56 protein-coding genes and 2 pseudogenes (1 of these 58 only partly in view) are annotated in these 56,553 nt (G+C 67.9%); 31 read left to right on the top strand and 27 right to left on the bottom strand.

The annotated features are described in order from the left end of the window. The 4 genes from H4W30_RS00285 to H4W30_RS00270 all read left to right on the top strand — a co-directional run. On the top strand, positions 1-949 hold the 3' end of the coding sequence (locus tag H4W30_RS00285) for a hypothetical protein (protein WP_192740945.1). 1,409 nt of this gene lie to the left of the window's left edge; only the last 949 of its 2,358 coding nucleotides appear in the window; its start codon lies beyond the left edge, outside the window; its stop codon occupies positions 947-949. Next, positions 946-2,127: a poly-gamma-glutamate synthase PgsB gene (pgsB, locus tag H4W30_RS00280; RefSeq protein WP_192740944.1), complete on the top strand. Its 1,182-nt coding sequence runs from the start codon at positions 946-948 to the stop codon at positions 2,125-2,127. Before H4W30_RS00285 ends, pgsB begins: the two co-directional genes overlap by 4 nt. Then, positions 2,127-2,609: a poly-gamma-glutamate biosynthesis protein PgsC/CapC gene (locus H4W30_RS00275; RefSeq protein ID WP_192740943.1), complete on the top strand. Its 483-nt coding sequence runs from the start codon at positions 2,127-2,129 to the stop codon at positions 2,607-2,609. Before pgsB ends, H4W30_RS00275 begins: the two co-directional genes overlap by 1 nt. A 78-nt stretch (positions 2,610-2,687) precedes the next feature. Continuing rightward, the gene (locus tag H4W30_RS00270) at positions 2,688-3,692 is read left to right on the top strand and encodes an NlpC/P60 family protein (protein ID WP_192740942.1); all 1,005 of its coding nucleotides are present in this window, start codon (positions 2,688-2,690) and stop codon (positions 3,690-3,692) included. Positions 3,693-3,945: 253 nt separating this feature from the next. Here the strand turns inward: H4W30_RS00270 and ku are convergent, their stop codons facing one another. The 6 genes from ku to H4W30_RS00240 form a co-directional block, all read right to left on the bottom strand. Continuing rightward, positions 3,946-4,794: a non-homologous end joining protein Ku gene (gene ku, locus H4W30_RS00265; protein WP_192740941.1), complete on the bottom strand. Its 849-nt coding sequence runs from the start codon at positions 4,792-4,794 to the stop codon at positions 3,946-3,948. A 50-nt stretch (positions 4,795-4,844) separates the two neighbouring features. Beyond that, entirely contained in the window at positions 4,845-5,237 is a 393-nt protein-coding gene (locus H4W30_RS00260) for a hypothetical protein (protein ID WP_192740940.1), read from the bottom strand. Positions 5,238-5,329: 92 nt separating this feature from the next. Beyond that, complete coding sequence (locus H4W30_RS00255) at positions 5,330-6,172, bottom strand: EamA family transporter (RefSeq protein ID WP_192740939.1); 843 nt, start codon at positions 6,170-6,172, stop codon at positions 5,330-5,332. Between the two features lie 44 nt (positions 6,173-6,216). Next, positions 6,217-8,532: a [protein-PII] uridylyltransferase gene (locus H4W30_RS00250; protein ID WP_192740938.1), complete on the bottom strand. Its 2,316-nt coding sequence runs from the start codon at positions 8,530-8,532 to the stop codon at positions 6,217-6,219. Positions 8,533-8,541: 9 nt separating this feature from the next. Then, on the bottom strand, positions 8,542-8,880 hold the full coding sequence (locus tag H4W30_RS00245) for a P-II family nitrogen regulator (RefSeq protein ID WP_020630602.1): 339 nt from the start codon (positions 8,878-8,880) through the stop codon (positions 8,542-8,544). Then, entirely contained in the window at positions 8,877-10,271 is a 1,395-nt protein-coding gene (locus H4W30_RS00240; RefSeq protein ID WP_192740937.1) for an ammonium transporter, read from the bottom strand. The genes H4W30_RS00245 and H4W30_RS00240 overlap by 4 nt, the downstream gene beginning before the upstream one ends. A gap of 175 nt (positions 10,272-10,446) precedes the next feature. On the opposite strand from H4W30_RS00240, the gene H4W30_RS00235 reads away from it, so the two are divergent. The 3 genes from H4W30_RS00235 to H4W30_RS00225 all read left to right on the top strand — a co-directional run bounded on the left by H4W30_RS00235 (position 10,447) and on the right by H4W30_RS00225 (position 12,168). Continuing rightward, a complete protein-coding gene (locus H4W30_RS00235; RefSeq protein ID WP_192740936.1) occupies positions 10,447-11,307 on the top strand; it encodes a putative RNA methyltransferase in 861 nt (286 codons plus the stop codon). Further along, a complete protein-coding gene (locus tag H4W30_RS00230) occupies positions 11,307-11,921 on the top strand; it encodes a (2Fe-2S)-binding protein (RefSeq protein ID WP_126733422.1) in 615 nt (204 codons plus the stop codon). Before H4W30_RS00235 ends, H4W30_RS00230 begins: the two co-directional genes overlap by 1 nt. Before the next feature lie 70 nt (positions 11,922-11,991). Then, on the top strand, positions 11,992-12,168 hold the full coding sequence (locus H4W30_RS00225; protein ID WP_192740935.1) for a hypothetical protein: 177 nt from the start codon (positions 11,992-11,994) through the stop codon (positions 12,166-12,168). 14 nt (positions 12,169-12,182) lie between these two features. Here H4W30_RS00225 and alc read toward each other — a convergent pair whose 3' ends face one another. Further along, positions 12,183-13,199 carry an allantoicase gene (alc, locus tag H4W30_RS00220; protein ID WP_192740934.1) on the bottom strand — a complete coding sequence of 339 codons (1,017 nt, stop codon included), beginning with the start codon at positions 13,197-13,199 and terminating at the stop codon, positions 12,183-12,185. A gap of 1 nt (position 13,200) precedes the next feature. Continuing rightward, positions 13,201-14,529 (bottom strand): allantoinase AllB, encoded by a 1,329-nt coding sequence (allB, locus tag H4W30_RS00215; protein ID WP_192740933.1) that lies wholly within the window; start codon positions 14,527-14,529, stop codon positions 13,201-13,203. A 105-nt stretch (positions 14,530-14,634) separates the two neighbouring features. Between allB and H4W30_RS00210 the strand changes: the two genes are divergently transcribed. From H4W30_RS00210 to pucL, 4 genes are read left to right on the top strand one after another with little or no spacing between them, the layout of a single operon-like run. Continuing rightward, positions 14,635-15,111: a helix-turn-helix domain-containing protein gene (locus tag H4W30_RS00210; RefSeq protein WP_192740932.1), complete on the top strand. Its 477-nt coding sequence runs from the start codon at positions 14,635-14,637 to the stop codon at positions 15,109-15,111. Between the two features lie 58 nt (positions 15,112-15,169). Beyond that, complete coding sequence (gene uraD / locus H4W30_RS00205) at positions 15,170-15,661, top strand: 2-oxo-4-hydroxy-4-carboxy-5-ureidoimidazoline decarboxylase (RefSeq protein ID WP_192740931.1); 492 nt, start codon at positions 15,170-15,172, stop codon at positions 15,659-15,661. Further along, positions 15,658-15,975 carry a hydroxyisourate hydrolase gene (gene uraH / locus H4W30_RS00200; protein WP_192740930.1) on the top strand — a complete coding sequence of 106 codons (318 nt, stop codon included), beginning with the start codon at positions 15,658-15,660 and terminating at the stop codon, positions 15,973-15,975. Before uraD ends, uraH begins: the two co-directional genes overlap by 4 nt. A 6-nt stretch (positions 15,976-15,981) precedes the next feature. After that, positions 15,982-16,860 (top strand): factor-independent urate hydroxylase, encoded by an 879-nt coding sequence (gene pucL / locus H4W30_RS00195; RefSeq protein WP_192740929.1) that lies wholly within the window; start codon positions 15,982-15,984, stop codon positions 16,858-16,860. A gap of 90 nt (positions 16,861-16,950) precedes the next feature. On the opposite strand, the gene H4W30_RS00190 is transcribed toward pucL, so the two are convergent. Continuing rightward, positions 16,951-18,462 carry an alpha/beta hydrolase gene (locus H4W30_RS00190; RefSeq protein ID WP_192740928.1) on the bottom strand — a complete coding sequence of 504 codons (1,512 nt, stop codon included), beginning with the start codon at positions 18,460-18,462 and terminating at the stop codon, positions 16,951-16,953. 149 nt (positions 18,463-18,611) lie between these two features. Between H4W30_RS00190 and H4W30_RS00185 the strand changes: the two genes are divergently transcribed. Further along, positions 18,612-19,187 (top strand): TetR/AcrR family transcriptional regulator, encoded by a 576-nt coding sequence (locus H4W30_RS00185; protein WP_455423565.1) that lies wholly within the window; start codon positions 18,612-18,614, stop codon positions 19,185-19,187. Between the two features lie 102 nt (positions 19,188-19,289). After that, on the top strand, positions 19,290-19,979 hold the full coding sequence (locus H4W30_RS00180; protein WP_192740926.1) for a hypothetical protein: 690 nt from the start codon (positions 19,290-19,292) through the stop codon (positions 19,977-19,979). 42 nt (positions 19,980-20,021) lie between these two features. On the opposite strand, the gene H4W30_RS00175 is transcribed toward H4W30_RS00180, so the two are convergent. From H4W30_RS00175 to H4W30_RS00145, 7 genes are all read right to left on the bottom strand, one after another. Continuing rightward, complete coding sequence (locus H4W30_RS00175; RefSeq protein ID WP_192740925.1) at positions 20,022-20,393, bottom strand: allophanate hydrolase-related protein; 372 nt, start codon at positions 20,391-20,393, stop codon at positions 20,022-20,024. Further along, complete coding sequence (locus tag H4W30_RS00170; RefSeq protein WP_126733434.1) at positions 20,384-21,826, bottom strand: NCS2 family permease; 1,443 nt, start codon at positions 21,824-21,826, stop codon at positions 20,384-20,386. The genes H4W30_RS00175 and H4W30_RS00170 overlap by 10 nt, the downstream gene beginning before the upstream one ends. A gap of 210 nt (positions 21,827-22,036) precedes the next feature. Beyond that, on the bottom strand, positions 22,037-22,531 hold the full coding sequence (locus H4W30_RS00165; protein ID WP_192740924.1) for a nucleoside deaminase: 495 nt from the start codon (positions 22,529-22,531) through the stop codon (positions 22,037-22,039). Between the two features lie 33 nt (positions 22,532-22,564). Beyond that, positions 22,565-24,847 (bottom strand): xanthine dehydrogenase subunit D, encoded by a 2,283-nt coding sequence (gene pucD / locus H4W30_RS00160; protein ID WP_192740923.1) that lies wholly within the window; start codon positions 24,845-24,847, stop codon positions 22,565-22,567. Further along, complete coding sequence (locus H4W30_RS00155; RefSeq protein WP_192740922.1) at positions 24,844-26,193, bottom strand: 8-oxoguanine deaminase; 1,350 nt, start codon at positions 26,191-26,193, stop codon at positions 24,844-24,846. Before H4W30_RS00155 ends, pucD begins: the two co-directional genes overlap by 4 nt. Next, positions 26,190-26,660, bottom strand: a complete 471-nt coding sequence (locus H4W30_RS00150) for a (2Fe-2S)-binding protein (RefSeq protein ID WP_192740921.1) — start codon at positions 26,658-26,660, stop codon at positions 26,190-26,192. The genes H4W30_RS00155 and H4W30_RS00150 overlap by 4 nt, the downstream gene beginning before the upstream one ends. Continuing rightward, positions 26,651-27,520 (bottom strand): FAD binding domain-containing protein, encoded by an 870-nt coding sequence (locus tag H4W30_RS00145; protein WP_192740920.1) that lies wholly within the window; start codon positions 27,518-27,520, stop codon positions 26,651-26,653. Before H4W30_RS00145 ends, H4W30_RS00150 begins: the two co-directional genes overlap by 10 nt. 136 nt (positions 27,521-27,656) lie before the next feature. On the opposite strand from H4W30_RS00145, the gene H4W30_RS00140 reads away from it, so the two are divergent. The 5 genes from H4W30_RS00140 (at position 27,657) to H4W30_RS00120 (ending at position 32,242) form a co-directional block, all read left to right on the top strand. Next, the gene (locus H4W30_RS00140; protein ID WP_192740919.1) at positions 27,657-29,078 is read left to right on the top strand and encodes a PucR family transcriptional regulator; all 1,422 of its coding nucleotides are present in this window, start codon (positions 27,657-27,659) and stop codon (positions 29,076-29,078) included. Position 29,079: 1 nt separating this feature from the next. After that, positions 29,080-29,562: a MarR family winged helix-turn-helix transcriptional regulator gene (locus H4W30_RS00135; RefSeq protein ID WP_192740918.1), complete on the top strand. Its 483-nt coding sequence runs from the start codon at positions 29,080-29,082 to the stop codon at positions 29,560-29,562. A 36-nt stretch (positions 29,563-29,598) separates the two neighbouring features. Further along, a complete protein-coding gene (locus H4W30_RS00130; RefSeq protein ID WP_192740917.1) occupies positions 29,599-30,204 on the top strand; it encodes a DsbA family protein in 606 nt (201 codons plus the stop codon). Positions 30,205-30,213: 9 nt separating this feature from the next. Next, entirely contained in the window at positions 30,214-30,690 is a 477-nt protein-coding gene (locus H4W30_RS00125) for a GNAT family N-acetyltransferase (protein WP_192740916.1), read from the top strand. A 298-nt stretch (positions 30,691-30,988) separates the two neighbouring features. Then, on the top strand, positions 30,989-32,242 hold the full coding sequence (locus tag H4W30_RS00120) for an HNH endonuclease signature motif containing protein (protein WP_192740915.1): 1,254 nt from the start codon (positions 30,989-30,991) through the stop codon (positions 32,240-32,242). 63 nt (positions 32,243-32,305) lie between these two features. Here H4W30_RS00120 and H4W30_RS00115 read toward each other — a convergent pair whose 3' ends face one another. Further along, positions 32,306-32,944, bottom strand: coding sequence for a TetR/AcrR family transcriptional regulator (locus H4W30_RS00115; RefSeq protein ID WP_192740914.1), 639 nt, complete (start codon positions 32,942-32,944; stop codon positions 32,306-32,308). 74 nt (positions 32,945-33,018) lie between these two features. Between H4W30_RS00115 and wzt the strand changes: the two genes are divergently transcribed. Continuing rightward, a complete protein-coding gene (wzt, locus tag H4W30_RS00110) occupies positions 33,019-33,777 on the top strand; it encodes a galactan export ABC transporter ATP-binding subunit Wzt/RfbE (protein ID WP_192740913.1) in 759 nt (252 codons plus the stop codon). On the opposite strand, the gene H4W30_RS00105 is transcribed toward wzt, so the two are convergent. Beyond that, positions 33,753-33,998, bottom strand: coding sequence for a hypothetical protein (locus tag H4W30_RS00105; RefSeq protein WP_101609689.1), 246 nt, complete (start codon positions 33,996-33,998; stop codon positions 33,753-33,755). The genes wzt and H4W30_RS00105 overlap by 25 nt on opposite strands. Positions 33,999-34,356: 358 nt before the next feature. Here H4W30_RS00105 and H4W30_RS00100 point away from each other — a divergent pair, with 358 nt between their 5' ends. Beyond that, on the top strand, positions 34,357-34,665 hold the full coding sequence (locus tag H4W30_RS00100) for a hypothetical protein (RefSeq protein ID WP_192740912.1): 309 nt from the start codon (positions 34,357-34,359) through the stop codon (positions 34,663-34,665). 64 nt (positions 34,666-34,729) lie between these two features. Here the strand turns inward: H4W30_RS00100 and H4W30_RS00095 are convergent, their stop codons facing one another. Further along, positions 34,730-35,926, bottom strand: a complete 1,197-nt coding sequence (locus H4W30_RS00095; RefSeq protein ID WP_192740911.1) for a DUF6986 family protein — start codon at positions 35,924-35,926, stop codon at positions 34,730-34,732. A gap of 4 nt (positions 35,927-35,930) precedes the next feature. Continuing rightward, positions 35,931-37,508, bottom strand: coding sequence for a malate synthase A (gene aceB, locus H4W30_RS00090; protein WP_192740910.1), 1,578 nt, complete (start codon positions 37,506-37,508; stop codon positions 35,931-35,933). Positions 37,509-37,611: 103 nt separating this feature from the next. Between aceB and H4W30_RS00085 the strand changes: the two genes are divergently transcribed. Continuing rightward, complete coding sequence (locus H4W30_RS00085; protein ID WP_192740909.1) at positions 37,612-38,388, top strand: IclR family transcriptional regulator; 777 nt, start codon at positions 37,612-37,614, stop codon at positions 38,386-38,388. On the opposite strand, the gene H4W30_RS00080 is transcribed toward H4W30_RS00085, so the two are convergent. Continuing rightward, positions 38,378-39,109, bottom strand: a complete 732-nt coding sequence (locus tag H4W30_RS00080) for a TetR/AcrR family transcriptional regulator (protein WP_192740908.1) — start codon at positions 39,107-39,109, stop codon at positions 38,378-38,380. The two genes, H4W30_RS00085 and H4W30_RS00080, sit on opposite strands and share 11 nt — an antisense overlap. A gap of 107 nt (positions 39,110-39,216) precedes the next feature. Between H4W30_RS00080 and H4W30_RS00075 the strand changes: the two genes are divergently transcribed. Then, positions 39,217-40,713, top strand: coding sequence for an MFS transporter (locus H4W30_RS00075; protein ID WP_192740907.1), 1,497 nt, complete (start codon positions 39,217-39,219; stop codon positions 40,711-40,713). Positions 40,714-40,803: 90 nt separating this feature from the next. Beyond that, the gene (locus H4W30_RS00070) at positions 40,804-41,535 is read left to right on the top strand and encodes a hypothetical protein (RefSeq protein WP_192740906.1); all 732 of its coding nucleotides are present in this window, start codon (positions 40,804-40,806) and stop codon (positions 41,533-41,535) included. Here the strand turns inward: H4W30_RS00070 and ftsY are convergent. Then, positions 41,525-42,829 carry a signal recognition particle-docking protein FtsY gene (ftsY, locus tag H4W30_RS00065; RefSeq protein ID WP_192740905.1) on the bottom strand — a complete coding sequence of 435 codons (1,305 nt, stop codon included), beginning with the start codon at positions 42,827-42,829 and terminating at the stop codon, positions 41,525-41,527. The two genes, H4W30_RS00070 and ftsY, sit on opposite strands and share 11 nt — an antisense overlap. Positions 42,830-42,981: 152 nt before the next feature. On the opposite strand from ftsY, the gene H4W30_RS00060 reads away from it, so the two are divergent. Together H4W30_RS00060 and H4W30_RS00055 are read left to right on the top strand one after the other, a co-directional pair. After that, positions 42,982-44,190 (top strand): anhydro-N-acetylmuramic acid kinase, encoded by a 1,209-nt coding sequence (locus tag H4W30_RS00060; RefSeq protein ID WP_192740904.1) that lies wholly within the window; start codon positions 42,982-42,984, stop codon positions 44,188-44,190. Positions 44,191-44,199: 9 nt separating this feature from the next. Continuing rightward, positions 44,200-45,783: a sodium:solute symporter gene (locus H4W30_RS00055; protein WP_192740903.1), complete on the top strand. Its 1,584-nt coding sequence runs from the start codon at positions 44,200-44,202 to the stop codon at positions 45,781-45,783. Between the two features lie 205 nt (positions 45,784-45,988). Here the strand turns inward: H4W30_RS00055 and H4W30_RS44690 are convergent, their stop codons facing one another. From H4W30_RS44690 to H4W30_RS00040, 3 genes are all read right to left on the bottom strand, one after another. Continuing rightward, positions 45,989-46,282 (bottom strand): helix-turn-helix domain-containing protein, encoded by a 294-nt coding sequence (locus tag H4W30_RS44690; RefSeq protein WP_225948837.1) that lies wholly within the window; start codon positions 46,280-46,282, stop codon positions 45,989-45,991. 70 nt (positions 46,283-46,352) lie between these two features. Continuing rightward, entirely contained in the window at positions 46,353-46,670 is a 318-nt protein-coding gene (locus H4W30_RS00045; protein WP_192740901.1) for a hypothetical protein, read from the bottom strand. 624 nt (positions 46,671-47,294) lie between these two features. Continuing rightward, complete coding sequence (locus tag H4W30_RS00040) at positions 47,295-47,744, bottom strand: Imm1 family immunity protein (protein ID WP_192740900.1); 450 nt, start codon at positions 47,742-47,744, stop codon at positions 47,295-47,297. A gap of 389 nt (positions 47,745-48,133) precedes the next feature. On the opposite strand from H4W30_RS00040, the gene H4W30_RS00035 reads away from it, so the two are divergent. The 6 genes and pseudogenes from H4W30_RS00035 to H4W30_RS00015 all read left to right on the top strand — a co-directional run bounded on the left by H4W30_RS00035 (position 48,134) and on the right by H4W30_RS00015 (position 54,428). Further along, the gene (locus tag H4W30_RS00035) at positions 48,134-49,471 is read left to right on the top strand and encodes a helix-turn-helix domain-containing protein (protein ID WP_192740899.1); all 1,338 of its coding nucleotides are present in this window, start codon (positions 48,134-48,136) and stop codon (positions 49,469-49,471) included. Between the two features lie 372 nt (positions 49,472-49,843). Continuing rightward, positions 49,844-50,161 carry a WhiB family transcriptional regulator gene (locus H4W30_RS00030; protein ID WP_192740898.1) on the top strand — a complete coding sequence of 106 codons (318 nt, stop codon included), beginning with the start codon at positions 49,844-49,846 and terminating at the stop codon, positions 50,159-50,161. A 331-nt stretch (positions 50,162-50,492) separates the two neighbouring features. Next, positions 50,493-51,232: pseudogene (locus H4W30_RS00025) on the top strand (hypothetical protein). Further along, positions 51,222-53,460 (top strand): annotated as a pseudogene (locus H4W30_RS00020) (hypothetical protein). Before H4W30_RS00025 ends, H4W30_RS00020 begins: the two co-directional pseudogenes overlap by 11 nt. 316 nt (positions 53,461-53,776) lie before the next feature. Continuing rightward, entirely contained in the window at positions 53,777-53,905 is a 129-nt protein-coding gene (locus H4W30_RS44070) for a hypothetical protein (RefSeq protein WP_264082800.1), read from the top strand. Between the two features lie 175 nt (positions 53,906-54,080). Continuing rightward, positions 54,081-54,428 carry a hypothetical protein gene (locus H4W30_RS00015; protein WP_192740897.1) on the top strand — a complete coding sequence of 116 codons (348 nt, stop codon included), beginning with the start codon at positions 54,081-54,083 and terminating at the stop codon, positions 54,426-54,428. Between the two features lie 1,141 nt (positions 54,429-55,569). On the opposite strand, the gene H4W30_RS00010 is transcribed toward H4W30_RS00015, so the two are convergent. Then, on the bottom strand, positions 55,570-55,746 hold the full coding sequence (locus H4W30_RS00010; RefSeq protein WP_192740896.1) for a hypothetical protein: 177 nt from the start codon (positions 55,744-55,746) through the stop codon (positions 55,570-55,572). A 357-nt stretch (positions 55,747-56,103) separates the two neighbouring features. Then, the gene (locus H4W30_RS00005; protein WP_318780494.1) at positions 56,104-56,355 is read right to left on the bottom strand and encodes a recombinase family protein; all 252 of its coding nucleotides are present in this window, start codon (positions 56,353-56,355) and stop codon (positions 56,104-56,106) included. Positions 56,356-56,553 lie beyond the last annotated feature (198 nt).

Here is a 56,553-nt window from a genome sequence, read left to right as displayed (position 1 = left end):
GAGCGAAAGCCGGTTCCGCAGCGTCTACCTCGCCGACGCCGAAGGCGGGGAACTCCAACGGGCCGGGCGCGAATCCCTGCGCGATCCGGGCAAACTCCCCGACGGTGCCGGCCTGCGCCAGCACAACACCAGCGGCCGGGTGCCCGTGGTCTACGCCTTCGCGCACGTGCCGAACTCGGCCAACGTCCTGGTCGGCGAATTCGACGTGCCGCGGATGGCTTCGGTGCTCGAGTCGGCGGGCGGACGTGTCCGGGTGGTCGACGAAGGCAAGCGCACCATCGCCGACACCGAGGGCTACTTCGCCTTCTCCGAGCTCACCGATCCCGTGCTGGTCAAGAACATCACCACCGCGCGGTCCGGCGAGGACGCCCGTGAAACCACCGCCACGACCCTCGTGGCGGCCGAGCGCCTCGCCGACGACGGTAACGCCGCCGCGCTGAACTGGGTCGTCGTCGCCGAACAGCCGATCGGCTCCCTCGGCGTCGCGGACAACACCGTGCGGGCGGGCGCCCGTGTCGCCGCGTTGCTCACCGCCGTCGTCGCGCTGATGTCGTACGCCTGGCACCTGCTGGTCGTCGTGCTGCCGCTACGCCGGATCGCCGAATCGGCCGTACCGATCGCCAAGGGCGTCGGGCTGGGTGCCGTGGTGTACCCGCAGCGCCAGGACGAGATCGGCACCATCGCGTCCTGCGTCGAGATCTGCCGCCAGGCGCTGACCGACGGCAAGGCCCGCCTCGGCGAGGTCCGCCGACCGGCCGGCGCGGCGACCGACGAGACCAAATTGCTCCGGCGCGTGAAGGATCTGCCGGAGGAGCCCTCGGAAGCCGTCAAGCCACCGGGCGCCGTTCGCCGTCCGGAAACACGGCTCCCACCTCGTCGCCCGGTGCGGCGGCACGAACCCCAGAAGCCGCCGAGGCGGCTGGTCGAACAAGGCCGGAACCCGAAGTGACGTTTCTCTACTTCGTGCTGCTCACCGCGTCGGTGGCGATGCTGGCCGCCGGGATCTTCGAGCAACGCAACCACTACCGCAACCTGCACAGCATCCCGACGCGGGTACTGGTCAACGGCATCCGCGGCAAATCGTCGATCACCCGTCTCTGCGCGGGCGCGCTGCGCGGCGGCGGCCTGGTGACGGCCGCGAAGACCACCGGCACCGCGGCCCGGTTCATCCACCCCGACGGCAGCGAAGAACCGGTTTACCGCAAGTTCGGCATAGCCAACGTCGTCGAGCAGATCGGCATCGTCCGCCGTGCCGCCGCCTACCGGCCGGACGCGCTGGTGATCGAATGCATGGCGGTGATGCCGGACCTGCAGGAGATCAACCAGAGCAAGCTGATCCGCTCCACCATCGGCGTCCTTTGCAACGTCCGGGAGGATCATCTCGCCGAGATGGGCCCGACACTGGACGACGTGGCCCGCTCGCTGAGCCGCTCGATGCCGGTCGGCGGGATCTGCCTCACCGCGGAGAAGGACCGGCTCGCGATCCTCCAGGAAGAGGCGGACAAGCGGAACTGCCGTCTGATCGCCGTCGACCCCGAATCGGTCACCGACGAGGAGATGCGCGGGTTCAGCTGGATCACCTTCAAGGAGAACGTGGCGATCGCGCTGGCCGTGGCGGATCTGCTCAAGGTCAACCGGGGGCTGGCGCTCGAAGGCATGTGGGCCGCACCGCCGGACCCCGGTGTCCTCCAGGTCCACCACTATCGCGCGGGGCGGCGCAGGCTGCGGTTCGCGAACGTCTTCGCCGCGAACGACCCCGAATCGACGTTGATGAACATCGACCAGCTCCGCAGCCAGGGCGCGATCGCCGATCCGCTGCACGTGATCATCAACTGCCGCCCCGACCGGGTCGAACGCAACGGCCAGATGGGCGCGTTGATCCCCCGTATCGCCCCGGAGCGCGTGGTGCTGATCGGCGACCCGACCCGCAGCGCCCGGACCGCGATCCCCCACGAGTGGCACGACCGCGTCCTCGACCTCGGCGGCTCACGGCGTCCCGAAGAGCTGCTGCGCGGGATCATCGGCGGCATCGACCGGCAGGCGTCACTCGTCGCCATCGGCAACATCCACGGACAGGGCGAACTGCTCATCGACGAACTCGCCAAACTGGAAACGGTCGCCTCCTGATGCTCACCACCTCCCTCTCCGCCGAGGTCGCCACCATCGGGCTCGCCATCGGGCTGCTGCTGTCTTTGGTCTGCTACCTGACGACGAACCTGTCCCCCGGCGGCATGATCACGCCCGGCTGGATCGCCTTGACCATCGTCGAGGACTTCCGGCGAGCGGCGATCATCGTGCTGATGACCGCGCTGACGTACGCGGGCACGAAGGTGCTGCAACGCGTGGTGATCCTCTACGGCAAGCGGTTGTTCGCCGCGGTGGTGCTGCTCGGGGTCGTGTTGCAGACGACCTTGCTGCTCGTCCTCCAAGCCGACTTCCCGCTACTGTTCGTCCACCAGACCCTCGGTTTCGTGGTGCCCGGCCTGGTGGCCTACCAACTGGTCCGGCAGCCTCCGGCGGCGACCGTCTTCGCCACCGCGGGGGTCAGTCTCGCCAGTTACGCGATCCTGATCAGCGGAGTGCTGGTCGGGCTGGTCCCCACGTTGTGAGGTCTTGGTGGCGGAGCTGAAGGTGTACCTCGGTGGCAGGGCGCCCTTTCCACACCAACAGAAGCTGAGGTCTCGGTGATGCGCAAGGCAATCCGGATCGGTGTCCTGGTCGCGGTGATCGGGGTGTCCGGCACGGCCGCGTTCTACGTCGCGAAGCAGGAGAACCAGGACATCACCGCCATGTCCGCCTCCGCGGCGACGCCGGGCGCGGCGGCGGTGGGCGGGTATTCGTACGAACGGCTCGCCGCCCCGGCGAGGACGATCGTCCGGGACTCCGCCGGCACCCAGCTGGCGTCGTTCACCGACGGCTCGCGCACGGTCATGCTGACCGGCCGGAGCCGGACCTTCACCGAGCCGAAGTTCACCGAGGCCACGATCACCTCGTCTGCCTGGATCCGGTTCGCGCCGCAGGCCTGGAAGGAGGGCGCGGAGAAGGAACCGTGGGCACGCGACTGGTTGTCCAAGGCCGTCAGTGACACCTCGCCGGACCTTCTCGCCATCGCGTTGCAGTACACCGACGGCTCGGCGGCCCAGAAGGCCAAGAAGCTCCGGATCGCGGGCGACGCCTCCTTCGGCCCCGACAGTGCCGAAGGACGGCTCGAGAAGTCGGACTTCTACGATTTCCTCGGCGTCGACTGGGATTTCCCCGACAAGCACGAGAAGGCCGAGCCCGCCCGCTTCGGTTCGCTCGACTGCTCCGGTTTCGTGCGGATGGTCTACGGCTACCGCGCGGGCTACCCGCTGCTCGGCACCAACACGAAGGGGCCGGGGCTGCCAAGGCGTGCCTGGGCGATGTCCGAACTCGGGCCGGGAACGCCCGTGGTCGCGGATACCGGGAAACAGGCGACGGATTACTCGGCACTGCAGCCCGGTGACGTTCTCTTCTTCAATCTGGAGCCCCATCTCGGGCCGCGGGTATCGCATACCGGGATCTACCTCGGCATCGACAACGACGGGAAGCGGCGGGTGCTGTCCAGCCGCAAGGTCGCCAACGGGCCGACGTTCGGCGACGCCGGTGGTGTGTCGCTGATCGACGGCGAAGGTACTTACGCCAAGGCGTTCCGCGCGGCCAAACGACTTTGAGACGGGCCGCGAAAACAGGGCTCCGGGACCGGTCGCCCCTCGCAGACCGGTACCGGAGCCCCTACGGAAGGCTCGCCTCCCCGCGAGCCGACCGTAAGCACACTTGGCGAGTTTCGCGGGACTCGGTATCGCCGGACCCCCAGTACCAGGCGATTCGCTGCCCGCGCTCTCTCCGCGCGATGACATAAGCTTGCCCGGTCACCCTGGGGTCACGGCAGCGTGAAGACCCCCAACTCCCCCTGAGTAGATCTACTCAACTGGTCTTGGCCGACGACCCCGACGACGCCGTCCGCTTCGCCCGCGTCCTTGCCTCGCGCGCCTTGTCGGCCGCTTCCTGGGCTTTCTCGACCGGGCCCTGCTGCAATGCCGCCAGCAGCCGCGTGACTCCTTCGGTCTGTTCGGCGGCGGTCGGCCGCAGGACGTCGTCGCCGTCCAGTTTGGCCTGGATGAGCGCTTCGAGCGCCTCGCGGTAGTGATCGGTGTACCGGCCGGGGTCGAAATCCCGGGTGAGGTCCTCGATCAGCGAGACCGCGTTCCGCAGTTCCCCGCGGCGCAGGTCGACGTCCTCGTGCAGGAACGGGAAGTCGGGCCGCCGGATCTCGTCGGGCCACAGCATCGTCTCGAGCAGGATCACCTGGTCCCGCACGCGCAGCGCGCCCAGTGTTTCGCGCTGCCGCAGGGTCACCTTCACGATCGCGATCCGCCCGGACTGCTGCAGCGCCTCGCTCAACAGCACGTACGGCTTGGTGCCGGCAGGCTCCGGCTCGAGGAAGTAGCTGCGCGCGAAGTACATGGGGTCGACCTGCTCGGCCGGGGTGAAGCCGACGACGTCCATCGACTGGGTGGTCGGCGGGAGCAGCGACGCGAAATCCCCGGAGGTCAGCAGGACGACGTCGCCGTTGGGGACGGGATATCCCTTGGCGATCTCGGCCGCGGGCACCTCGGCGCCGTCGACCTCGCAGACCCACTTCACCCGCACCCGGCCGCCGTCGGGCTCGTGCACCTGGTGGAGGGGGACGTTGTGCTCTTCGATCGCGCTGTACGCCTTCACCGGAATGGCGTAGGTCCCGAATCCGATCGTGCCTTTCCACACCGCTCGCATGGCCCACCTCCGCCTGGTCAGCGTATCCACGCGCCGAAGGGGCGGGACAGCTACAAACGGGTGTCAGGGGCGACCGATTCGCTCACACATTCGAATGACGGGCGGGATTCGGCGAGTGCCTCCGCCGAACAGTCGACAGCGGTGGCCGCCGCACGGAGCACTTCGGCGACCACCTCGACGTCGACCATCGGGGCGGTGGCCAGCGCGCCGTCACCGCCGCCTTCGACCCGCCCGGCCATGCCTTCGAGCGCGATGGCCAGCGCCTGCTGCCCCGCGACGAGGTGCCGGACCACCTTCAGCAGTTCGGGCACGGTCGCGGCGGGGCCGGACGCGGTGAGGGAGACGGCGAGGTCGTCCGCGCACGCACGGAGATGGGAGGCCACGACCGTCGGCGGAAGCGTGATCCGCTGCGGTCCGGGCGAGTCCTGCTCGTGGTCGAGCACGTGCTCACCGCCCCTCCGGCTCCTTCGGGTCTCGACCGCGCACATCCTGCCACCGCTACCCTCCGCGATTCGCGCGACACCCCGGTCCCGGGTCAGCCGTAGCCGAGCAGGACCACCGCGGCCGCCGCTCCGGCCAGCCCGGCGGCCTGGATCCGGGACGGCCGTTCACGCAGTGCCACGATGCCGAGCACCACCGGCACGACGGGGTAGAACGACGCGAGGACGACGGCGATCGAGGTCAGTCCTTCCCGGGTGGCGAACAGGTAGAGCATCAGCGAAAGCGCGGCGAAACACCCGTTCAGCGCGGAAAGTACCGCCAGGCGTGGAGGAAGGCGCAAACCGCGTCCCGAGGGCAGTGCCATGGGCAGGATCGTCAGCGTGGCGGCGAGCCTGCTCGCCACCAACGGCCAGAGACCGGCTTGCGGTGCCGCCTGAGCGAGGGCGAGGTACTGGACGGCGAAACCCACGCTCGCGATGAGCGCGACACGAGTGGCGGACGTCGCCCCCGGCTCCTCGCCGCGGCCGGAACGCGACACCGCCCACAGCGCGCAGATCGCCAGCCCGATTCCGGACCAGGCCGTCGCCGAGGGACGTTCGCCGAGTAACGCCACCCCGGCGATCACCGGCAGTGTCACACTCCCCACCGCGCTGACCGGCACCACGATGCTCAACGCGCCACCGGCCATCGCCCGGAACAGGAAGACCATGCCGATGCCCGTGCCCACCCCGGAAGCCGCACCCCACCCGAGGTCCGGGAGGGCCGGAAGGGCAGGCGTCAGCAGGGAAGCCGTGCCGAGCATGAAGACGAAACCGGCCGCCTGCCCCGCGAACGCGACGGCGACGGCGGCCGCCCTCCGCGCGAGCAGGCCGCCCGCGAAGTCGACCAACCCGTAGGACAGCGCGGACCCCAACGCGAGCAGGGTGGGGTCCGGCATGCCACTGGCTACCCGGCGGCCGTGGGTTCAAACGATCAACGGAGTCAGGAAGCTGCCGCCAGCAGCGCGGCTTCGATCTTCGACCGCCACTCCTGGTCGACGCGGCCCGCCCGCGGCGCGACGGCGAACGAGTCGACGACGGCGCCACCGAGCGTGGCCACCTTCGCCCAGCGCACCTCGGCTTCGCATCGGCGCAGCGCGCCCGCGACCCGGTACAGCAGTCCGATCCGGTTCGCGGCCCGTAGTTCGACCACGACCGTGTCGTGCCCGCTGGTCTCGTCGTCGAACCAGATCACCTTCGCTCCCGCCGACGGCGTCTCCCCTCCGCCGTAGTCCCGTTCCTTCGCCGCGAGCCGCTGGGTGAGCGGCAGCGTCCCGGCCACCGCTCGCGCGAACTGCTCACGCAACAGGGTGACGTCGGGCAGCGAGCCGAACTTCGGAGACGCCGTGAAGACTCCCGCCCGTCCCCCGTCGTGCCCGCGCAGCACCGCCGCGTGGACCTCGAGCGAGTTCAGCGCGAGCACGCCGGCCGCGGGAGCCAGCAGTTCCGCGCGGGCCGGGACCGCCAGCACCACGGTCACGACCTTGCCCGCGGCGGTGATGCGCACTTCGCCACGACCGGACGCGACCGCTTCGGCGACGAGCTCACGCTGTTCGGCCCCCATCGGCTCCGGCGGCACGAAACCCTTGCCGTGCAACGCTTCTTCGCAACCGGACACGAGTTCGGCGAGCAGGCGAGCCTTCCAGTCGGTCCACACGCCCGGCCCGGTGGCCAGCGAATCGGCCGTCGTCAGGGCGTGCAGCAGTTCCAGCAGGACGAGGTTCTCGTCGAGCGTCTTCGTCACCCGCTGGATCGTGGCGGGATCGCTGATGTCCCGCCGCGTCGCGGTATGCGGCAGCAGCAGGTGATGCCGGACCATCGCCGACACCAGCGCCGCGTCCGCCTCCGGCAGCCCGAGCCGGGCCGCCACCTGCGCGCTGATCTTCGCGCCGAGTTCGGAATGGTCCGCGTCGCGGCCCTTGCCGATGTCGTGCAGCAGCGCGCCGATCAGCAGCAGATCCGGCCGTGAAACGGTGGTCGTCAGCTTCGACGCCTCGACCGCGGCCCGCACGAGATGCCGGTCGACGGTCCAGGAATGCACCGGCGACCTCGGCGGGAGATCCCGCACCGCGCCCCATTCGGGGAACAGACGCGCCCACAGGCCGGTACGGTCCAGCGCCTCCACGGCGTCGACGAGTCCCTCGCCCGCGCCGAGCAGTTCCACCAGCGCCTTGAGGGCGTCGGCGGGCCAGGGCGCACGCAGTTCCGGCGCGGTTTCGGCGAGTGATCGCAGGGTCCCGTGCGCGATGGGTTTCCGGATCCGCGCCGACGCCGCGGCCACCCGCAGCAGCAGGGCCGGATCCTTGGCGGGCACCGCGTCCCGCGCCAGGGCGACCTCGTTCCCGTGCAGGACGACACCTTCGTCGAGTGGCGTCCGCGCCGGCCGCCGCCCGAACCGCGCCTTCGGCGGCTCCACAGTGGACCGGAGTGCCACGTCCACCGCGTACGCGATCGTCCGGCCGACACCGGAAAGCTTGCGCGCCAAGGTGAACCGGTCGCCGAACCCGAGCTCGCCCGCGACCGTCTCGGCCTCCGGCGCGCTGAGGATGTCCCGCTCCCGGCGGAGTTCCCGGCGCAGTTCGGTCCGGACGTCGAGCAGCAGACTCTTCGCCGCCAGCAGTTCCTCGCCGGGTCTCGCCGTCAGCTGTGCCGCCGCAAGCGCTTCCAGGACGGCGAAATCGCGAAGCCCGCCCCGGCCGTGCTTGAGATCCGGCTCGGCGGACTGCGCGATCTCACCACTGCGAGCCCAGCGCTGACGCACCGCGTCCGACAGTTCGTCCATCCGCTTCCTGGCGGTCCGCCGCCACTGGTCCCGTGCCGCGGCCGCCAGCCTGGCGGTGATCTCGGCGTCCCCGGCGATATGGCGGATGTCGAGCAGCCCCATCGCGGTCCGCAGATCCTCGGACGCCACCTTCAGCGCCTCACCCGGCGTGCGTACCGAATGATCGAGGCCGATCTTGGCGTCCCACAACGGGTACCAGATCGCGTCGGCGATCTCGCCTACCCGCGAGTTCCCGTTGTGCAACAACAAAAGATCGAGGTCGGAGAAGGGCACCAGCTCGCTGCGCCCCAGGCCGCCGACGGCGGCCAGCGCGACACCGGGTTCAGCGGTGTCGACGCCGGCCGCCGCAGCGCCCTTGCCCAACCAGAATTCGTAGAGGTCGACCAGGGCCGCCCGCAACGCGGACGCCCCCAGCCTTCCGTGCCTGCCCTCGAGCAACCGCTCGGTGGCCTTGACCAGTTCACCCCCGTCGGCCATCCGTGACGCCTATAGGGCGTCCGAGCCGCGTTCGCCGGTGCGTACCCGGATGACCGTCTCCACCGGCGTCACCCAGATCTTGCCGTCACCGATCTTGCCGGTGTGCGCGGCGGTGGTGATCGCGTCGAGCACCTTCTCGACGTTGGAATCGTCGGTGACGACCTCGACCCGCAGCTTCGCCACGAAGTCCACGGAGTACTCGGCACCCCGGTAGACCTCGGTGTGGCCCTTCTGCCTGCCGTAGCCCTGCACCTCACTGACCGTCATGCCGAGCACGCCCAGCTGCTCCAGCGCGGAGCGGACGTCGTCGAGCGTGAACGGCTTCACGATCGCGGTGATCAGCTTCATGCCTTGCTCTCCTCGAGTTTCGTGGCCGCGTTTCCGGAGGACGGCTTGACCGGGATGGAGCTCGGCTGGCCGAGGCCGCCGCCCGAACCGGTGAAGTCGTACGCGCTCTCCGCGTGCTGGGCCTCATCGATACCACTGACCTCGTCCTCCGCGCTGACGCGGAACCCGCCGAGCTTCTTGATCACCCAGCCGATGACGAAGGTCAGCACGAACGAGTAGCCGAGGACGACGACCGCCGCGAGCGCCTGCTTGCCGAGTTGGCCGAGGCCGCCGCCGTAGAAGAGGCCGTCTACGCCGAGCGAGTTGACGCTGGTGGTGCCGAAGAAACCGATGAGCAGCGTGCCGACGAGACCACCCACGAGGTGGACGCCGACGACGTCGAGGGAGTCGTCGAAACCGAAGCGGAACTTGAGGCTGATCGCCAGCGCGCACAGGGCACCGGCGATGAGGCCGATGGCGATGGCGCCCAGCGGGCTGACGAAACCGGCCGCCGGGGTGATCGCGACGAGACCCGCGACGGCGCCGGAAGCGGCACCGAGGGTGGTCGGCTTGCCGACCTTGATCTGCTCGACGATCAGCCAGCCGAGGATGGCGGCGGCGGTCGCGACGGTGGTGTTGGTGAACGCGACGGCGGCGAGGTCGTTGGCGGCCAGCGACGAACCGGCGTTGAAGCCGTACCAGCCGAACCACAGCAACGCGGCGCCCAGCAGCACGAACGGGACGTTGTGCGGGCGTCCGGTGCCCTTCGGCCAGCCCTTGCGCTTGCCGAGCACGATCGCCAGCGCCAGACCGGCCGCACCGGCGTTGATGTGGACCGCGGTACCGCCGGCGAAGTCGAGCGCCTTGAGCTGGTTGGCGATCCAGCCGCCGACCGAATCCGCGCCGATGAAGCCGTTGAACGAGAACACCCAGTGCGCCACCGGGAAGTACACGATGGTCACCCACACCGCGACGAACAGCGTCCAGCCCCAGAACTTGGCGCGGTCGGCGATGGCACCGGAGATCAGCGCGGGCGTGATGATCGCGAACATCAGCTGGAACATCACGAAGGCGAACAGCGGCAACGCGTCCGCGCCGGGCCAGGCGACCTCGGGCGCGGTGTCGGTGGCGGCGGTCGCGAACCCGGCGAGTTTGCCGGAGATGTCCGTGAGCCCGGCGAAGTCGAAGTTACCGAGCAATCCTCCGCCGATGTCGTTGCCGAACGCCATCGTGAAGCCGTACAGCGTCCAGAGGACACCGACTACGGCGAGCGCGATGAAGTTCATCATCAACATGTTCAGGACGCTCTTCGCGCGGACCATGCCGCCGTAGAAGAACGCCAGTCCCGGTGTCATGAGCATGACCAGCGCGGCGCTGATCAACACCCATGCGGTGTCTCCTGCGTTCAGCACAATCTTCCTCCCGTGCCTGGGGTGTACTGCGCAGGAATCTTTGGACCGCGGTGTTTCCTCGGGCGGCGATTCAGGTTTCACCCGCGTGAACTGTCGGTACGGCGTTGTTACGGCCAGGTTTCCGCTGACCTGGTGCGTTCTGTCCGGTTGCGAAACCTCGTGGTCGAATAGGCCCATGAACGCGCGTGTTTCCGGCCATGACCCCCTGCCACCGGCGATCGTCCGGTCCTTGCGGTGTTCGGTCTGCGGTGACCCGGTCGGGCTAACCGAGCGCACGGTGCGTTGCGACCGGGGCCACTCGTTCGACGTAGCGAAGCAGGGTTACGTCAATCTTCTGCATGCGCGCATCCCCGCCGGCACGGCGGACACCGCGCCGATGGTCGCGGCCCGCGTCGACCTCCTTTCTTCGGGTGCTTATCTGCCCCTCGCCGACGCCCTCGCGAAGGTGGCTTCGGATCACGTCGAGAATGGGATGGTCATCGACGCCGGGGCGGGCACGGGGTACTACCTCGCGCATGTGCTCGACGCCGTCCCCGCCGCGTACGGACTCGCGCTCGACGTCTCCGCCGTCGCCCTGCGCCGGGCCGCTCGCGCGCACGCGCGCGCGGGCGCGGCCGTGTGGAATCTGTGGGAACCCTGGCCGGTGGCGGATTCGAGCGCTTCGCTGATCCTCAACGTCTTCGCGCCCCGCAACGCCCCGCAGTTCCACCGCGTCCTGACCGCGGACGGGCTGCTGGTAGTCGCGACGCCGAACCCTGGACACCTCAGGGAACTGGGCGACCTGGTGATCTCCGTCGACAGCGGCAAGGACGCGCGGCTGGAGGACACGCTCGGCGACCGCTTCACCCGGGTGGAGCGACACGAGGTCACCCAAGAGGTGACGCTGGCGCCGGCCCAGATCCGCCAGGTGGTCGAGATGGGGCCGAGCGCGCACCACCTGCACCGTGACGGCCGCCGTGAACGCCTCGACGCGATCACCGCGCCGATGGACGTCACCACCTCGTTCAGTGTCACGCTGTACCGGCCGGTGCCCTGATGGAGGCACCCGCGACCCTGCTCGCCGACGCCGCATGGGTCGGCGCCCGCATCGGCGGCGCCGCGAAGCTCTACGGCTGCTCGCGGCCCGAAGTGCTCGGCACGATCTGGTGGTACTCGCTGTCTTCCGTCCTCGTCGCCCCCTCCGTCGAGTCGCTCGTACGTGGTGAGCCGCTGGACCCGTCGCTCGACGCCGTCACGATCGAACTCGTCCCGGATGGACGCTTCACCGGCGCCCGGTCGTCACGGCTCCTCGACGGCGGCCTCGCCGAACTCGGTGCGGCGTTCGCCGGGACGCTGAGCACGGCGATCGGCACGATCTCGGCCGTCACGGGGGCGAATCCGCGCGCGCTTGGCGCGATCGCGACCGATTCGATCGGCAACCGTCTGCTGTGGACCGGCGACACCGCCCGGGCGATCGAGCTGGCGGGGCCGCTCGTGGCCGCGATCGGACTCGGGATGCCGGAGCCGCGGTTCTCCCGGATCGGGCGGAACACCGTGGTACGCCGTGCTTCCTGCTGCCTGATCTACGAAGCGGGCAACCCGAAGTGCACCAGCTGCCCGCGGCAGACCCCGGAGGAAAGAGACCGGCGGCTGCGCGCGGCGCTCGGGTGAGTGGCTTTCGCGACGTGCTCGAAGGCGGGGCCTGAGCAGGGCCCGCCGCCGCCCGTGAGAGGGTGGCGGCATGGCCAAACCGACGCCGCTGCAGATCAGGAACATCGTCATGGCGGTGCTCATGGTGGGTGCCCTGGTGTGGAACCTGTCCATCGGCGGCGCTTGGTGGCTCACCGCGATCTTCTCGATCGGCACCGTTCTCTCGTTGTTCTCCGCGTACCTGAACCGGCCCGGCGCTCGTCCCTGACCCCGCATTTCGCGTCAGGAGCGCGCCGCCTCGAAACGCGAGGTGAGATCCGCGCGGCCTCGCTCGGAAAGCGCCCCGAAGAGCCGTAGGCGCGCCATCCCGCCGTCGGGATAGATGTCGAGACGGACCTCGGTCACCTCAGGGCCCTCGGCGAGGGCGAACCGGTGCCGCGTGTCAGGCTGCAACCGCGTCTTGGGCAGCAGCTCGACCCATTCGCCGTCGCCGTCCCGGCCGCTCAGCGACGCCCAGCCCGGCGCGTTGCCCTTGAGGTTGCTGTTGTCGAACTCGGCGAACCGGACGACACCCGCGCCGGCGAGGCGCACGGTGACCCAGTCGTTCCCGTCGTCTCGGCGCCGTGCGGTCTCCCATCCCTCGGCCTGATGCGCGGCGAGCCCCGGCGAGAAGAGGTTGTTGGGCGAGGAATAGAACATGTTGCTGCACCCGGTGACCACCGCGCCGTTCTCCAGCGCGGCCAGGTCGAGCGCGCCGAGGTCGAGCAGCCGCGGGTCCGGGATCGGTGTGCCGTGCACGCGCAGCCGGGCCACACCACCGTCGGGATGCATGGTCAGCCGGACGTGCGTGTAGCGCTTGCTCCCGCCGACCTCGAAGAAGTTCTCCGTGTGCCCCGCCGCCGCACCGCGTTTCACCAGCACGTCCCAGTCCGCTTCGGACAGTTCGGCGGCGTTGGGATAGCCGTCGACGGCGCACGCTTCGACCGAGACGAACGGCGGGTAGTTGCCCTTGAAGAACGCGGTGTCCACGATGACGCCGGTGATCGCACCCGCCAGGCCGAGCCGGACGATGGCCTGGTCGTCGCCGGGCTCACGGTGCCGCCGGGTCTCCCAGCCGTCGTAGACCTGGCCCTTGGGCCCGAAGGTCTCCGCCCGATGCGCGGGCACCCAGGGATTGACCAGGTTCTCCTTCTCGGCGAACAACTCGTCCGTCGCCCACATCACGGTCCCGCCGAATTTGCGCGAGGCCAGGTCGGGCAGGGCTGTCCACTCAGGACGGTCGTTCACGGCATCCTCCATCTCAGCAGTCACCCCGGGTCAGCAGAACGCCTGCCGGGTCTTCACCGGTGATCTCCTCGCCTCGCAACCACGTGCTCCGGACGACACCGGCGAGCGGCCGTCCGTGGTAGGCGCTGACCGGGTTGCGGTGCTTCAATTTCGCGACGTCGACGACGAACGCCTCGTCGGGGGCGAACACGCTGAAGTCGGCGTCGTAACCCGGCGCGAGATGCCCCTTGCGCCGCATCCCCGCCTGCGCGGCCGGATGTTCGGCCATCCAGCGGACGACGTCGGTGAGCGCGAACCCGCGCTGCCGTGCCTGGGTCCAGACGGCGGGCAGGCCGAGCTGCAGGCCGGCGATCCCGCCCCAGGCGAGCCCGAAATCGCCGCTGTCGAAGCGTTTCAGCTCGGGGGTGCACGGCGAATGGTCGGTCACCACGCAGTCGATGACGCCGTCCGCGAGGCCCTTCCACAGCAGTTCACGGTTCCCGGCCTCGCGGATCGGCGGGCAGCATTTGAACTGCGTGGCGCCGTCGCCGATCTCCTCCGCGGTGAAACTCAGGTAATGCGGGCAAGTCTCGGCGGTCAGCCGCACGCCGTCGCGCCGCGCGCTCTCGACCATCGGCAGCGCGTCCGATGAGGACAGATGCAGGATGTGCGCGCGGACGCCGGTCTTCCTGGCCAGCTCGATGACCTGCGCGATCGCGACGTTCTCCGCGCCGCGCGGCCGCGAGTGCAGGAAGTCCTCGTACTTCTCGCCGTGCGGATCGGGCGCGTGGTCGATCGCGTCGGAGTCCTCCGCGTGCACGATGATCATGCCGTCGAACGTCCGCAGTTCGGTCATCGCCTCTTCGAGCCCGCGCGCGTCCAGCGGCGGGAACTCGTCGACCCCGGAATGCAGCAGGAAGGACTTGAAGCCGAAGACTCCGGCTTCGTGAAGCCCGCGCAGGTCCGCGAGGTTGCCGGGGATCGCACCGCCCCAGAAGCCGACGTCGACGTGCACCCGGCCCTCGGCGGTCTTGCGCTTCACCTCCAGCGACGCGACGTCGACCGTCGGCGGCAGGCTGTTCAGCGGCATGTCCACGATCGTGGTGACCCCGCCCGCCGCGGCCGCGCGGGTCGCCGAAGCGAATCCCTCCCATTCCGTGCGGCCAGGGTCGTTGACGTGCACATGGGTATCGACGAGCCCCGGCAGCAGGACGACGTCCTCACCGAGTTCGAGCACTCGCTCGCCGTCGAGATCGGCTCCGGCGGGCTCCACCGCGACGATGCGGCCGCCGTCGACGCCGATGGTCGCGGGTACCTCTCCGGCGGCCGTCACGGCTCGGGCGACTTTGATCACCAAGTCCATCTAAAAGCCTCCAACTTCCACTGAGTGGAATCGAGGTTTCGCACTCCGACATTAACTCCGGCCACCCTGCTCGTCAACGAGCCCTGGCGGCGCTACCTTCGCTTCGTGCAGTTAGAAGCCGAGTTCACCAGCGAACCGTTCCACGGCGAGGGTCCGCCACCCGAACACGCCGTCAAAGCCCGCGACACCGCGGAGGGCGCGGGCCTGTCCGCCGACTTCGGCCCGCTCGGCACGCTCGTCCGCGGCGACGCCGACGCCCTCCTCGACGCGCTCCCCGCCATCGCCAGGGCGGCACTGAACGGCGGCGCCACCCGCGTGACCCTCCAGCTCCGGCAGGTCGGCGACGAAACGAGCGAGCCCGCCGTCGAACTGCACAGCGCGCTGGCCCGGCTCATCGGCGACGTCGAACGCGAACTCGGCGGGAAACTCGACACCCTCGACCGCGCCGCCAAGCAGCGCGCGGTGCGGCTGCTCAAGGAACGCGGCGCGTTCGGCCTCCGCAAGTCGGTGTCGACCGTCGCGGAGGCGCTGGGGGTCACGAGGTTCACGGTCTACAACTACCTCAACCGGGACCAAGACTGAAGAGCTGATTCAACAAAATGTTGACGGCGGCGGAATCGTCGCCGTACCGTCAGTTCCCGTGCCGCTCACCATTCGAGAGTTCAACGAGGCGCCCGCACAGGACGTCCGGCCGGCGCTGACCGCCTGCCTCGACGTCCCGCGCTGGGTGGAGACCCTGCTGGCCAGGCGCCCGTACGCCGATCTCGCCGCGCTGCTCGCCGCGGCCGGGGCGCTCACCCCGTTGCGCCCCGAAGAGGTCCGGCGCGCCATGGCCGCCCATCCCCGGATCGGGGAGAAAGCGGACGGGAAGAGCACCGAAGCGGGCTGGTCGCGCTCGGAACAGTCCGGTGTGGACGGTGACGCGGCGCGCGAGTTCGCCGTGGCCAACGCCGAGTACGAAGCGAGGTTCGGACACGTCTTCCTGGTCTGCGCGAGCGGCCGGAGCGGCGCCGAACTGCTGGAAAACCTGCGTTCGAGGCTGTCGAACGATCCCGAGAAGGAACTCGAAGTGGCCGGTCAAGAGCTGGCCGAGATCGCCGCGCTGCGGCTGGAGAAGGCGGTGACGGCATGAGCCTCGTGACCACGCACATCCTCGACACCACCGCGGGACGGCCGGCGGTAGGCGTCGGGGTCCGGCTCGAAACCGGCGCGGGCGAACCCGTCGCCGAAGGGCGGACCGACGCCGACGGCCGGATCCGCGACCTGGGCCCGGACACCCTGGAACCCGGGGTCTACCGGCTGGTCTTCGACACCGGCGCCCACCTCGGCCCGGACTCCTTCTTCCCCGAAGTCACCTTGACCTTCCGCATCGCCGACGGGACCGAGCACCACCACGTGCCGTTGCTGCTGAGCCCGTTCGCCTATTCCACCTATCGAGGGAGCTGATCGCCCGTGGCCATCACCCTGGGCCCCAACCAGTACGGCAAGGCCGAAGTCCGGCTCGTCACCGTCCAGCGCGAAGGCACCGTCCATCACCTCAAGGACCTGACCGTTTCGACGTCGCTTCGCGGCGACCTCGCGGCGACGCACCTCACCGGCGACAACGCCGACGTCGTCGCGACCGACACCCAGAAGAACACCGTTTACGCCTTCGCCAAGGAGGCCCCGGTCGGTGAGATCGAGGACTTCGCGCTGCGGCTGGGACACCATTTCGTCGGCTCGTTCGAGCACATCACCGGCGCCCGGATCCTGATCGACGAACACGGCTGGAACCGGATCTCCGGCCACGATCACGCGTTCTCCCAGGCGGGCAGCGAAAAGCGGACGACCGCCGTGACCGTGCAGGGTGATCAGGCCTGGGTGGTGTCCGGTTTGGACGATCTCGTGGTGCTCAAGTCGACCGGCTCGGAGTTCCACGGCTTCCCGCGCGACAAGTACACGACGCTGGCCGAGACGAACGACCGGATCCTCGCGACCGCCGTGACCGCGCGCTGGCGCTACCAGGGTGACGGGATCGACTGGGCCACGAGCCACGCGGAGGTCCGGCGGATCCTGCTGGAGACCTTCGCGGACAAGCACAGCCTCTCCCTGCAGCAAACGCTGTACGCCATGGGAGAGGCTGTGCTCAAGGAACGCGAAGAGGTCGCCGAAGTCCGGCTCTCGCTGCCGAACAAGCACCACTTCCTGGTCGACCTGTCACCGTTCGGGCTGAAGAACGACAATGAGGTCTTCTACGCCGCCGACCGCCCGTACGGCCTGATCGAGGGTGTCGTCCTCCGGGACGACGCCGAGGACGCCGGCCTGGCCTGGCACACCCTCGCCGCCTTCTAGGGCAGCGGGCACGTCGCGAAAGCCACTTTCGGGACGTCTGGCGTCCCGAAAGTGGCTTTCGCGACACTGGGAGCAGGCGGCCCGGCGTCGCTAGGGAGCCGGCACCGGTAGCGGCATCCCCGGGACGCTCTGGTCGGCGGGGATGACTCCGTCGACCAGGAAGGCGTCCACGATCTCGTCCAGCTTGGGGTTCCCGTCGGCGTAGAGCCCGTGGTCACCCTCACCGGTCACGGTCAGCATCCGCGAGTTCGCGAACCCGGCGTGCGCCTTCCTGGCGCCCTCGATCGCTGTGGCCGGGTCGTGCTCGGAGTGCACGATCAGCACCGGCGGGACCCCCTTGCCGTCCATCTTCGGCAGCGGACGGGGTTCCTTGTCCCAGAACAGGCAGACCGAGGCGTTCAGCGTGCCGCCACCCGCCAGGAGCAGACCGCGGTCCAGGTTCCGCTGCGAGGCGCGGATCAGCGACTCACGGGTGCCGATGAAACGTCCCTCACCGCAGAGGGTGTTCCAGAAGGTGGCGTCCTGCGCGTCGGGGTGGTCACCCGCCGCGTCGACGGCCGCCTTCGCCTCTGCCCTGGCCGCCGGGTTCTCCATCGCGTCCCGGATCTTGACCAGCAGGTCGGCCAGCGCCGGGAAGGTCGCCTTCTTGTACAGCATGTAGATGATGGCGGTGTCGAGTTCCATCGGCCCGCTTCCGTTCAGCGGGTTGCGGGACAAGGCGTAGCGGACCCGCTCGTAGCTCTGCCGGACCTCTTCACCGTTGGTGCCGAAGTGGTACTTCGCGTCGTACCGCGCCATCCACGGCAGGAAGTCCTGCCGCCAGCGCCGTTCGAACCCGACCGGCTGCCGGTCGAACGTCTTCTGCCAGTCCGTGGTGAACTCCGTCGCGGAGTCCAGCACGAACCGCCCGGTCCGCTGCGGGAACTGCTGCGCGTAATGCGCCCCCAGCCAGGTGCCGCCGGAGTAGCCGACCCAGTTGATCTTCTCCCTGCCGAGCAGCGTCCGGAGCAGATCGAAGTCCCTGATCGTCTGGTGGGTGGTGATCAGCGGGCCGAGTTCGCCGCCGGCGCTCTGGCAGGACCTGGCCACGTGCTCGGCGTTGGCCAGGATCTGGTTCAGATTGCGCGGGTCACGATCGCGCGGATCCAGCTGCTGGATGAGGTCGGCCGTACCCCGGCAGGTGACGTTGGTGCTCTTGCCGGTCCCGCGCACGTCGATCCCGATGATGTCCTGATGCTCGCGCAGCTTCTCCTGCCCGCGGAACGTCACCGGGAACCAGCGCCCGGGACCGCCCGGCCCGCCTGGGTTGGTGAGCAGCGAGGCCGTCGACGGCCCGGTGGACTTCAGCCTGCTGACGGCGATGGTCAGGTCCTGCCTCTCGCCCGCGCGATCCCAGTCGCGGGGAGTACGGAACGTCGCGCATTCGAGCCCGCTGATATCGGTGCCCGGCGGCAACGTGATCAGTTCCTCCGCCGCGCAGGGATGCCAATCCAGCTTCTGGTCGGCGTAGTGCGCCGGGACGCTCGCCGAAGCCGTGGTGGCTCCGGAGAGCAGCCCGCCCACGATCACCGGGAGCAACCCGACGGCCAAGAGCCGCTTCATGTTCTTCCCCCTTCTTTCCTTGGTTTCCCAACGGCTCACGACGCTAGGGCCGGGCACACCGGGCGAACATCGACCGCAGGTAGCGCCGGAAGGTGAACCAAGGTCGAAGGGACCTCCGGAACTTGATAGAACGCTCTATCATGGAGAGCGTGACTGGAACGCGGGAACGCATCGTGAACGCCGGCGCCGAGCTGCTCCGGCGCAACGGGTACACCGGCACCGGGGTGAAGCAGATCGTCGAGGCGGCGAACGCGCCGTTCGGCTCGCTGTACCACTTCTTCCCCGGCGGCAAGGAACAGCTCGGCGAGGAGGTCATCCGTACCTCGGGGATGATGTACCTCGCGCTGTTCGAGATCTTCTTCGCCGACGAGCCGGACCTCGTCCACGGTATCGAGGCGTGTTTCGCCAGCGCCGCCGAGACGCTGAAGGCGACCGACTACGCCGACGCCTGCCCCATCGCGACGGTCGCGCTGGAGGTCGCCAGCACCAACGAGAAGCTGCGGATCGCGACGGCCGACGTCTTCACGGCGTGGATCGAGACCGGCGCCGAGAAGCTGGGCAAGTACGGCCTCGAACCGGAAGCCGCGCGGCGGCTCACCATCGCATTGGTGAACAGCCTCGAAGGAGCGTTCGTGTTGAGCCGTTCGCTCCGTAACACCGAAGCGCTCGAGGTCGCGGGGGCCTCGTCAGTGGCCTACGCGCGCACGTTGCTCCCGGATGCGTGAAGCACCGACGGCGGAATCCTGAACACCGGGATTTTCCCGCAACACACCACGGCTTCCGGCCGACCTAGCCGTCGCCAACACCGGAATCCGTTTGGGGAGCCCATGATCATCAGGAAGCTCGTGATCGGCACCATCGCCGCGGCCGCGCTGCTCACCGCCGGCGCGGTACCCGCGACCGCCGCCGAGGTCCAGCCGTCCACCCTCACCACGACCACCAGCAGCACCAAGATCGACGCCGGGCAGACCGTCACGATCTCCGGGAAGCTCACCAAGGCCGACACCACCCCGATCGCGGGTGCCGAGGTGGGCATCTCGTTCTGCTTCAACGGCTTCTGCGGTGAGGCGCAGGCCAAGCCGGTCACCGGCGCCGCGGGCGGGTACAGCGCGACGCTGACCCCGATCCGCACCGGCAACTACCGCGCCGACTTCTTCTCCACCGACCCGTCGATCGCGAACTCGGGCGCCGACACCGCGAAGATCGTCGTGCTCCACCCGGCGAAGATCACGTCGTTCGCGGCGGGCCGGGACGCGGCCAAGGCCGTGACCGGCTCGGGCACGATCGAGTTCCCCGGCCGGTACACCGCGAACCCGATCCCGGTCGAGCTCCAGTACTTCTCGTTCAGCACCTACCGCTGGACCACGGCGGCGACGGTCACCGCCACCTGGAACGGCACCACCTGGGCCTTCGCGGCTTCGGCCGAACACCGTAAGCCCGGCGCCTGGCGGGCCTTCTACGCCGGCGCGCCCGAGATGTTCCACGCGGCGGCGAGCGACCTCGTCTTCGTGCTCTGACGTTCCGTGAAGGCCTCCCCGCGGGAGGCCTTCACGGAACCACTAGCGGGACGCGAGATACGCCCGCCAGTCCCCCACCGCGGAGATGTCCGTCAGCTCCGGAGAGTCCACATAGGACGAACGAAGGACGGTGGCGAGACAGGCCGCGCCGTCCTCCAGCTCGATGACGCCCAGCTCCAGTTCCGGAGGTTCCGCAGGGACGAGATGGTCCCGCAGCACCGTGAGCGGCAGGTCGTAGACCTCGCCCACGACCGACGCGGAACCGCCCTCGTGCATGGCCGGGAACCGGTCGCCCACGGAGTAGTAGTGGTACTTGGGCGCCGAGCGGGCCACGCAGCACAACGGCGTGCCCTGCAGCTGTTCGTGCAGCGGTCCGCCGCGCATCCCGCCGCCGTTGAGGAACATCAGAACCACGACATGATCCCTTCGATCCCGAAGTACACCCCGAACACCGCGGCCAGGATCCCGAGGATCCAGCCGATCTCGCGGATCTTGCCCTTGCAGATCTTGATCAGCACGTAGGCGACCAGCCCGGCGCCGATCCCGTTGGTGATCGAGTAGGTGAACGGAATCAGCGCGATGGTCAGGAACACCGGGATCGCGAAATCCAGGTCCCGCCAAGGGATCCGCGCGCATTGCGCCATCATCATCCCGCCGATGACCACCAGCGCGGGCGCCGCGGCCTGCGCCGGGACGATCGCCGCGATCGGCGTCAGGAACAGCGTGGCGGTGAACAACCCGCCGGTGACGATGCTCGCCAGCCCGGTCCGCGCGCCTTCGCCGACGCCTGCCGCCGATTCGAGGAACACGGTGTTCGGCGCCGATCCGGTGACGCCGCCCGCCAGCGCGCCCGCGCCGTCGACCAGCAGGATCCGGCCCATCCCCTCGACCTTGCCGTTCTTCACCAGCCCCGCCTCCTCCGAGACCGACGTGATCGTGCCCATCGCGTCGAAGAAGCCGGAAAGCACCAGCGTGAACAGGAAGACGGCCGCGGTCACCGCACCCGCCGACCCGAATCCGCCGAAGAGATCGATGTCGCCCAGCAGGCTGAAATCGGGATGCGCCACGACCTGGTCGGGCACCTTGGGCTCGACCAGTCCCCAGCCTTCGACGTGGAACACGCTGTTGACCAGCACGGCGAGCCCGGTCGCGACCGCGATGCTGATCAACACCGCGCCCGGAACCCCGCGGCTCACCAGCACGATCATCAGCAGCAGCCCGAGACAGAAGATCGCGATCGGCCAGCCTTCGAGATGGCCGGCGATCCCCATCCGCACCGGGACCGTCGACTGCGCCGAATCCGGTGTCCTGGTCACGAATCCCGCGCTGACCAGGCCGACCAGCGCGATGTAGAGGCCGATGCCGACGGTGATCGCGACCTTGAGCGCCATCGGGATCGCGTTGATGATCCGTTCCCGGACACCGGAAACGGCCATCAGCACGATGCAGAAACCTTCGAGGACCACGAGCCCGAAGGCCTGCGCCCACGTCATGGCCGGCGCCATCTGGAAGGCGACGACACCGTTGACACCGAGACCGGCCGCGAGCGCCAGCGGCGCGTTGCCGACCAGTCCCATCAGGATCGTGGTGACGCCGGCCGCCAGCGCGGTCGCGGTGGTGATCGCCTCGGTGGTCAGCTTCGCGCCGGTGATGTCGGCCGACGCGCCGAGGATGAGCGGGTTGAGCAGCACGATGTAGCACATCGCGACGAACGTGGTGATCCCGCCGCGCACCTCGCGGCCGATCGTGCTGCCGCGATGGGAGATCTTGAACCAGCGGTCGAGCCCGGACAGCCGCCCCGGCTCGGGCGAGGGCAGGTGGGGACGCTCGGTACCTAATTGGGTCATGCCTACTCCACAACGTTGTGGGGCGGGAAGATTCGCTCAGCAAGCCGGTCGGCGGAGCAGTTGTGGCAGCCGAACCGGCCGACTACGACGTGAACCCGCCCGGTCGAAGACCCCGTTGTCGCGACGGCAGGGCGCCTCTTCACACCTGACACACGTCGCTTCGAGAACGAGTGCCCTGGCGACGCGATAACGGTCGCGGGTTCACCTGGATCAGTAAGCCTTCTTGTCGGGTTTCGACAGCCAGGCCTGGAAAGGCGCGAAAGAGTCCGGAAGGGACAGCTGGCCGACGGGTAGTGACCAGGTCTCGCGCGGACGGGAAAAGAGGTCGTAGAACTCGCGGTCGTCGAAGCCCGCCTCGGCCGCGTCGTGGCGGTCCGCGGCGTAGACGACCTTGCCGACACGCGCCCAAAGCGCGGCGGAAAGGCAGAGCGGGCAGGGCTCGCAGGAGGTCACGAGGACGCAGCCGTCGAGTTTGTAGTCGCCGATCGCCTGGCAGGCCGCGCGGATCGCGACCACCTCGGCGTGTGCCGTCGGGTCCAGCGTCGGCGTCACCTGGTTGGTCCCGGTGGCCAGCACCGAACCGTCCCGGACGATCATCGCGCCGAACGGGCCGCCGCCGCGCTCGACGTTCGAGGTGGCCAGCTGGACGGCTTCGGCGAGCCATTTCTGCTCGTCGGACTCCGAAATGGACAGACGGGTACCCACGGATGTGCTCCTAGCTCGGAAAAGTACGGGTTCTCAGGTGCCGGTGAGGTGCTCCGGGCGCACCGGGACGCGGGGCAGCGCGAGCCCGGTGGCCGCGCGGATGGCCGCGACGATCGCCGGGGTGGACGAGATCGTCGGCGGTTCCCCGACCCCGCGCAGACCATACGGGGCGTTCGGGTCGGGCCGTTCCAGGACGTCGATGTCCATCGGCGGCATGTCCAGCACGGTCGGGATCAGGTAGTCGGTGAACGACGGGTTGCGGATCTTCCCGCCGTCGGTCTGGATCTCCTCCATCACCGCGAGTCCGAGCCCCTGCGCGGAACCGCCCTGGATCTGGCCGAGCACCGCCTGCGGGTTGAGCGCCTTGCCGACGTCCTGCGCGCAGTCGAGCGCGACGACCTTGATCAGGCCGAGTTCGGTGTCGACGTCCACGACCGCGCGGTGTGCCGCGAAGCCGTACTGGACGTGCGCGTTCCCTTGCCCTGTCTCGGGATCGATGGGCACCGTCGGACGGTGGCGCCATTCGACGGTCTCGTCGAAGACCTCGTCGCCGAGGACGTCGGCGAGATCCGCGAGCACGCTGCCGTCGGCCGAGACGACCTTGCCCGCGACGACGTTCAGCTTCCCATCCGCGGCGAGCTTGCCCGCCAGGTGCTTGTGCAGCCCGGAGCGCACCGCGACACACGCCGCCTGGACGGCGCCGCCGGTGACGTAACTCTGCCGGGACGCCGACGTCGAACCGCCGTTGCCGATGTTGGTGTCCATCGGCAGGATGGTCACCTGCTCGATACCGAGTTCGGTCCGCACGATCTGCTGCATGATCGTGACCAGGCCCTGGCCGACCTCGCAGGCGGCGGTGTGCACGGTCGCCGCGGGTTCGCCGCCGACGAGCTGCAGCCGCACACGGGCGGTCGAGTAGTCGTCGAAACCCTCGGAGAAACAGATGTTCTTGATGCCGACCGCGTAGCCGACACCGCGGACGACGCCCTCGCCGTGCGTGGTGTTGGAGACGCCGCCGGGCATGCGGCGCAGGTCGAGTTCTTCGTGCGTGACCGGCAACGGCTTGGCGCGCAGGCGTTCCAGCAGCTCGGCGACCGGGGCCGCCGAGTCGACGATCTGCCCGGTCGGCATGACGCTGCCTTCGGCCATCGCGTTGCGGATCCGGATGTCGACGGGGTCGATGCCGCACGCCTCGGCGAGCTTGTCCATCTGGGACTCGTAGGCGAACCCCGCCTGCACCGCGCCGAACCCGCGCATCGCGCCGCAAGGCGGGTTGTTGGTGTACACGCCCCAGCAATCGACCGAAGCACTGTCCACATTGTACGGACCGACGCCGAGGGTGGCGGCGTTCGCGACCACCGCACCGGTGGACGACGCGTACGCGCCGCCGTCCAGGTACAGCTTCGCTTTCACATAAACGAGGCGGCCGTCCTTGTCGGCACCGTGCTCGTAGTACATCTTCGCCGGGTGGCGGTGCACGTGACCGTAGAAGGATTCCTCGCGGTTGTAGACCATCTTGACCGGCTTGCCGGTGTGCAGCGCCAGCAGACACGCGTGGACCTGGATCGAAAGGTCCTCGCGGCCGCCGAACGCGCCGCCGACCCCGCCCAGCGTCAGCCGCACCTTGTCCTTGGGCAGCCCCAGCGCGGCGACGATCTGCTGCTGATCGACGTGAAGCCACTGCGTGGCCACGTAAAGGTCGACGCCGCCTTCGGTGTCCGGGATCGCCATACCCGACTCCGGCCCGAGGAAGGCCTGGTCCTGCATGCCGACCTCGTAGACCCCGGACACCACGACGTCGGCCTTCACCGACTGGTCACCGTGGCGGATCTTGGCGTACCGCACGACGTTCCCGCCGGGGTGCAGCTCGGCTCCCTCGCCGGCGACGGCCTTCTCCGAGTCCGTCACCGGTTCGAGGACCTCGTAGGAGACCTTGATCCGCTTCATCGCGCGGCGCGCGGTCTCGGGATGGTCCGCGGCGACGAGTGCGACGGGCTCTCCCTGGTAGCGCACGACGTCGACGGCGAGCACCGGCTGATCCGCGTGCTCCAGGCCGTACTTGTTCACGCCCGGCACGTCCTCATGGGTCAGCACCGCGTACACCCCTTGCACCGCAAGGGCTTCGGTGATGTCGATACCGGTGATCCGCGCGTACGGATGCGGGCTGCGCAGCGTCGCGCCCCACAACATGTCCTCGTGCCACAGGTCCGAGGAATAGGCGAATTCGCCGCGCACCTTGACCGTGCCGTCGGGCCGCTGCGGGCTCGTCCCCACCCCGTTCCCGGTGGTCTGCTTGGAGACTTCAGTGGTGGTCATACCGTCTCCCTCAGCCGCGCACTGGCCACGGCCAGCTCACGGGCGATCTCGTCTTCGGATTCCTCGCGCAGCGTTCCGTCCTCGACGACGGGCGCGCCGCCGACGTACAGCCGCTCGACCGGCGGGGTCGTGCCGAGCACCAGGGCGGCGACCGGATCGGTGATCCCGGCGTAGTTCAGGCCGTTCAGGTTCCAGACCGCGAGGTCGGCGAGCTTGCCCACCTCGATCGAACCCAGGTCCTTCTGGCGGCCGAGGCAGCGCGCGCCGCCCATCGTGCCCATCCACAGCGCTTCCCGCGTGGTCAGCCCGCGTGGTCCGCCGCGCTGACGCGCCTGCAACAGCGCCTGGTGCAGTTCCTCGCCGAGGCCCCCGGATTCGTTGGACGCCGCGCCATCGGCGCCGAGCCCGACGGGCACTCCAGCGTCGAGCAGCTGCCGGACCGGGGCGATCCCGGCGCCGATCCGCCCGTTGGACGTCGGGCAATGCGCCGCGCCGGTCCCGGTGGCGCCCATCCGCCGGATCGCCTCCGGGGCGAGGTGGATCGAGTGCGCGAGCCAGACGTCGTCGGCGAGCCAGCCGAGTTTGTCGGCGTACTCGGCCGGGGTGCAGCCGACTTCGGCGAGACACTGCTTCTCCTCGTCGACCGTCTCGGCGAGGTGGGTGTGGAGGCGGACCCCCTTGCGGCGCGCCAATTCCGCCGCGCCGGTCATCAGCCGCTCGCTCACCGAGAACGGTGAACACGGGCCGGCCGCGATCTGCAGATGCGCGCCCGCGGAGTCGTCGTGGAACCGCTCGATCGCGGCCTCGGTGCCGAGCAGCGCGGCCTCGGTCTCCTCGACGAGGTTGTCCGGCGGGAGCCCGCCCTGCGACTCGCCGCGGTCCATCGAGCCGCGGACGACGTGCAGCCGCACGCCGACCCGGATCCGGGCGGCGGCGAGGGCCTCGACCTGGTCGCCGCCGTCGCGCGGGAAGACGTAGTGGTGGTCGGCGACCGTGGTGCAGCCGGTGGTCGCGAGCCGGGTGAGACCGGCCGTGGCCGCCGCGTGCGTGATCTCGGCGTCGAGCCTGCCCCAGATCGGGTACAGCGCGACCAGCCACTCGAAGAGCGTGTGGTCGGCGGCGAGGCCGCGCGTGGCCCACTGGTAGAGGTGGTGGTGCGTGTTGATCAGACCGGGCGTGACCAGGCAGCCGGAGCCGTCGACGCGTTCGTCGTACTCGTCGTGGGGTGCCCTCCCCGCGCCGACCGCCGCGATCCGGTCGTTCTCGATGACGACGTGGCCCGAGGCGTGCTCGGTGCCCGCTCCGTCGACGGTGGCGATCGCGGCGTTCTCGATTACGGTCTTCACGTGGTCTCTCCCCTGGTCGCGGCCAGCCGGACGGCGTCGAGGATCTTCTCGTATCCGGTACACCGGCAGAGGTTCCCCGCCAGCGCCTCGCGAATCTCCTCGTCGGCCGGGTTTTCGACGCGGTTGAGCAGATCGTGCGCCGCGACCACGAGGCCGGGCGTGCAGAAGCCACATTGGACGGCACCCGCGTCCACAAAGGACTGCTGGACGCGGTCCAGCCGGTCGCCCTCGGCGAGCCCTTCGACCGTGCGGACCTCGCGGCCCTCGACCTGACCGGCGGCGACCAGGCACGAACACACCGGGACGTCGTCGAGGTACACCGTGCAGGAGCCGCATTCGCCCTGTTCACAGGCGTTCTTCGAGCCCGGCAGGCCGAGCCGCTCGCGGAGGACGTACAGCAGGCTTTCGCCCTCCCAGACGTCGTCGGCCTGGCGGGTCTCGCCGTTGATCGTCACGTTCACGCGCACTCGCGTTCACCCTTCTGGAAGTCGTTCCACGCCCAGGTCAGCGTTCGCCGCGCCAGGACGGACAGCGCGTGTTTGCGGTAGTCGGCGCTGCCGCGGACGTCGTCGATCGGCGACGCCGCCTCCGCCACCAGCTCGCCGAACCGGCGTTTGACGGAATCGGTGATCGAAGCCTTGGTGGACCAGGGAAGTTCGGCGCCGAGGAACTCTTCGGCGGCGGTCGCGCGGCGCGGGGTCGGCGCCGCCGAACCGACGGCCGCGCGGATCTCGCGGGTGTCGAGGTGCAGCGCCAGCGCGAACGAGCAGACCGCGATGACCATCGCATTGCGCGTCCCGACCTTGGCGAACTGCTGCGGGCCTGCCTCGGCGGGCAGGTGCACCGCGGTGATCAGCTCGTCGGGTTCGAGGGCGTTGCGTTTGACGCCGAGGTAGAACTCTGCGGCCGGGATCAGCCGGGTGCCGCGGACGGAGGCGGCCTCGACCTCGGCGCCGAGCACGAGCAAGACGGGATGCGTGTCCCCGGCGGGCGAGGCGGCGCCGAGGTTGCCGCCGACGGTGCCCCGGTTGCGGATTTGCGGCGAGCCGACCGTGCGCGAAGCCATCGCCAACGCGGGCAGAAATTCACCCAGCTCAGCGATCACCCGGACGTAGGGCACCGAGGCACCGAGGCGGATCCTGCCGTCGGTTTCGGTCCACTCGGCGAGTTCGGTGACGCGGTTGAGATCGAGCAGCGCGCCGGGGCGGCGGTGGTCGAAATTGAGCTCCACCATGACGTCCGTGCCGCCCGCGATGGGCACCGCGTCGGGCCGCTCGGCCTTGACGGCGAGCGCCTCGGTCAGCGAGCTGGGGCGCAGGAAATCCACTCTCAGGCTCCTCGGTTCGGCGGCGTTGTGTGACGGCTGACTCAGTAGACGCCCTGCGCCCGCACGGCGGCAACGGTGCCGAAGCATGAAATCTCCCCTGCACGCGCCGGTCGTTTTGTGCTTTCCTACAAACCTGATGACGACCGTGAAAACTCTGCTCGCGCTCCCCGGGCTGCGCTTGCGCGTCCGCGCCGGGACGGACTTGCTCGACCGTCCGGTGTCCCGGATCTACGTCACGGAGCTGTCCGATCCCGGGCGGTACGTGTCGGCGGGCGAGCTCGTCCTGAGCGGGTTGCTGTGGTGGCGCGGGCCGGGTGATTCGGAGGCGTTCGTCGCCGCGCTCGCGAAGGCCGGGGCGGCGGCGCTGGCGGCGTCCGGAGCCGACTCCGACGGCATCCCCGAAGACCTCGTCGAAGCCTGTACACGCCATGGGATCCCGTTGCTGGAGGTGCCGGCGGACCTGTCGTTCTCGGTGGTCACCGAACGCGTCGTGCTCGCATTGGCCGCGGCCGCGGAAGGCGCCCGCAAACGTTTGCTTTCGGCGGCGACGGAAGACTCGTCGGTCGAAGCCCTCTTGGAGCGGGCGCGCGGCGAGATCGGCCTCCCCTGCTGGGTGGTACCTGTCGGCACCCCGTCGGAGCTGGTGCGCCGGTTCGTCGCCGCGGGCGGGCGTTCCCTGGAAGCCGACGACGTCTCGGTGCGGCCCGTCGGCGGCAGGCACGCGTTGCCGTGGCTGCTCGCGATCGGCGGCAGGCTGACCGCCTCACAGGCCGAGATCGCCGAGGAGCTCGCCGGGCTGATCGGGCTCGCACGCACGCGGGCGGACGAGGTCCGCGCCGTCACCGACAGGGTGCTCGAACCCTTGCTCGCCGCGCTCGACGAAGGGGGCGATCCGCACGCGGCGCTGACCGCGACCGGGCTCCGCGGCGATCTACGGGTCGTCGTCGCGCGCACCGAAGGATCCGAAGCGGCACGCGGCATCCTGACCGAACTCCTGCCGCCTGGCGCGCTCGTCGGCCCCGCCGGGGAGACCACCTGGGCACTGGCCGAGGACGACGGTGACTGGCCGGAGGACTGGCCCGCCACGGTGGCCGACACCCTGACCGGGGTGGAGTCACTGTTGCCGTGCCGCCGGGTGCTGATCGGCGTCAGCGACCGTTCCCCGGTTTCCGTGCTGCGGGGCGCGAAAGAGGTCGCGCGCTACGCGCTGGCCGTGGCGGCGGAACGACCCGGCACGATCGAGGTCGTCCCCGGCGGCGAGATCGGCATGCACCGGCTGCTGCTGGCGGGCGCGCCCGACGGCCTGCGGGCGGCGCTGCGGCGGCGGGTGCTGGGCCCGCTGCTGAGCTACGACGCCGAACAGGGCACCGATCTGGTGCACACCCTGCGCGTCTACCTCGAATGTTCCGGCTCGCCGACGCGGGCGGCGCGGGCGTTGCACGTCCATGTCAACACGTTGCGGTACCGGATCGGGCGCGCGAGCGAACTGCTCGGCACCGACCTGACCGAGTTCACCGAACAGCTCGACGTCTATTTGGCCTTGTCGGCAGGGAGCTGAAATGGGCATCACCACGGCGAAAGAAGCCGCCTACGACCCGCGCGTGCTCGCCTTCGGCCGGATGATGGGCGCCGCGAACCGGCTCGAATACCTGCTCGGCCGCGCGCTGGAGGCCGAATGCGGGATCTCGCATCTGATGTTCGAGGTCCTGCTCATCGTCGGCAGGTCGGGTGACGCCGGGATGAGCATGCGCGCGATCGCGCAGGAGCAGGTGCTGACCACCGGTGGCGCGACGCGGCTGGTCGACCGGATGACCACCCTCGGCCTCGTCGTCCGCGCGTCGGATCCACAGGACCGTCGCGTGCAGCTCGTGCGGCTTACCGCGCAAGGCGAGGAGACGACCGTGCGGGCGGCGCGGGTGCACGTCGAGAACATCCAGCGGCTCTTCCTCGACCCGCTCCCCGCGGACCACCGCGAACGATTCGCGCAGGACCTCCGGACGCTGAGCCACTCGGCACGTGACGCACTCCCCAAGCTCCGGTAGGAATATCTGACCAGTCAGACATCGTTGGTTCGCGTCATGAAGCTCATCTATGTCTTCGACGCGTACTGCGGCTGGTCGTACGGGTTCGCCCGCACCATGGCCGACGTCGCGCACCGGCATCCGGACCTGCCGGTCGACGTGGTTTCCGGCGGCCTGTTCCTCGGCGGCCGCCGGGTGCCGATCCGACAATTCGGCTACGTCCAGGGGGCCAACGCCGAGATCACCCGCCGCACCGGCGCGCCGTTCGGGGAGAGCTACGAACGGCTCATCGCGGACGGGGAGTTCGTCATGGACTCCGAGGCCGCTGCCTGCGGAATGGCCGCGTTGCGCGAAGTCGGGCCGGACCGCGCGGTACGGCTCGCGGCACTGCTTCAGGAGGCGTTCTATCTCGACGGGCTGAGCCTGTCCGAGGTCTCGACCTATCGTGTGGTCGCACAGCGGGCAGGCCTGGACGGGGACGCCGTCGAGGCCGCGCTGGACCGGGTTTCCGCCGCGGACGATTTCCGGCGGGCGCGGGAATTGGGTGTCACCGGCTATCCGACTCTTTTGGCCTCCTTGCCGTCGGAGCAGGTGGTGACGCTGGTCGCCGGGAACGCGAGCGCGGACGAGGTGGAGCGGCGGATCGGCGCGCTGGTTTCCTAGACTTCGCGCATGCCTTTGACGATTCGACCGGCGACCCCCGCGGACGCCGACGCCGTCGCGAACATCTGGTACCACGGCTGGCAGGACGGCCATCTCGGCAACGTGCCCGACTCGCTCGTCCGGATCCGCACCCGTGAATCGTTCTGGGAGCGGGCCGCGGACCGCGTCGACGACACGACCGTCGCCGTACTGGACGGCGAGGTGGCGGGTTTCGTGATGGTCGTCGGGGACGAGGTCGAACAGGTCTACGTTTCGTCGGACCATCGCGGGAGCGGGGTGGCCGGGGCGCTGCTCGCGGAAGCCGAACGGCTGGTGAGTGCGGGCGGGCACTCGCGTGCTTGGCTCGCGGTGGCGCCGGGGAACACGCGGGCGCGGCGGTTCTACGAGCGGTGCGGGTGGGTTGACGAGGGCGAGTTCGACAATCGGGTCGCCGGCCCTGACGGCCCGGTTTCGGTGCCTTGCCTGCGCTACGCGAAGCCCGTCTGACCCTTCGCGTTTAGTCGACTAACTGCGGTATGCATTTAGCCGACTAAATGCGCCACGCGTTTAGTCGGCTAACTGCGGCATGCGTTTAGTGGGCTAATTGCGTTCCTTGCACAGCCTTCGCGAGCGCCGGTGCCACAGCCGAAGCGACGGGAACTGCGCATTTAGCCGACTAAATGCGCTCCGCTTTCTTTGCGTGATCCCCCTACGCGGCGGCATCACCCTTCAGTGTTGTCCGCGCGTTTCGCTGGTCGCTTAAAATTACGAACACCTGTTCGATGAATCGTGGTATTATGGAGGCGTGTCCGAGACCTTCCTTCCTGAGTTGCCACAAGAAATGTGGCGCGCCGGCAAGCTGGAGCTTGCCCATGGCGTGCTGCAGTCTTTGCGGGTGATTCGGGTGGCGACCGCTGGTTTGGGGCGTTTTTTGGCGGAGGTCGAGTCTCGGGGCGCGAAAGACTTGTTCGGGCATGGCAGTACGGCGAGCTGGCTCGCGGAGATGGCGGGGTTGTCGCGCGGTGAGGCGGGTGTGGTGGTGAAGCGGGCGATCGCTTTGAATCCGACGCGGAACCTGGATGGCACCGAAGCCCCGGCCGTGGCGCCCGAGACGGCCGCGGTCGCCGCCGAGGGGCTGGTCGGAGATGAGCGGATCGATCAGATCCTGGAGATCTTGAAGAGGCTGCCTGCTGATACCTCGGTTGAGGATCGGGCGGTCGCGGAGAAGATCCTGGCCGACCTGGCCCCGAACGCCGGCCCGCACCAGCTCGCCAAGGCAGAGGCGAAACTGCTGGGTTGGCTGGACCCCGACGGCAACGAACCCAAGGAGCCTGAGCCCAAGGAACCACGCCGCGAACTCACCCTGGAACGCCGCAGAGACGGCTTCTGGAAACTGACCGGGCTGCTCGATGACGAGACCGGTGTTCGCACCGCCGCCGCACTCGAGGCCTACGCCCAGCCGCGACCGGTCGACGAATTCGGCCAAGCCGACCTGCGGATGAAATGCGAACGGCTGGGCGACGCCTGGGCCGAACTCCTCGACCTCGCGATCGCCTGCCCCGACCAACCCGGCACCAGCGGCTACCGCACCCTCGTCCACGTCACCATCGGACTCAACGAACTCAAATCCGGCCTCGGCACCGCCTGCCTCGACTTCGTCGGAACGATGACCGCCCGCGAAGCCCGACTCGCCGCCTGCGACTGCCTGATGTTGCCGGTCGTGCTGAGCGCCGCCGGTGAACCCCTCGACGTGGGACGGCTGCGACGATTCGTCACGCCCGGGCAAAGACGGGCGTTGAACATTCGTGACGGTGGCTGTGCGTTCCCGGGCTGTCATCGGAAGCCGAAGAATTGCCACGCACATCATATTGAGCACTGGGTAGACGGCGGGCCCACGGATCTTCGGAATCTCGTGCTGCTGTGCGGGTTCCACCACCGCCTGATCCATCATGGCGACTGGGAAGTCCGAATGGCGGCCGACGGATTACCGGAATTCATCCCACCCCAATACCGAGATCCGCTCCGACATCCCCGGCGAAACACCCTGCATCACCGCTAAACGTCGAGGAGCCCGCCAGCCACACCGGCGACGGGCCCTTCGGCATGCCCGAATCAGATCCCTTCAAGCCGATTCCGAAGACCCACCCGACACCAGATAGGCCAACGCCATCTCGGTCGTCTCGCTCGCCCAAAAATCCCAGCTCAAACCGTCGGACCAGAACCGGCCGCTGGCCGCCCGATGCACGCAAGACCCGATGACGGTCCGGCTCATCATCCGGATCGCCTGCTCCGCGTCCGGCCGCCGGACCTCCCCGAGGCAAGGCCGAGCCGCCTCCACGAAATCGCGCTGGATCGTGGCCAGCGCTTGGAGGCCGCGGTCGCGTCCTTCTGCGCGCTGGCTGTCGAGCAGCTCGGAGAAGATCCGGTCGTGGCGGGCGAAGGTCACCGCCAATGCCTGAGTGAACGCGCCGACGACCCCGCCCAGGCCGGGCTCCGCAGAGCCGAGCGCGTCACGGACGGCGGTCTCCAGCTGCCCGAGCAGTTCGTCCTTCACGGCATACAGCAGCTGGTTCTTGCCGTCGAACCGGCGATAGATCGCACCCACCGACATTCCGGCCCGCTCGGCGACCGCCGCGACGGTGAACTCCTCGAAGCCCTGGCCTGCCAGAACATGTTCGGCGGCGGCCAGCACCTTACGCAGGGACTCCCGGCTGCGGGCTTGCTGCGGCGGCCGGAAGCCCTGATCGACGGATCGACTCACCGGCCGCACGTTACCGCACCAAGATGCGAATGATAACTTCCGTTCGCATCTGCCGAGAGCAAGGAGGCCGGTCCGTGGTCAGCATCGAGGTGCGGGGCGCCTACGTCGATTTCCCGATCTTCGACGCCAAAACCCGGTCACTGAAGAAACGGGTGCTCGGCAAGGTCGGCGGCAAGATCGGCACCGGCTCGAAGGTCCCGATCATCGAGGCCCTGAGGGATGTCTCGCTGTCGCTACGCGAAGGCGATCGCGTCGGCCTGGTCGGGCACAACGGCGCCGGGAAGTCCACGCTCCTGCGGTTGCTGTCCGGCATCTACGAGCCGACCAGGGGCACCGCGCAAGTCGTCGGGCGGATCGCACCGGTGTTCGACCTCGGCGTCGGCCTGGATCCCGAGGTCTCCGGCCACGAAAACATCCTCATCCGGGGCCTGTTCCTCGGCATGAGCCGCAAGCAGATGGCGAAACGGGTCGACGACATCGCGGAGTTCACCGAACTCGGCGACTATCTGCACCTGCCCTTACGCACCTACTCCGCCGGCATGCGGGTCCGGCTCGCGCTCGGCGTGGTCACCACCATCGACCCGGAAATCCTCATCCTCGACGAGGGCCTCGGCGCGATCGACGCCGCGTTCCTGACCAAGGCACGCGAACGGCTGGTCGACCTCGCCCGCCGCTCCGGAGTGCTGGTGTTCGCTTCGCATTCCGACGAACTGCTGCGGGAACTGTGCTCCACGGGCCTTTGGATGGACGAGGGCCGTATCCGCACGCGCGGCTCACTCGACGAGGTTCTCGCCACCTATCACGACGATCAAAGGAAGATCTTGACCAGCTGATCCTGTCCGTCCGGATCCCGCAGCACGACCTGTTTGCCCGCACGGAGTTCCGCGTCGACGAACTCGTAGATCAGCAGCGCGCGGTTGACCAGGTCGACCTTCTTCAACCCGGTGCGCTCCTGCAGTTTGCCCAGCGCGTCGACCGCCTCGGCGATCAGCGCGACGTTGACGCGATCGACCACCGCGGGGCGGCCGGTCGCGGTCTCCTCGACCGATGGCATACCCGCTCCCTTCCCCTGCGGCCGTCGGGCCGCCTGACCATGCTGACACAGAAGAGTGCGCGTTAACCACATTTTCCGCACCGAAAAGGTGCGAGATGGGTTGCGACCTTCCTCACGACGGTCCTACAGTGGGTCTCGGCCCTCCGGGGCCGGTTCAGACCGGCATCCGTCCCATGCGGCGGACGGCAAGTGCGACCACTCACTTCGCCGGTCTGGAAGGAGGAAACGCGGCGCGCGGGTTGGAGAGGGGAAATCCGCGAGCGGCGGATCTGGAGGGAAAGTCGCCTCCGGGCAAAAGTGGTCCCCAGCTTGACGCGCCAATCCCGGCTCGCCTGACTGGGTCGGAAAGGGCATGCGCATGGCTGCCGAAATCGAGGGCCCGGGAGAGACCGCGCCCGTGGAAGCAATACCGAGCTGGGCGGAGACACCGACCCCGCTCGCCAGGGTCAGGATCGAAACGACCGAGCTGAAGGCCGAAGCGGCGGTGCCCGCCACTGAAACCCGTCGGCTACTCGCGACGATCCTGAACACGTTGTTGGTGCTCGGGGCCGTACTCGGCCCGGCGCTCACGTTGCAGGTGGTTCCGGCCGCCTTTCCGGTGTGGGCGACGGCCGGAACGATCGCAGCCCAGCTCGCCATGCTGGTGCTCGTCGCGAAGTCCGCCTGACGCCGCCCGGGCGAGCAGCGGCTGAGCGAGCGTCTGCCACGAAAGACGTTCGCTCAGCCGCTGCTCATACCGTCCGGCGCGCGTAGCCGTCCAACTCCGCCCGGGAGAACGAAAGCTCCCCCACGTCGACGGCGCCGCAATCCAGTCCGCGCACCAAGAAGCTCGCCAGAGCCTGAGCGGTCGCCGGCTCGTCCAGCACTCCACGACCGGTCTGGTCCGCGTAATCCCGCAACCGGCCCAGCGCGGCCGGGAAACCTTCGCGGAAGAACGCGTACGTGGCGGCGAACCGGGTCGGCAGCTGGTGCGGGTGCAGATCCCAGCCCTGGTAGAAACCTCGCTCCAGAGAGCGTCGCACGAGCCGCAGATGTTCGCGCCAGGCCGGGAGGATCGCGTCCCCGACGGGCAGCTTGTTCGTCGAGCCGTCGGAAAGCCGGACGCCGGTGCCCGCGGCCGAAACCTGCATGAGCTGCTTGGCGAAGTCGGCGGCCGGATGTTCCATGCTCTGGTACTCGGCGCTGATCCCGAGCCCGGCGCTGTAGTCGTAGGTTCCGTAGTGCAGCCCCGAACACCGGCCGCGCGCGGCTTCGATGATCCGCGGCACCGCCACCGTTCCATCGATGTCCACAATGGACTGCGCGGTCTCGATCTGGACTTCGAACCGCAGCGCGCCCTCGGGCAGCCCGTACGCGGATTCGAGGCGCTCCAGGACATCCGCCGCCACTTCGACCTGCTCGACGGCGGTCACCTTCGGCAGCGTGACGACGAAACCATCCGGCAGCGGGCCACTTTCCAGCAACCCGGCCAGGAAGAGATCGAGCGTGCGGATGCCTCGGCGGCGGGTCGCCTGCTCGAAACTCTTGAACCGGATGCCGACGAACGGCGTGCCGCCCGTGACGGCGAGGGTCCTCCCGGCGGCGAGCGCGATGGCGTCCTCTTCGTCGTCACCCGGCCTGCCGAGGCCGTCCTCGAAGTCGATCCGCAGATCCTCGATCGGTTCGGTCAGCAGTTTGGTCCGGACCCGGTCGGCGATGTCCGCGTCCAGGCCCAGCTGATCGGCGTGCTCGCCGAAGACCCGCAAGGCCTGCTTGCCCCAGTCCGCCACGAGCCGCGTCTTGTACTGCGACGCGGGCACGTACACGGTGTGCACGGGCTGGCGGCCGGGCGGCTCGCCGGGATACTTGGCCGTGACGCGCGCGTCGGCCTCGGCCAGACGCGCGTCAGCGGCGGTGTAAACGTCCTCGGCGAGCCGCCCGTTCCCCATCTGTCTACTTGATCCGTTCGTAGGCGGGCAGGGTCAGGAAGTCCGGGAACTCGTCGGCGAGCGCGACCTGCTCGAACAGCTCGACGGCGGGCTCCAGCAGCTCCGGCTTGATCTCGGCGGCGAGTTCGCCGCGGACCTCGGCCAGCACGCCGCGCACCAGCTCCTCGGTCACCTTGTCGCCGGTGTCGAGCTGGGTGCCGTTGCGCACCCACTGCCACACCTGCGAACGCGAGATCTCCGCGGTGGCCGCGTCCTCCATCAGGTTGTGGATGGCCGCCGCGCCGTTGCCGCCCAGCCAGGAGGCGATGTAGCGGATACCGACGTCGACGGCGGCGCGCAGCCCGGCAGCGGTGGCGCTGCCCGGCGTCGAGGCCGCGTCGAGCAGCTGGTCGGCGGTGACGGACACCTCGTCGCGGGTGCGGTCGAGCTGGTTCGGCTTGTCGCCGAGGACCTTGTCGAACTCCTCGCGGCAGATGTCCACCATGCCGGGGTGCGCGACCCAGGAACCGTCGAAGCCGTCGCCCGCCTCACGGCTCTTGTCGGCGCGGACCTTGTCGAGCGCCGCGGCGGTGACCTCCGGGTCCTTGCGGTTCGGGATGAACGCGGCCATGCCGCCGATCGCGAACGCGCCGCGCTTGTGGCAGGTGCGCACCAGCAGTTCGGTGTACGCGCGCATGAACGGCGCGGTCATGGTGACCGAGTTGCGGTCCGGCAGGACGAACTTCTCGCCCGCGTCGCGGAAGTACTTGATGACGCTGAACAGGTAGTCCCAGCGGCCGGCGTTGAGGCCGGAGGCGTGCTCGCGCAGTTCGTAGAGGATCTCCTCCATCTCGAACGCGGCCGGGATGGTCTCGATCAGCACGGTCGCGCGGACGGTGCCGTGCTCGATGCCGAGCGTCTTCTCGGCGTGGGTGAAGACGTCGTTCCAGAGCCGGGCTTCGAGGTGGCTCTCCATCTTCGGCAGGTAGAAGTACGGGCCCTTGCCGCGGTTGAGCAGCTCCTGCGCGTTGTGGAAGAAGTACAGGCCGAAGTCGACCAGCGCACCGACGGCCTGGCGCCCGCCGAAGGACAGGCCACGCTCGTCGAGGTGCCAGCCGCGCGGGCGGACGACGATGGTCGCGTGCTCGACGTCGTCCTTCAGCGCGTAGCTCTTGCCGCCGCTTTCCAGCGTGATGGTCTCGCGGACCGCGTCGTACAGGTTGACCTGGCCGGAGACGACGTTCGCCCAGTGCGGCGTGTTGGCGTCCTCGAGGTCGGCGAGCCACACCTTGGCGCCGGAGTTCAGCGCGTTGATGGTCATCTTGCGGTCGGTGGGGCCGGTGATCTCGACGCGGCGGTCGCGCAGCGCGGGCGGGGCCTCGGCGACCTTCCAGTCGCCCTCGCGGATCTCCTTGGTCTCGGGCAGGAAGTCGAGTTTGCCGGTGGTCCTCGCCTCCTCGCGGCGCTTGCTCCTGGCCTGCAGCAGCTCGTCGCGGCGGGCGGCGAAGGCCTCGTGCAGGCCGGCGAGGAAGGCGAGGGCCTCCGGCGTGAGGATTTCGTCCCCGCGCTCGACCGGATCGCCGAGCACCTGAGCTTCAGACATGAGTAACACCCCGAGTTCGGATAAATAACGTCCCTACGGTTTTACATGACGGACTATAGTTTCTGCATAGCGGAACATCAACGCCGACGTAAGGAGTACCACGGTGGCAGCGGAGAAGAACGGGCGCGATGGCGGCGTCCAGTCACTTCAGCGGGCCTTCGAGCTCCTCGAGCATCTCGCGGACACCGGCGGGGAGGCCAGTCTTTCGGAGCTGGCGACCCTGTCCGGGTTACCGATGCCGACCATCCACCGGCTGATCAGGACACTGGTGGATCTGGGTTACGTCCGGCAGAACACCAACCGGCGGTACGCGCTGGGCGCCCGCCTCATCCGGCTGGGTGAGAACGCCAGCATGCAGTTCGGCTCGTGGGCCCGCCCGCTGCTCGCGGAGCTGGTCGACGAGGTCGGCGAGACCGCGAACCTCGCCGTCCTGGAGCGTGACGAGGTCGTCTACGTCGCACAGGTGCCCTCGAAGCACTCGATGCGGATGTTCACCGAGGTCGGACGGCGTCTCCTCCCGCACGGCACCGGCGTGGGGAAGGCGATGCTCGCGCATCTGCCGTCCGACGACGTCACGGCGCTGCTCGCCCGGACGGGTATGCCCTCCTACACCGAGCACACCTTCACCGACGAGGACGCGCTCCTGCGCGAGCTGGCGAAAATCGCCCAGCAGGGTTACGCGCTCGACGAAGCCGAGCAGGAGCTGGGCGTCCGCTGCGTGGCCGTCGCGGTCCCTGGCGCGCCGGTGCCGGCGGCCGTCTCGGTGTCCGGTCCGTCGGGAAGGCTGACGATGGAGGCCGTCGAGCGGATCGCGCCCGTCGTCCAGCGGATCGCGAATTCGCTCGGTTCGAACCTCTCGAAGGACGGGGTCACCGTTTGAGCCTGGCCTCCAGGCCGTCGAGCATCCTGTCCAGCCCATAGCGGAACTTCTCGTCACGGAGCCGGACCGGATCGGTGTCGGCGGCGGCCCTGGCGAGCATTTCCCGCTGGTGCGGATGCCCCTGCACCGCCTCCTCGACGGCGGGCCGCAGCCGCTCCGCCCAGTCGCTTTCGCTCCGGCCGCTCTTGGCCACGGTCGTGAGCCAGGCCGCCTCGGTCGTCCCCATGCCGATGACGTAGGCGATCATCGCGCTGATCGCCTGCTCGGCCTCGTCACCGGGGAACCCCGCGGCCACGAAGACCCCCAGCAGCCGCTCGTTGAGCCGCATGACGTTCGGTCCCAGATACGACAGACCGACCGAGCCGAGCAATGAAGCGACCCATGGGTGCCGCAGGATCATGGCGCGGACACTTTCCGCCCCCACGACGGCGGCTTCACGCCACCGCGCCGGATCGTCGCCGTCCGGCACGGTGATCTCGCCGTAGACCTCGTCGACGACCAGCTCGATCAGCTCGTCGCGATTGGCCACGTGCCGGTAGAGCGAGGTCGCACCCGCGTTCAACGCGGTGCCCAGCCTGCGCATGCTCAGCGCGTCGACACCTTCGACGTCCAGGAGCCGGATGGCCTCGGCCACGATCTGCGCCTGGCTCAACGCGGGTTGATCCCGCTTCCGGCGAGGACGGGTCCACACCGACTGGATCGGCTGTTCCTCGATCGACATGCCCCCACCCTAGCGCACGAAGTACCCCCTTGCGTACGCCGTTTCGTTCTGCGTACAGTGTGCGCATCAGTCGAACAACGTACGCAAACTCTTCTGGGGGTATCCCGATGAACGAACCCGTCCGCGATCCACGGCGCTGGTGGATCCTGATCGTGTTGTGCCTGAGCACGCTCGTACTGGTCGTCGACAACATGGTGCTGACGGTCGCCGTCCCGCCGCTGGCCGAAGACCTCGGCGCCAGCGCCCAGGACACGCAGTGGATCCTGGATTCCTACATCCTGGTGTTCGCCGGCCTGCTGCTCACGTCGGGAAGCCTCGGCGACCGGTTCGGCCGCCGGAAAGTGATGCTCATCGGCCTCCTGCTCTTCGGAGTGGCCTCACTCGTCGCGGCGTTCGCCGCGAATCCGCTCGAACTGATCGTGTCCCGCGCGGTGATGGGCGTCGGCGGCGCGCTGATCATGCCGAGCACCCTGTCGATCCTGATCACCGTCTTCGACGACGAAGAGCGCCGCAAGGCGATGGCGGTGTGGAGCGCGGTCGCGATGATCGGCCTGATCGGCGGCCCGGTGCTGGGCGGCGTGCTGATCGCGTGGTTCTGGTGGGGCGCGGTGTTCCTGATCAACGTGCCGATCGTCGTCATCGCGGTGATCGCCGCGCTCACGCTGATGCCGGAGTCCAAGGGCCCGTGGCAGAAGCCCGACCCGCTCGGCGCGCTCCTGTCGGCGGCGGGCATGGTCTCGCTGGTCTGGACGATCATCGAGCTCCCCAAGCACGGCATCGCCGAGGCGGGGACCTTGATCCCGCTCGCGGTCGCGGTGGTGTGCCTGGCCGGTTTCGTGTTCTGGGAGCGGCACACGCCGTCGCCGATGGTCCCGCTCAAGCTGTTCCGCAAGCGCAACTTCAGCGGTGGCAGCCTGTCGCTCACGCTGGTGCAGATCGGCAACGGCGGGCTCCTGCTGCTCCTGACCCAGTACCTGCAGTTCGTGCTCGGCTACACCCCGACCGAGGCGGGTCTCGCGTTCATCCCGATGGCCATCGCGTCGCTGCTGTTCAACACCCTCGGCGCCACGCTGGGCCAGAAGGTCGGCAACCGGGCACTGACCACGGTCGGCATGATCGTGATGGCGGGCGGATTCGGGCTGCTCGCGACGATGTCGGCCAACGAGGGCTTCCTGCTGCCCGCCCTCGCGCTGTTCCTGCTCGGAGCGGGCGGCGGGGTGGCGATGCCGGCGGCGATCGCGGCGCTGATGGGCGAGGTCCCCGAGGAGCAGGCCGGGGTCGGCTCGGCGCTCAACGACACCATCCAGCAGCTGGGCGCCGCGCTCGGCATCGCGATCCTGGGCAGCGTCGTGTCGGGGCTGTTCACCGCGAACATGCCCGAGTCCGCCCCTTCGCAGGCACGGCTTTCGATCGGTGACGCCTTCGCGACCGGCGACGGCGGCCTCATCGCCGCGGCCCGCGAGTCGTTCACCTCGGCGATGTCGACGACGTTCCTGGTAAGCGCGATCGGGGTGCTGGCCGCGGCGGTGCTCGCGTTCCTGGTGATGCGGGACAAGAAGACCGCACCGGAGGGGACCGAAGAGAAGGCCACGGCCGCCGTCTGACGGAAACGCGCGAAGGCCCCTCTTTCGGCTCAGCCGGAAGAGGGGCCTTCGTCGTAGCCTCGAAACAGGGCCGAGCGAAGGGGACGTCAGATGGTCGAACCTCTGATCGCGTTGTTCGGGAAGAAGGTCGTGGACACGACGGCCGACCTGCTGGTGGCCGCGGGCGACCGGAAAACACGGCGTCACGATCTCAGCGTCGAAGGTGCCGAACCGACCAGCGACCTCGACCTCATCGTGGACTACACCTTGCCGTACTGGCGGGGCGCCAAGGCGCCGGTCGAGGTGATCCTGCGCCGGATCGAGGGCTCCGGCGCGAACCTGGTGGTGAGAATGGTGCTCAGGGAGACCGCCCGCCTCAGGCTGAGGCGAGGCACCTACGACATCACGGCGACAGTGCTCGAGCTCTCACCCGTTCCCGACGGGGCCGCGAAGCTGCATGCCGTGGGAACAGACCGTGTATGGCTGGGCGAGAACCGCACCAGAAAGGTCCGCATCCGACCGGCTCCGGTGCTCGTCCAAGCGCCCAAACCACTCAAGGCGAAGCGAAGTGGTGCCAAACCGGTCATGTCCAAGGCTCCACGCAAGGCCTCCGCGTTCCCGGCACCTCAGCACAAGCTGCCCGATCCGCCTCCCGGAGGCCAACGGATCGGACAGCGGTCCGACAAACCTCCGACGCTCGGCCACATCCTCAACCGCATGACCTGCTTCGCGTGCGACTCCCCCGCGACGTATCACGGGTTCTGCCTGCGCCACCACTCCCTGATCCTGGACATCCTGCCGAGGAAGTCCCTCCCCCCGCAGGGGGCGGGTCCTAGCTGCTGAGCAGGGCTTCGACGAACGCGCCCGGCTCGAACGGCGCCAGGTCGTCCGGCCCCTCGCCGAGGCCGACCAGCTTGACCGGCACCCCGAGTTCGCGCTGCACCTGGAAGACGATGCCGCCCTTCGCGGTGCCGTCCAGTTTGGTCAGCACGATGCCGGTGACGTCGATGACCTCCGAGAACACGCGGGCCTGCATCAGCCCGTTCTGCCCGGTGGTGGCGTCGAGTACCAGCAGCACCTCGTCGACCTTCGCCTGCTTCTCGACGACTCGCTTGACCTTGCCCAGCTCGTCCATCAGGCCGGTCTTGGTGTGCAAACGGCCTGCCGTGTCGACCAGGACCGCGTCCACACCGGCCTCGGTGCCGCGTTTGACGGCGTCGAAGGCGACCGCCGCCGGGTCCGCGCCCTCCTTGCCGCGCACGACCTCCGCGCCCACGCGCTCGGCCCACGTCTGGAGCTGGTCCGCCGCGGCGGCGCGGAAGGTGTCGGCCGCGCCGAGCACCACGGTGCTCCCCTGCGCGACGAGCACCCGGGCGAGTTTGCCGGTGGTGGTGGTCTTGCCGGTGCCGTTGACCCCGGCGACCAGCACGACGGCGGGCTGCTTCTTCCCGTCGACGGTGTGCGGCAGCGCGCGGACGGCCCGGACCGCGTCGGTCGAGAGGGCGGCGGTCAGCACCTCCTGCAAGACCGCGCGCGCCTCCTCCGAGGTCCGCACGGCGCGGCGCTTCAGCTCCTCACGAAGACGATCGACGATCTCGGTGGTCGTCGCGGCGCCGAGGTCCGCCATGAGCAGCGTGTCTTCGACGTCCTGCCAGGAGTCCTCGTCCAGGTCACCGGCGCCCAGCAGGCCGAGCAGGCTCTGCCCGAACACCGACCGGGACTTGCCCAGCCTGCCGCGCAGCCGCTCCAGGCGGCCGGTGGCCGGGGCGATCTCCTCGACGGGAGCGGGCTCGGGTGCCGCTTCCTCGGCCGGTTCGGGAAGTTCGACGTCGCGCACGGTGCGCTGCGCGGAATCCCTCGGCACCGCCGCGTCGTCCCCGACGGCGGGCTGCCCGTCGGTCTCCGGGCGATCCTCGACCGGGTGCTCCGGCTCCTCGGTCTTCTCGCCACCAGGGGCGAGCGCGATCCCGCCGGTCGCGGTATAACCGCCGCCCTTCGGCTTCTCGACGACGTCGGCAGCCTTGGACTCGTCCAGGCTGATCCGGCGGCGGCGCGCGATGAGCAGCCCGGCCACCAGTACGGCGACCAGGACCACGACGGCAACGACAACGATCCAGAACCAGGGGGTACTCGACACGGCGCCATCCTCGCATCCGCACCCCGTCGCGTTCAGACGCCCCACGGGAAGCAAGCCGATCTTGTCAAACGCCCACTGGATAGGACTCATTTCGGACAAGAAGAAACGGTCCGGCTTGCGCGCTCTCCGGATCGACGGATAAACCACTCCGAATGACGGTTTCCTCCGGCACTGGGGTCCGGGTGATCGGGCTCATCTCCGGCACATCGATCGACGGGATCGACGTGGCGGCCGCCGAACTGCGCGCCGACGGCGACACAGTGGTGCTCTCGCCGCTCGGCCAGCTCGAAGTCCCTTATCCCGAAGCGCTCCGCGAGGCGTTGCTCGCCGCCTTGCCGCCGAATCCCTGCGACGCCGAGCAGCTCACGAAACTCGACACCCTGGTGGGCCAGGCCTTCGCCGAGGCGGCCGCGCGCGGCGTCGAGGAACTGGCCGGGGGCGAGGCGGACGTCGTCGCCTCGCTGGGCCAGACGGTGTTCCACTGGGTCGAAAACGGCGCCGCGCGCGGCACGCTGCAACTGGGGAACCCGGCGTGGATCGCCGAGCGCACCGGGCTGCCGGTGGTGGCCGACCTGCGCGTCCGTGACGTCGCCGCCGGCGGGCACGGCGCGCCGCTCGCCAGCAGGCTGGACGCGTTGTGGCTCCGGGAAATGGCCGCGGCCGGCCCGGTCGCGGCGCTGAACATCGGCGGGATCGCGAACATCACCGTGGTCCCCGCGAGCGGTCCGGTCCTCGCCTACGACACCGGCCCCGGCAACGCCCTGATGGACATCGCCGCGCACCGCGCCACCGGGCTGCGCGCCGACATCGGCGGAGCACTCGCCCTGCGCGGAAACGTGCGACCCGACCTGCTGGCGAAGCTTCTGCTCGACCCCTACTACGCGGCCGCTCCGCCGAAGTCCACCGGCAAGGAACTGTTCCATGCCACGTATCTCGACGAGGCGCTCGACGGGCTCCCGCCGGTCGGCGCGGAAGACCTCCTGGCGACGCTCACGGAACTGACCGCGGTGACCATCGCCGCGGAATGCCGTCGCCACTCCATCGCCACGGTGATCGTCTCCGGCGGCGGCGCCGACAACCCGGCGCTGATGGCCGCGCTCGCCAGGAACCTGCCGGACACGGCGCTGAAGACCAGCGACGACCACGGGCTGCCCCGCGCGGGCAAAGAGGCATACCTGACCATTCTGCTCGGCTGGCTGACCTGGTCCGGCGTCCCGGGGAACCTCCCGTCGGCGACCGGAGCCCGCGGCGACCGGCTGCTCGGCAGCATCACCCCGGGCGCGGGGCCCCTGCGGCTCCCCGCCCCGCACAGCTCAACCGTGACCCGGCTACGGGTAGCGGCGAAGACCGGCGAGCGATAGGAGATACGGATGCGCGCACTTGACCTCGCGATCATCGGGCTTTTTCTGGTCGGCATGCCCTTGCTGGGCGTCTGGATCGGCGGCAAGCAGAAATCCGGCTCCGACTACTTCGTCGGCGAAGGCAAGATCTCCTGGTGGGTGGCCTGTCTCTCGGTGGTCTCCGCGGAGACGTCCACCCTGACCGTCCTTTCCGTGCCGACGGTGGCCTACATCGCCACCCCCGGCGACGGCGGGATGACGTACCTGGCGCTGGCGATCGGCTACATCGCGGGCCGGATCGTGGTGTCGATGGTGCTGCTGCCGCGTTACGTCGCGGGCAACCTGGTCACCGCGTACGCCTTCCTCGGCAAACGCTTCGGCAGCGGGCTGCAGGGCACCGCGTCGGTGACCTTCCTGCTCACCCGGACGCTGGCCGACGGGATCCGGCTGTTCGCCACCGCGATCCCGATCAAGGTGGTGATGGCGGCCTACGGCCTGAACGTCTCGTACTGGACGATCGTGATCGGCCTCGGCATCGCGATGGTGCTCTACAGCTTCTTCGGCGGGGTCCGCGCGGTCGTGTGGGTCGACGCGATCCAGATGCTCTGGTACGTCCTCGGCGCGGTCGTGGTGATCTGGGCGATCTCCGGCAGGCTGCCCGACGGCTGGTTCGGCAAGGCCGTGGACGCCAACAAGTTCCAGATCTTCGACTTCTCCTCGAACATGCTCACCGGCCAGTACGCGTTCTTCACCGCGCTGATCGGTGGCGCGGTGCTCTCGATGGCGTCGCACGGTTCGGACCAGCTGATCGTGCAGCGTCTCCAGGCGACCAACGACCTGCGCGCCGCGCGGAAGGCCTTGGTGGCCAGCGGTTTCGTGGTGTTCCTGCAGTTCGCGCTGTTCCTGTTCATCGGCGTGCTGCTGTGGGCGCTGTACAACGGTCTCGCCCCGACGAAGCCGAAGCCGGAAGGACTGGGGCTGGCCAACAAGGACGAACTGTTCGCGAACTTCATCGTGAACGACCTGCCGAGCGGTCTGTCCGGGTTCGTGATCGCCGGGATCCTCGCCGCCGCACTGAGTTCGTCGCTCGGCGCGCTGGCATCGTCCACGGTGACCGACGTCTACGAACGGGTGATCGGCCGGGAACTGCCGGAGGCCGACCGGCTGAAGCACGGCCGGATCTGGACGATCGTCTGGGCGGGCGCGCTGATCCTGTGCGCGGGTTTCTTCGCCTCCTCCAACAAGACCTCGGCCGACCCGATCGTGGTGCAGGCGCTCGGCATCACCGGGTACACCTACGGCGCGTTGCTCGGCGCGTTCCTGTTAGGCCTGCTGATCAAGCGGGCGAGGCAGGCGGACGCGATCGTGGCGTTCGTGTCGACGGTGATCGTGATGGCGTTCATCATCCTGGGCGTCAAGTTCAACAAACCGGACGGCAGCCTGATCGGCGTCGACTTCAGCAAGGCTTCCGGGAACACGGTGGCGCTGGCGTGGCCCTGGTACACGCTGTGCGGTGTGGTGATCACGCTCGTGGTCGGCGGGCTGCTGTCGCTGCGGCACGGAAGCGTGGACCCGCTGGCCGAACCGGACGTGAAGGAGTCCACTCCCGTCTAAAGCCTCGTGAGTGGTAAGGACGGTTAGCCACCGTCTTGGTCAACCAACAACAGCATACCGCTTAGCTCCGACAGGCCCCACATACGAGGAGCCGCCCACCCCTGCGCGCCTCAAGGGGTGGGCGGCTCAACTCTGGCGCTCATGCTCACCGCAGGTGGTTCATCGCAGCTGGATTGTGAGTGACCGCTCCCCACCTTGGATTCCGCTAGTTCCCGCGCGTGACCACGACGGGAGCGGTGACTTTAACGGCAGCATGCGAACAGGTATCTGCGTGGCCTAAGTTCCGCAGCTTCTCGCGGTGTTCGATTTCATTGACGACCCAATTGAAAAGTTGTTGCCGTGGCATTCCCAAGGCGTCGGCTAGTCGCATGATCGCTGAAACCTTCGTCGGAACTCTTTCGCCGGTCTCATACCTGCTGAGAGTCTGATATTTCATTCCCGCCTTACGTGCGGTCTTATCTCTCGACCACCGGCGCCATAGTCGAACCCTAGACAACATGACACCAAGGGGAACGTATCGGCCATCGTCCGTGTTCGGCATATCTAGGTCGACACTGATTTCTGGTCCACTATTTACGGGCGGCATTATCACTCTTTCGGCGCCTCATCGAGCGCGGAAGTGCCACTGATTCAGCAAACTTCATGACAAACGGAACGTTTTCAAGCTGCTTCAATATGACCACGACAGGCCAAACTAACCCGACAGCAATGGACAGGACGACAGCGCGCCCCTTGGTATGCCCTTGAAACCACTGCCACGGCATCGAGCTAGAAAGATATCGATAAAGGCGCTGAGTAAAATCTATAAACCCAAGAATCCACAGGACTAGCGTACAGAAGAAAAAATCGAAATCAGAGGCGAAAGTGAACATGCGTGCAACCCCCACGACTAGACGGTAAGTTCAGGCAGACTATTAGCGGGATCGCTCGCTGGAGTTTTCTGTAAGCAGCCGAAGCAGGGCATTCCGCAGGGAGCTTCAAGCAACTGAAGGACTCCGGGGCCGAATTCTTCTCCGCATAGCGCCTCCATTCGTTCCGGCTGTACACCATCAGAAGGTGCCCGAAATAGGTGCACCAACCTGCGAGACTCTCCCATCGTTCCGGCGCGCGGACGAGCAAAGAGCAGTGCGATATCCATTAAGAACCCTTCAAAGCATGATGACGTCCGGAATCGACACCGAAAGCTGCAAAGAACCCGGTGCTTTTACGGTGGCGCGTAGGCTGCCGCATCCGTTGCTCAAATGTTGGCAGGGTGGTTCTCGCGCATAAAACTGTGCGACAATTCAAACAAGGGTTCCCGGGTGGAATAAGCATCGACACAACCAGCACTACATGTCCGCACAGTGATTCATATTGGCCACGTGAACCAATCTCGCGTCCGTGTCTCATTTCTTCATCCGTGAGTGCGTGGTCTAGCCCATCGTGCTGACTCCTGTGCCAGCTAACGAACAGTCCTCCGACATGTCCGGGACGTAGTTCATCACTCACGGATCTACTCCTGTTGTATTCCCTTAGTACTGGTCGTATGGTCGCCACGGAATGCAGGTGGGCCTCTTTCTCGTCCCCAGCCATTCCAGCAACGCGCTACGTGCATCTGAAATCAGAATTGCCGCCGATCGCGGAAACACCGAACCTACAGCGCCGTTAAATATCAGATTGACCTCGGGAAGCGGTCGCCTTGGGTTGAACGAGTTTGCGATCGGCATTTCTCCGTCGTCGTTGTCCATGTAGTTCAAAGCCGCAAAGCCGATCGACGGACGGGCGGTAACTCTAAACTGATGGTTTGGAAACGGCCCCTCCTTACTTGCATAGAACTCGGCTTCACCGATTGAGAGCGTCGTCTCAGAAGAGATGTGTTCAATCGTCAATATCTCTTCGACAAGCGCAACGGATGCAGTCATTCCGCGCGTGACTCGGCCGACGCCAGAAGAAAGCGACGCCGTGACAACCAATGCGTCCATGTCACCGTTTCGGTCGGGTGAAGCCGTTCAGAGCCCCGTTTGGGCTTGCCCGACCTACGCTCGGCTGGAGCGGCGCGGCGGTCTATATCGACCTGGGCATGCGCCATGCCAGATCCGGCATATCCGCAGGTAGGAGGTCGATCTCGGTAGTGTGAGCTTCACACGGTGGTGATGGCACGTAGCGCTAGGTAGGCTGGTCTGAGAGTGCCTAGCTACGCTGGTCAAGGCTGATCGGCCCGAACCTCGGCAAGGGGGACCGCATGAGTACACCTGGCGGGTCACGGAGCTGCCCGGCGTGCGGGACTTTGCTGGCGGCCGACAACACGGCCCGAATGTGCAGTAAGTGCCTTAGAGAGCAGCGCGACCAACTCAAAACTCCCCCGGCGCAATTGCGAAACGAGTTCTTCCAAACTGACGAGTTTCGGGCAGCGTTTGCCAGTCAGCACATTGGAAAAGTTTTTAAGGCTTACCGAAACCATCCGCGTCACCGTCAGTTGTTCGGCAAGGCTCTCAATCAGGAGCTGCTAGGGCGCTGGCTAGGACTCACTCAAGCTCAGGTAAGCAAGCTTGAGAACGGAAAGCCAGAACAAAACCTCGACTCTCTCCGCAGCTATGCCAAAAAACTGCATCTGCCGCAGCACCTTCTTTGGTTCGACTTCCCCGGGCAGAGCCGCTTAGCATTTCCACAAACCGCGGAATCAAAGAAACTAATCACTCCAGCCAGTGAGCGCGACGAACTCTTAGTTGTTAACACCGGAATGGACACGCTCGAACTACTGCGACGGTTGCGAGCATCCGCCATTAATCCGTCAACTATCGATGCGGTAAGCATTACCGTGGAGCAATTGTGCTGCGACTACCCACACAAGGACGCGCGCACCCTGATGGTTGAAGGCAAAGAGTGGCTAGGCAAGATGACGACACTGCTTGAAAGCCGTCTATCGCTGGCGCAGCACCGTGAGGTTCTTCAAAAGGCTGGAATGCTGGCGTTGCTCGTTGGTTGCCTCGAATATGACACAGGTGACCGCAACGCGGCGGAGGCAACGCGTCGCATGGCAATGACCTTAGGCGAGGAATCCGGAGACCAGGGAATTGTTGGCTGGGCGCATGAAATGCGCGCATGGTTCCACCTTACTGCCGGGAACTTCCGTGCCGTAATAGCGGCAGCCGAGGAAGGCATTTTGGCGGCACCCTCTCACTCTGTCGCCGTGCAGCTTTACGGCCAACAGGCGAAAGCCTATGCGCGCATGGGAAAGCCTGATGAGGTTCGCCAAGCGTTGGACGCTGGCAGCACCCTCTTGGATCAGCTTCCTTTTCCAGAGCGTCCAGACAATCATTTCGTGGTCGATCCCGACAAGTGGGATTTCTACGCAATGGATACCTATCGGATTGTAGGCGAGGACCAACTCGCGCAGCGGAACGCAGAAGAAGTTATTCGTCGGGGCGTTAGCCCCGAAGGGGAACAGTTGTCCCCCATGCGTATCGCCGAAGCTGAGTTGACTCTCGCAGTCATTGCGGCAAGGCGCGGTGAGGTCGAGGAAGCGGCGGGGCTGGGAATTCAGGCGCTCCGCAGTGGCCGCCAGAGTCGTCCAACGTTGCTGATGGTCTCGACTGAACTGGAAGACGAGCTAGCGACCTACGGAAATGGTGCAGGCAGGGACTTCCGCGACCTGCTCGCAGAGGTCAAGCGTCCCGCAAACGGGAACATTCCCGCCGAGAATATTTAGGTAGCTTTATATTCCTTGTCGGAATACTCGATCAAATTTGCGCGCTGCCGACCTGCATCTATTCCAGGGTGGAATAGTTTATTTCAGCGTTGACATAGTTGTTTTGCTGCCTCGGCGCCTTACTTGATGGCAGCGGCTCGCAATCCCGCGAGTCGCAGCCGATAGTAAGGATCCAATAATCATGAGTAACGCAATGCAAAGTGCCGGTTCTCCGGCGTTTCTTTCGATCCGTCAGGCCGCATGGATTCTCGGTGTCGCGGAGTCCAGTGTGTGCCGTGCTATCCGTGTCGGCACGCTCCGCGCTGAGCGTCGCCGATCACGGCTCGTCGTTCCCGTCACCGAACTGTGGCGTGTGTTCGGTGGTGGTGCGCGATGACTGAGGACGAATACACGGAGTTGGCTGCCGGGCTTGATCGATTGTCGGCAGTGCCGGATGAGGTGCTGTCCGCTGTGGTGTCCCGGGATGGTCTGTGTTTGTGGGCGTTCGATCGGAGTGACTTTCCTGCGGGTGAGACGGACAGGGCGACGGCGGCACGGATGTGTGCCGGGTGCCCGGTGGTTGATGAGTGTTTGGAACTGGACTTGCGCACGGCTGGTGAGAACACGGTCGGTGTGTGGGGCGCGCTGCCGGATACCGATCGCGGCACTGTCCCGGTGTGGCTGCGTCGTCGGGGTGGTGAGGTCCGATGACGGTCTCTCTGTCGACGACGCAGATTCTGGCCGGGGCTGGTGTCCTGGTGTTGCTGTCACGGTCTGGCGGGCCAGTGCCCGCAAGGCGCGGGCGGCGGCCGACGCGCACGGGCTAGCGCCCGTGGGTCGCTGCCGGACGGGTGCTGTACACGGTGCCGCGTTCGGGCGTTCAGTGGCTGTGATCACGCACCCGGTAGCCCGCGCTGCTGCTCGTGGTGCTGGCGTGCCGACCTGATCGCGGCCCATGTCCTAACCGGGCGCTGACGGGACCACACTGACCTCCGACCATAAGGCGTCGGGTGGTGGTCACGATGACCACGAACGCTGATCGATGGCGCGGGACGCTGCCGACGCCGCCGAGGTTCGGCGCTGGCAGTCCCACCCGGACGTGATCGCGTGGCGGGTGGAGCGTGTCCGCCGTCAGGTTGACCGCCTGTGCTGGGCCGGGATCGTACTCGGGTTGGCGTTCACGACGGCGAACGTTCAGTGGTTCGCCGCCGCTGGCGCCGAGGTGGGTTCGCTGCCGTGGCTGACGGCATGGCTGCTGGACCCGACGGTGTGTCTGGTCCTGCTGGCCATCCTGCGGGCCGAACAGATCACCGCGCGGTACCAGGTCCACACCGGACGGTGGGTGCGTGCGGCGAAGTGGCTCACGCTGGCGGCCACGTATGTCATGACACGTGGTCATCGTGGGCGGCCGGGTCACCTGCTGGGGTGGTGCTGCACTCGGTGCCCCCGGTGGTGGTGTTCGTGGCCGCCGAGGCGGTCACCGACCTGCGGGACAAGCTCACCGACGCGGTTCACGTCGCGGTCTCCACGTCCATGGACCGCACGCAGGTTCATGAACCGCCCGTGGCCGAACCGGCCGCGACCGTGGCCGAGGTGGCGCGGCCGGAACGGCGGAAACTGTTCGCCGACTATCTGGCCGATGCGCGGGCCGTGTGGTCGGCGGAGGTGGAGATCACTCCGGCATGGGTGCGGGAAGCCACCGGGTGTTCGCGTGGTCTGTCGTCCCGGCTGGCCGCCGCGCTGGCGGCCGAGGTGGCCGAGGGGGTGCGCCATGACCAGTGATCCGGGAAAGTCCGCTGTGGAGCGTGCCGGGTCGCGCGCCGTCGAACACGTCGGGCCGATCCTTGACGGCGAGTTGGTGGATGACACGTTGCCGCAGCCACGTCGGCGGACGGTGCGGCGCCGTGTCGGCCGGTGGCTGCGTCGGGTGTGGCAGTCCGCGCCGGTGGTGCGGGCGCGGTCTCTGGCCGCCTACCGCGTCCGGCAGGCTCCGCGCGATGTGGTGCGGCTGGTCTGGTTCGTGGCGCGCGGCATGTGGCGGTGGCTGCTGAAATTCTGGCAGTGGGCCACGTACGCCGACCTGCGGGCGGACGCACGGCGGGCACGGCTGGCAGGCGACGCGGAAGCACGCCGCGCCGCGCAGGAGTTGATCCGTTCCGACGCGACGGCACGGTGGGCAAAGGTCGGTATCGCCGTTCGACGGTTCGTGATCGCGGTGCGGGTGGCCGCGCCGGTGGTGGCGGTGTTGTGGGCGGTGGCCGCGTTCATGGAACGGGCGACATGTGGACGTGGCTGGCCGAGGTCTACAACGGACTCGACGCGGCATGGTCCGTGCTGGTGTTCCTCGGGCCGGTGGTGTTGTGGGTGCTGCCGTTGGCGGTCGTGGTCGCTGCCGCGTTCGAGGGACGCGACCGGACCCCGGGCGCAGGGTGGCTCGTGCAGCCGGACCGGGACGACGCGGATTCGTGGATTGACGAACGGATGATCTCCCGCGCGTTGGCTCACCTCGGTATCGCTCCGCTGGACAAGTTCTACCGCGACGGCGGAGAACTCGTGTACACGGTGGCCGCCCGCAAGGACGGCGACGGCACCGCCGCGCAGATCCGGTTGCCGATGGGTGTCACGGCCGACATGGTGGCCGCGCGCCGATCCAGGTTGGCGGCGAACCTCGGGCGCTCGGCGCTGGAAACCTGGCCTACCAAAGGAGAAGAGGACGGAATCCTTGATCTGTGGATCGCTGACAAGGGTGCCCGCGGCGCCGGCGACTGGCCCCTGGTCCACGAAGGACAGACGGATATTTTCGAGGGCGTTCCGTTCGGGCTTTCCCAACGTGGCACGGTAATCAACGCTCCGCTGATCGGGGTCAACTGGCTGATTGGCGGACGCCCGGGACAGGGCAAGTCATCCGCGCTCCGCACGCTCATGCTCGGCGCGGCACTCGACCCGACCGCCGAACTGTGGGCGTTCGTGATGGGCGAGTCTCCGGACTTCGCTCCGTTCGAACCCCGGTTATCCCGCTACCGCATGGGAATGGACGACACCGTCGCCGAGGCAGCGACACAAGCGCTGGCGGACTTGCTGACCGAAATGGAGCGACGCGGCAAGACGCTCGGCGAACAACCCGGGCGGCCGCCGAAGGTCTCACGCAAGCTTGCCGACAAGCGCAGCCTCGGGTTGCACCCGCTGGTGGTCGGATCGATGAGTGTCACGAGTTGTTCCAGCATCCCAAGTTCGGAAAGCGGGCGGCGGAGATGGCGGTGCGGCTGATCAAACGCGGCCGCAAGTACGGTGTCGTACTCCTGCTGGCCACGCAGTCGCCCACCAAGGACAGCATTCCTAGGGAGATCACGCGCAACGTCGCGTGTGGTGTGGCGTTCTCGGTGGCCGATCAGGTCGCCAACGACGGGCTACTCGGATCGGGGAAGTACGCGGCCGGTATCCGCGCGACAGATCTTCGGATCAACACTGACCGGGGAACCTGTGTCGCGGTCGGCATCACCGATGAGATTTTCGAGTTGGTGCGCACGTTCTATGTGCCGTTCGAGGACGGGGCCGACGACGTGACACCGGTTATCGCCCGCGCTATGGCGTCCATTGAGGACGCCGGGCGGGCGGTGGAAACAGCGGAGCGAATCGAGATTGAGGCGGCTCCGGTGGACCACCTCGCCGACATTGCGCACGTGCTCGGCGGCGAACAGCGGGTGCGGACACAGACCGTGCTCACCCGCCTTGCCGAGTTCAACGCGGACGAGTACGAACCGTGGGCGTTCGCCGACCTGAAAGCAGTGCTGACCGATCACGGGCAACGGCTCCGCAAGGTGCGCGGGCTGATGTACGTCCACGCCGACGACGTGGCCGCCGCCCGCCGACAGGCACGCGGGGAGGCAACGGGGGAAGCACCAGAGACCGGGGGAGTTCTCCCCCTAGCCTCCCCCGACCAAGATCCCTCGGTTGACCAGGGAGAACACCCCGGGGGGAGGCGGGGGAATGCCACCACCGAAGACCCGTAAACCGCCCGAAACCAGGGGACTCGACACCACCTTTGGTGCCTTCCCCCACTCCCCCCGACCAGCGACCGCAGACACCCGCTCGAAAGGCAGCGACCATGACCACGACGCCGACAAATCCGAGGACGGACACGGCACCGCAGACGGCCGACCTGACACACCGGACGGTGACCACGCCGACGGCCCGCAGAACGCGGATCAGACAGATGCGGACTCAGCCCGCGACGGCAGACAGGGCACCACCGCCGGGGGCGCCCAGAGGGGCGTAGACGGCTCCGCACTGTCGACGGCGGGTCATCGGCCCGACGTGGGGCGCGTGATGCTCAAGACGACGCCAGAGGGCGCGACGTGGGTGCTGGTCGAGGGCTCCGACTTCGCGGAGCTGGCCGAGAGGATCAACGCCGTATACGACGCCCTGACCCGCTCGCAGCGCGGTGACCAGCACTGATAGGTGGCGTCCCGGGTGATCCGGGCGCATCCTGACTAGATGGGTGGAGGATCATTGTTCGATCGGATGGCAGAGGCAGGCGAACGCGCCGCCGCTCGTGAGCGGCGGCGCGCTGCCGTTGAACGGGGCGTCAGATATCCGGCGCTCGGCTGGCGCTGTTCTTGACGCTGGCGGCGTGGTGGTTGTCAGCTGGCAGATGTGGCCCTGGTTGTTCGGCGGCGTCGGCGGCATGGTCGTCATGCTGCTGCTCGGACGCGGCGTGCCGCTGGCGTGGCGGCTGACGGTACCGCTGCTCGTGGTCGCGGTGTGGCTGCTGACCTATGTGGACCCGTGGTGGTGGGTCGTGGTCGCTGGGGTGATCCTGTTCGCTGCCGCGATGGTCGCCGCCGTCCACCTGCGACTCCGCACCCGCCGTTGGCAGACGCTCGGGACTCTGGCGCTCGGGCTGGCCATGGTGACGGCCGGTTCGGTCATGCTGGCCGTGAACGCGGCGAAGAGACCCGCCAGACACAGGACGCACTGAACGCGGCGCACGCGGAAGCGGTCGCGCGGATTCTGCCGCGCACCCCGAACGCACTGGTATGGAACTTGGTCGTCAGGCTGTCCGATCAGGCCACGGCGGCCGACAGGCAGCGGCATCCGGGACCAGTGCCGCCGCCGACTTTTGCTTTCATTTCAGTTCGCAGGCGGCGGACGCGTTCGCCACTGCGCGGAACGCGATGGACTGTCCGGGCGCGTTCCTGGCACTGGCCGCCGAGGTCACCAATCCCGCGACTACGTCACGCGCCTGTCGGTTCCCGCAGCGCCGTGAAGTTCGAGCCGGACCACATCACCAGCGTCGTAGACGCGTGTCACCTGACGTTCGGCTCCATCTTGGACGACACCCCCACCGCCGCCCCGGGTCCGCAACTCGGCGAACTGACACTCAGGCAGCAACTTGGGCAAGGTCACCTGGTGATCGGTACCGCCCATGCACGTGATCTGCGAGAAAGGCGGTAGCCGCCCGGTCACTTGATCTGAAACCAGGCAGCTACCACCAGTTTCCTACCCGCCGATTCCGATAGCTAAACATGATGTCAGGCAATCACTAACTGACCAAGTTTGTGATATCGATCATTCCGTTTTCAGTGTACGTAATTTTATGAATTCGGCTAGTCCGGCATGGCATCCTGCCAACCCTCCGCAGATGCCATCCATCACCATTTTTCCATCGGGCCGTTTCTGCGCCTCGACGAGAAGCCCACGTCAAGCCATCGAATGCGCCGTTCTTCCGGTGTTAGTTTCCAGTTCTTCCCCCACTCCGGTCAGTCGGAACCCATTGCACGCCCCGGGGTCAATCGGCAACCCCGAAATGGTGTCGATCTATCTTTCAAATCTTTGCACATCGTACCATGATCCCGGACGCTCACCCGCCGACACTGCCCGCGCCACTTCGCCATAAGTCGCGCGTGTTCCCGTTCCAGCTTACGCGATTTCGTAGCGTGATTTCGGTCGGCAGAACATCGTCACGACCGGAACATGGAAAGGAGCACATAGAAAGTATTCTCGGCACGGCTCCACATCTTCCGCGCGGATGGACGGACGTGCTTAGCTGTCGGACACCGCCATTAGCGGTACTCATAGCTGACCATGGTTCCGTCCGCGCGGTCCGCGTGTCGCCGCGATCACGGTGCCCACAAGGGCTCAAGGCACTCCGGACACACCAAGACACCCGAGAACGGATACGGCTGGTTGCTGCCCCGTGCTTTGCGGCGCGACTTCTCCTCAAGCACCGCCACGATCTCAGCCTGTTCGGCAGGCTCGAAAATGCCGAGTTCGACAAGCTCCGGATTCACCAGCAAAGCGCAAGCGTGCCACTTTGCCATTGATAGCCCTGAGTTCCACGTGGCGGGTCTTCGCCCCGCCGTCCGCCGTCAACTGCGCTTGCCTGTCTCGCGGGTGACGACCTGTTTTTTCGTCAGCCACTGCACAGGTCGGTAAGCCCCTGCTTTTCCGCCCGCACAAGAGTGGATAGGGAATGCAGGATCTTGACCGCGTATGGATCCAAACCGAGGATCCAGCCACCACCGCCCGCAATTCCACCGCATCGTCCCGTACAGGTACTCTCACCGTCTCCACCGACCCTGTTCTTTAAGGACGCTTTCGCGGAGCGAAACGCTCACGCATACCGCTCACGCTCAATGCGGCGAATGCCGCAATCAGCGTGAAATGAATTCCGCCATCGAGTTACTGGAATCGATGCCTTCCGCGATGGCGATCAAGCGCTTACCGCGCGCCCGCAGCACTCCAGCAAGTTCAGGCGTCCATGACGTTCCGGACCAGCCTGTCAAGCTGGACACGACCAGCGTACTTCCATGGTTGCGGCGCGCGTCGGACAGCCACTGCTTGAGCCCTGCCCGCATGTGCGGCTCCAGGTCGCCGGACACGTGCAAGTCCTCGACGGTCGCCACCACCGAATGTCGTAGGCGGACGTCCACCGGTGCGTGGTATCGCGCTGGACCACGTTGGACGTGCTCTCATCCGTGTAGTGCGACTCACGCGAGTAGCAGACCGCCGCGTCGTCCACGGGATCGAACGGGACGACGGGCGGCCGCTCACTGGTCTGCTTCTTGAACCTCCGCCGCTTCCTCGGTGCTGGTGCGCTCATG

The sequence above is a fragment of the Amycolatopsis roodepoortensis genome (genome assembly GCF_014873915.1).
GTDB classification, from domain to species: Bacteria; Actinomycetota; Actinomycetes; order Mycobacteriales; family Pseudonocardiaceae; genus Amycolatopsis; species Amycolatopsis roodepoortensis.
Note: the sequence above shows the minus strand (reverse complement) of the source record. Positions and strands in the feature narration are given on the sequence as shown.

Coding starts and splice junctions, on each gene's coding strand:
- H4W30_RS00275 (WP_192740943.1), top strand. CDS start 2,127: ATGCTCACCACCTCCCTCTCCGCCGAGGTCGCCACCATCGGGCTCGCC.
- H4W30_RS00270 (WP_192740942.1), top strand. CDS start 2,688: ATGCGCAAGGCAATCCGGATCGGTGTCCTGGTCGCGGTGATCGGGGTG.
- ku (WP_192740941.1), bottom strand. CDS start 4,794: ATGCGAGCGGTGTGGAAAGGCACGATCGGATTCGGGACCTACGCCATT.
- H4W30_RS00255 (WP_192740939.1), bottom strand. CDS start 6,172: ATGCCGGACCCCACCCTGCTCGCGTTGGGGTCCGCGCTGTCCTACGGG.
- H4W30_RS00250 (WP_192740938.1), bottom strand. CDS start 8,532: ATGGCCGACGGGGGTGAACTGGTCAAGGCCACCGAGCGGTTGCTCGAG.
- H4W30_RS00245 (WP_020630602.1), bottom strand. CDS start 8,880: ATGAAGCTGATCACCGCGATCGTGAAGCCGTTCACGCTCGACGACGTC.
- H4W30_RS00235 (WP_192740936.1), top strand. CDS start 10,447: ATGAACGCGCGTGTTTCCGGCCATGACCCCCTGCCACCGGCGATCGTC.
- H4W30_RS00230 (WP_126733422.1), top strand. CDS start 11,307: ATGGAGGCACCCGCGACCCTGCTCGCCGACGCCGCATGGGTCGGCGCC.
- H4W30_RS00225 (WP_192740935.1), top strand. CDS start 11,992: ATGGCCAAACCGACGCCGCTGCAGATCAGGAACATCGTCATGGCGGTG.
- alc (WP_192740934.1), bottom strand. CDS start 13,199: ATGGAGGATGCCGTGAACGACCGTCCTGAGTGGACAGCCCTGCCCGAC.
- allB (WP_192740933.1), bottom strand. CDS start 14,529: ATGGACTTGGTGATCAAAGTCGCCCGAGCCGTGACGGCCGCCGGAGAG.
- uraH (WP_192740930.1), top strand. CDS start 15,658: ATGAGCCTCGTGACCACGCACATCCTCGACACCACCGCGGGACGGCCG.
- H4W30_RS00190 (WP_192740928.1), bottom strand. CDS start 18,462: ATGAAGCGGCTCTTGGCCGTCGGGTTGCTCCCGGTGATCGTGGGCGGG.
- H4W30_RS00180 (WP_192740926.1), top strand. CDS start 19,290: ATGATCATCAGGAAGCTCGTGATCGGCACCATCGCCGCGGCCGCGCTG.
- H4W30_RS00170 (WP_126733434.1), bottom strand. CDS start 21,826: ATGACCCAATTAGGTACCGAGCGTCCCCACCTGCCCTCGCCCGAGCCG.
- pucD (WP_192740923.1), bottom strand. CDS start 24,847: ATGACCACCACTGAAGTCTCCAAGCAGACCACCGGGAACGGGGTGGGG.
- H4W30_RS00140 (WP_192740919.1), top strand. CDS start 27,657: ATGACGACCGTGAAAACTCTGCTCGCGCTCCCCGGGCTGCGCTTGCGC.
- H4W30_RS00135 (WP_192740918.1), top strand. CDS start 29,080: ATGGGCATCACCACGGCGAAAGAAGCCGCCTACGACCCGCGCGTGCTC.
- H4W30_RS00130 (WP_192740917.1), top strand. CDS start 29,599: ATGAAGCTCATCTATGTCTTCGACGCGTACTGCGGCTGGTCGTACGGG.
- H4W30_RS00125 (WP_192740916.1), top strand. CDS start 30,214: ATGCCTTTGACGATTCGACCGGCGACCCCCGCGGACGCCGACGCCGTC.
- H4W30_RS00105 (WP_101609689.1), bottom strand. CDS start 33,998: ATGCCATCGGTCGAGGAGACCGCGACCGGCCGCCCCGCGGTGGTCGAT.
- H4W30_RS00100 (WP_192740912.1), top strand. CDS start 34,357: ATGGCTGCCGAAATCGAGGGCCCGGGAGAGACCGCGCCCGTGGAAGCA.
- H4W30_RS00095 (WP_192740911.1), bottom strand. CDS start 35,926: ATGGGGAACGGGCGGCTCGCCGAGGACGTTTACACCGCCGCTGACGCG.
- aceB (WP_192740910.1), bottom strand. CDS start 37,508: ATGTCTGAAGCTCAGGTGCTCGGCGATCCGGTCGAGCGCGGGGACGAA.
- H4W30_RS00080 (WP_192740908.1), bottom strand. CDS start 39,109: ATGTCGATCGAGGAACAGCCGATCCAGTCGGTGTGGACCCGTCCTCGC.
- H4W30_RS00075 (WP_192740907.1), top strand. CDS start 39,217: ATGAACGAACCCGTCCGCGATCCACGGCGCTGGTGGATCCTGATCGTG.
- H4W30_RS00070 (WP_192740906.1), top strand. CDS start 40,804: ATGGTCGAACCTCTGATCGCGTTGTTCGGGAAGAAGGTCGTGGACACG.
- H4W30_RS00060 (WP_192740904.1), top strand. CDS start 42,982: ATGACGGTTTCCTCCGGCACTGGGGTCCGGGTGATCGGGCTCATCTCC.
- H4W30_RS00055 (WP_192740903.1), top strand. CDS start 44,200: ATGCGCGCACTTGACCTCGCGATCATCGGGCTTTTTCTGGTCGGCATG.
- H4W30_RS44690 (WP_225948837.1), bottom strand. CDS start 46,282: ATGTTGTCTAGGGTTCGACTATGGCGCCGGTGGTCGAGAGATAAGACC.
- H4W30_RS00040 (WP_192740900.1), bottom strand. CDS start 47,744: ATGGACGCATTGGTTGTCACGGCGTCGCTTTCTTCTGGCGTCGGCCGA.
- H4W30_RS00030 (WP_192740898.1), top strand. CDS start 49,844: ATGACTGAGGACGAATACACGGAGTTGGCTGCCGGGCTTGATCGATTG.
- H4W30_RS44070 (WP_264082800.1), top strand. CDS start 53,777: ATGCTCAAGACGACGCCAGAGGGCGCGACGTGGGTGCTGGTCGAGGGC.